The organism is Streptomyces sp. NPDC002032 (genome assembly GCF_042890765.1).
Lineage (GTDB): Bacteria > Actinomycetota > Actinomycetes > Streptomycetales > Streptomycetaceae > Streptomyces.
This window is the reverse complement of sequence record NZ_JBIASM010000008.1, coordinates 55,267-110,839: the sequence shown is the minus strand read 5'-3', so window position 1 is coordinate 110,839 and position 55,573 is coordinate 55,267. Positions and strand designations below refer to the sequence as shown.

The following is a 55,573-nucleotide window of genomic DNA, read 5'->3' as shown; positions in this document are numbered from 1 at the left end:
CGCGCACCCGGTGCCGGAGTCTCTTGATCCGCAGCCGTGCGCCGCCGTCGGCCTGGCTGATGTGGGTACGGGGCAGGGCGTGCGGGCCGGTGAGCCGTCCGGGGACGATGGCGCAGGCGTACGCGTAGCCGGCGGCCCGGGTGGCGTCGACGACCCGGGCGTCGAGGTGCCCGTACGGGTAGCAGAAGCCCTCGGGCGGGGTGCCGGTGAGCCGGCGCAGCAGGTCGCGGCTGTCGCGCAGTTCCCGCTGGAGGACGTCGTCGGGGGCGGCGGTGAGGTCCTGGTGGAGCAGCCCGTGGGAGCCGATCTCCTGTCCGGCGGCGGCGACCGCGCGGAGGTCGTCGGCGGTGAGGAGCGGTTTGCGGGGCCCGAGGGGGTCCCAGGCGTTGTCGGAGCCGAGCCGCCCGGGCAGGGCGAACAGGGTGGCCGTGCAGTCGTGGCGGCGCAGCAGCGGCAGGGCGAGGGTCAGGAAGTCGGTGTAGCCGTCGTCGAAGGTGAGGCCGACGAGGCCGCGGCCGCGTCCGGCGCCGCGGGCGCGCAGGAGTTCGCCGACGGACACCCCGCGCAGCCCGCGGGCGCGCAGCCACAGCAGCTGGCCCTCCAGGGCGGCGGGGGTGACGGTGATCCCGTACGGGTCCTCGGCGGGGTCGGTGAACTCGGCGACCGAGTGGTACATCAGCACCCACGGCGCTGCGGACCGGCGGGCGGGGCCCGTCACGGCGGCGGACGCCGTATCGGTGTCAGCGGACATTGCGGAACCTCTGGGTGAGCTGGGTCAGCCGGTTGGTGAGCTGAGAGGTGAGCTGGGCGATCTGGGCGGGCAGCGCGGTGACTTCGATGGCCCGCATGGCCATGCCGGTGGCTCCGAACATGGCGGGGACGAGCAGGCAGCCGAGGGCGGCGCTGAGCATGGGGTCGGGGATCATCGGCCCGGCGAGCCAACCGGTGCCGCAGGCGGCGACGGCGGCGACGGCGAGACGGCCGATGCTGACGGCGACCCGGCGGACCTGGATGGCGATGATGCGGGAGCCGAGTCCGGTGAGCAGGAGGACTGCGGTGGTGGAGATCGCGGCGGCGTTGGCGGCGGCGATGCCGTAGGTGCCCCACCAGGAGACGGCGAGGGCTCCGGCCACGATGTTGACGAGCAGCCCGGCGCCCATCGCGAGCGCCGGGAACCAGGTGGGCCGGGCGGTCGAGAAGAAGGGCCGGGAGAGCGCGCCGACGAGGCAGTGGCCGAGGAGGCCGAGTCCGTAGACGCGCATGACGTCGGCGGTGGCGAGGGTGTCGCGGTGGGTGAAGGCGCCGCGTTCGAAGAGGACCTGGATGATCTGCGGTGCGTAGCCGATGACGAGGGCGCTGCCCATGAGGACGGCGAGGGAGGCGAGGGCGAGGTCGCGTTCCACCCGCCGGCGGGCCTTCTCGCGTTCGCCGCCGGCCATGGCCTGGGCGACGACCGGGAAGGTGACGGTGCAGATCATCAGGGAGAGCACCATCGGCATCTGCGCGACCTTCTGCGCGTAGTTGAGGTGCGAGATGGCGCCGGGGGGCAGCGAGGCGGCGAGGAACCGCTCGACGAGGACCTGTGACTGGCGGAAGACGGCGAAGAAGATGACGGGGGCGATGAGCCCGAAGGCGATGAGGGTGGGCCGGTCCCGGTCGCGCTGGCTGCGCGGGGCTCCCTTGGCGCGGGAGGGGCCGAAGCCGACGTTGCGGATGAAGGCGGGGAGCTGGACGAGGACCATCAGCAGCCCGCCGACGGCGACTCCGGCGGCGGCGGCGCGCACGCCCCACAGGGTGTGGAGGGCGATCATCGTGCCGATGATCCCGACGTTGTACGAGACGTAGATCGCGGCGGGGGGCAGGAAGGAGCGGTGGGCGCGCAGGGCGGCGCTGAAGTATCCGGCGACGCCGAAGGTGAGCACGGTGAGGGCGGTCATCCGGGTGCACTGGACGGCCAGTTCCGGGTCGGGCAGGCCGGGTGCGAGGACGCCGACGACGAGCGGGGCGGCGACGATCAGTACGGTGGCGACGGCGGCGAGGAGCACCGCGAGGCGCGGCAGGGTCGCCGCGACGAGCAGGCGTACGGGGTCGGCGGCGCGGGCCGCCTTGCGGGTGAGTCCGGCCCGGCTGGCCGCGCGGCGGGCGAGGGCGTGGCTGAAGGCGGGCACCATCAGCAGCGCCATGGCGTCCTCGATCAGCAGCGTGGAGGCCATCTCGGGGACGGTCCAGGCGATCAGGAAGGCGTCGCTGTCGTGGCCGGCGCCGAAGAGATGGGCGATGGTCTGGTCGCGGACGAGGCCGAAGACGGCTCCGGCGGCGGTGAGTCCGGCGGTGACGGCGGCGGCCTTGGCGAGGAAGCGCCCGAGCGGGGCGGGCGCGGAGCTCCCGGCGGGACCGCCGGCCCCGGCCGCCCGGCCCGCGCCGGCCCGGGCCCGCGCTCCGGGGCCGGCGGCCCCGGGGCCGCCCGGTCCGGGCGCGCCCACGCCGGGGCCCCCGAGGACGCGGCGTCCCGTACGGGGAGCGGCGGGCGCGGCGGGGACGGCCCCGGGCCTGCCCGGGCCGGTCGGCGGCGTCTCACCGCGGCCGCGGCCGTCGGAGGCGGCCGGCCCCGACGGCCCCGACGGCCCGCCCCCGGCGACGACGCCACCGCCGGCGGAGCCACCCGCGCCGTTGCCACCGCCGGCCGGGCCCCCGGCAGCCGCGCCACCGGCCGGTCCCGGCGGGGCCGCGCCCGGCCCCGGGTGCGGCGGACGGCCCGCGGGCGCGGCGACCTCGGTCGCCGCGGCCGCGGGCCGCCGCCAGGGAGTCGTATCGGTCACCGCGCGGCCGGCCCGTCGAGGGCCCGGCCGGCGGTGGGGAACCCCGGCGGCGCGCCCTCGGGCGAGGGCAGCGCCCACCAGGCCGCCAGGCCGAGGATCACCCCGGTGAGCACGGTGGAGGGCCCGCCGATGTCCGCGTAGAGGAAGTCGGTCAGCTGCCACACGAGCAGGCCGAGGGCGATCAGTCCGCAGTCCCTGATGCCCCGGGCGGCGCGGTCGGCCGCGTACCGGCGCAGGCCCGCGACGAGCAGCACCGCCCAGCCGCCGGCCAGTGCGAGCAGTCCGGTCAGGCCCTGCTCGCCGAGGACGAGGAGGTACATGTTGTGCGGGGACAGCAGGGGCTGCTTGATGAACGCCTGGCCCGCCCCGGCGGTGTCGCTGCCGGAGGACAGCCCCAGCGAGGAGTGTCCGTCGCGGTGCGCGGGAAAGCCCTTGAGCCCCACGCCGACCACGGGCCGCTCCCGCCACATCGACTCGGCGGCGGCCCACATCGTGTAGCGGTCGGTCACCGACTGGTCCGGGGCGCTGGACACCTGGGTGATGGAGGTGAGCCGCTCGGCGACCATCTCGGAGCCGACGCCGAGCCCGCCGACCAGCACCACGCCCACCGCGGCGAGCGCCACCAGCACCCCCAGGGCCCGCCGGATCCCGGCCAGCGCCATCACCAGCAGGGCCGCGCCGAGGGTGGCGATCCAGGCGCCGCGGCTGAAGGACAGCACCAGCGGCACCACCAGGGCCAGGGCGCAGCCCCCGGCGATCCGCCGGACCCGGGCCGGCCGGCCGGGCGCGAGCGCCGTGGCGGTCGCGACGACCAGTCCGTAGGCGACGACGGTGGCCATGCCCATCACGTCACCGGGGCCGAAGGTGCCCACGGCCCGGATGTCCGCGCCCTGGTACGAGGCCCCGGTGTGGGTCGCGTACTGCACGACCCCCACGGCGCCCTGGACGAGTCCCAGCACCACGAAGCATCCGGCGGCCAGCCTGAATTCGCGGGCGTCGCGCACCAGCAGCACCACGGCCGCCGGGACGAGCACGAAGACCTGGAGGTAGCGGACGAACCCGGGCAGGGCCGCGTGCGGGTCTCCGGCGGTCATGGTGGCGACGGCGAGCCCGGCGGCGGGGGCGCCGAGGACGAGCACGCCCAGCGGGGTCAGCGTCCGCACCCGGCCGCGCAGCGCCTGGACGGCGCAGACGAGGGCGAGCAGCAGCGAGGCGGCGTCGGCGGGGCCGACCTTCCCGGAGGCGCTCGCGTCCCCGGCCGGGAGCGGGGCGAGGAGGAACAGGACGGTCGCGGCGAGCGGCAGCAGCGGCCAGTGGCGGCGCAGCGGGCCGATCGCGTCGGGGAACCGGGCGAGCCCGGTCGCGGCGAGGCTCATGGGTCAGCTGCCTCCCAGCCGGAAGCGGAAGAAGGAGGCCGCGGTGCGGGCCAGGATCCACAGGTCCTGCCACAGCGACCAGGTGTCGATGTAGTGGTTGTCGAAGCGGGCCCGGTCCTCGATGGAGGTGTCCCCGCGCAGTCCGTTGATCTGGGCGAGCCCGGTGATCCCGACGGGCATCCGGTGGCGGGCCTCGTAGCCGGGGTGGACGCTGCTGAACTTGGCGACGAAGAAGGGCCGTTCGGGGCGGGGTCCGACCAGGCTCATGTCACCCCGTACGACGTTCCACAGCTGGGGCAGCTCGTCCAGGGAGGACTTGCGCAGGAAGGAGCCGACCGGGCTCATCCGGCGGTCCCCGGCCACCGTCCAGCGGGTGGCGGACTCGTGGGCGTCGGCGCGCAGGGTGCGGAACTTCAGCAGGGTGAAGGGCCGTCCGTACAGACCGGCGCGCTCCTGACGGAAGATCACCCCGGGTCCGTCGGAGAGGCGTACGGCGAGCGCGCAGGCACCCATCACGGGGGCGGCGGCGAGCAGGGCGAGGGCGGCGAGGAGGGAGTCGATGGCCCGCTTCGCGGTCCGTTCCAGGGTGCGGGCGGGGCGCGGCAGCAGCGGCTGTACGGCGTACCCCCACAGCTGGTCGGCGGGCTGCGCCACCCGCATGCCGGTGACCTTGGCGGTCCCGGCGGGGTCGGCGAGCCAGAGCCGGCAGCCGTGGTCGTGGAAGAGCCGGACGAGGGAGGCGGTGCGCTCGTCGGCCTCGGGGGGCCGGGTGAAGACGGCGTGCCGGACGGAGTTCTGGATGACGGCGCGCCGGACGTCCTCGTGGGTGGCGAGGACGGGGAGGGTCGCGCGCTCGCCGTCGGCGGGGGCGGCCGGGTCGGCGATCCCGACGGGCCGCAGTCCGTACTCGGGGCGGCCGTGGAGCGCGGCGGCGACGGCGGCGGCGCCGTCCCCGGGGCCGACGACGAGGGCGGAGACGGGCCGGCGGACGGCGGAGCGGCGGCGCAGCGTGTGGACGGCCCCGCGGGCGGCGCAGACGAGCGCGGCCTGGAGGCAGACGGCGCCGAGGAGGGCGTTCCAGCCGAGGGCGTGCTCGGGCCGGGCGGCGCCGAGCACGGCGGCGGCCCCGCACCACAGCACGGCGGACCGGCCGGCGAGCGCGGGCAGTTCGAGCAGCGCGGAGGGGGTGAGCCGGGGCCGGTAGAGGCCGCCCTGCGCGTGCAGGGCGGCGAGCAGGAGCAGTAGCAGGACGACGCAGGGGCCCACGGCCTGCGGCGGCAGGGCGGTGGCGGGCAGGGTGGCCGCGGTGACGAGGGCGGCCAGCGCGTCGGCGGCCAGCAGCGCGCCGACGCCGTCGCGGCGGCGGATCCGCTGCGGCCGCACGGCGGGCCGGGCCCGGTCGGCGCGCGGCCCGCGCGGGGGGTGGATCGCGGTCGCGGCCCGGCGGGGCTCCGCGGGGGGCGCGGGTGCGAAGGCGCTGCCGCCGGCGGGCCCCGTGCCGCCCTGCCCGGTGTGCCGGGCGGGTGCGCTGTCCATCGTCATCGGCTGATGCGCTCCTGGTTCAAGGGCCGGGGCCTGCCCAGCAGTTCGTGGTACAGGCCGGTGACCGCGTCCGTGGTCCGCCGCACGTCGCATTCGGTCCGGGCGTGCTGCCGGGCCTGCTCCCCGAGTTCGGCGAGCAGCCGCGGTTCGGCGAGGAGCCGTGCCAGGGCCTTGGCCAGGGCCGTCGGGTCCTCCGGCGGCACCAGGCACAGCCGTCCCTGGCCGGAGGGCAGGCTCTCCCGGGCACCGCTGACGTCGGAGACCAGGACCGGGCGACCGCAGGCCATGGCTTCGAGCGGGGCGAGCGCCATGCCTTCCCACCGCGACGGCAGTACAACGAGATCGGCGGCCCGAAGCCACGGTCGGATGTCGGCGACGGCGCCGGCGAAGAGCACTCCGGGGGGCGCGGCGCGGCGCAGCCGTTCGGTGTCGGGGCCGTCGCCGACGAGGGCGAGGCGGGCGCCGGGGACGGTGGCGAGCAGCTCCGGCCAGGCGCGCAGCAGGATGTCCTGGCCCTTCTGGGGGCAGAGCCGGCCGACGCAGACGGCGAGCGGTCCGGCCGCCGCGTCGCGGAAGGCGGCGGGCAGCGGGAGGGCGGCCAGGGCTTCGGCGCGGTCGCGTCCGGGGTCGGGGTGGCCGGGCCGGAAGTGGCCGAGGTCGACGCCGTTGCGGATGACGGCCCAGCGGGCGGTGATGCCCTCGGTCTCCCCTGCCCGGCGCTCGGATTCGCTGACGCAGAGCACCCGGTCGGCCCAGCGGGCTCCGGCCCGCTCCCAGCGCAGCGCGAGGGCGGCGGTGGCTCCGCCGACGGCGTCGAAGGACCAGGCGTGCGGCTGGAACACGGTGGGTACGCGGCCCCGTACGGCGATCCGCCCGGCGAGTCCGGCCTTGGCGCTGTGCAGGTGCAGGAGGTCGGGGCGGGCGCGGCGGATCAGCCGGGCGGCGCCGAGGACCTCGGCGGGCAGGCCCGGGCCCAGGGAGCGCCCGGCCCGCCAGGGCAGCACCTCGGCTCCGGCGGCGCGGGCGTCGTCGGCGAGCCGTCCGCCGCGCGGGCAGCCGACGAGGACGCGCAGCCCTGCGGCGCTCTGGGCGCGCACGAGGTCGGTGACGACCCGGGCGACGCCGCCGTCGACGGGCTGGACGAGGTGCAGGACGGTGAAGCCCTCCGGGAGGTCCGGGGAGGGCGGGGCTGGGTGGGGTGCCGGAAGGGGATCCGACGAGGACTGTTTCCGCACGTGGAGTGGTCTCCTGCGTTCAGCGGCGCGCGTCTGTCTGAACGAAGAGCACGCCGAGGAATTGACCCTGGCTTTCGCCGGTGAACTTGAAGTTCAGGTTGTGGGCGCCACCGGACAGGGCGGGACTCAGATCGAACACGTCCGCGTCATATCCGAGATTATTCATATGTTCGGGCTGTCGTACGAAAGAAGGTCGTCCGAATTCTGTGATCGTAGAATTCATCACATCATTGAAAGGGTTTTCGGCATCGCTGATGCTGATCCGGCGACCGCTGTCGGCGGTGACCGTGAGTGAGTCCCCCAGGGTCCCGCGGTCCCCGTCGTACGCGACGAACCCGGCCCGCCCCGAGGCCCCGGCCGGCGCGTTCAGGCCCGCGATCTCCACGGTCTCCGCGCCCGCTTCCCCGGCCCCCGCGGCCAGTGACTCGAAGCCGTCCCACAGGGAGATCCGGCGCAGCGGCTCCTGCGGGTGCTCGTACGCGACGACGAGGGTCCAGCCGCCCCAGGCGCCCGCCTCGGAGTTGCCCATGGCGATGTTGAGCTGGGCGACCGTCCACATCCCGGCGCCGCCCTTGCGCACCAGCGGGGTGACGTCGGCGGAGGCCTGGTAGGCGTCGCTGCCCGCGTCGTCGTGGTGCCCGACGACCGTGTCGGCCAGCACCGCCTTGTACGCGCCGCCGGGCTCGGCGACCAGCACCCGGCCGTTGTCCTCGGGCGGCTTCTGCTCCCCCACCCGCAGGTTCCCGCCCCAGTACAGCCGGGCGTACGAGACCTTCGCCCCGTGCGGGACCCTGAGCTCGGCGCGGGTGGAGTTGTAGGTGTCGGGGTCCTTGTCCACCTCGTCGTAGAACATCTCGTAGTCGCTGTTGACCCCGGCCGCCCCCTTGTTCACCTCCGCGCAGGGCTCGGCCTGCGCGGAGACCGCCGAGCGGCAGCCGATCGAGGAGTTCGAGGCCCGGACCAGCCCGCCGTGCTGGACGGCCTGATAACGCTGGGTGAAGGGGATCCGGGGGGATTCGCGCACCGCGGGCGGAGCGGCGGCGTCGGCCGCGGGAAGGTGCGCGGAAAGCGTGAGGCAGGACAGCAGACCGAGCGTGCCGAGGATTCTGCGGGAGGAACCCATGACCCTGTCTCCATTTTCGATCAAGGGGACAAAACAGGAGTGCACTTTGTCAGAAATCAGGCTGGAAATCACGCCGGACTCGCTCGTACGGCCTTTTGGGCGATGGCACGCACCCTTGAAGCGGGCGGGTCGTTATGGAGTGCGCCATCGTCCGAGCCGAAAGGAAATCGGAGATGGCGGCGGGAGTCCCGCCTCCGCGCACGGCGGGGGCGGCGCGAACGCCCTGCTCAACCCCGCGTTCGGCACCACCCGTGTGAACGCCTGAACGTCAACCGTGCCGCCCGAAACGTCGGCATCCGAGTGAAGCCACGCAACCCGAGAGCGGGCCGTGCCGTTGTTCCGGATGCTCCAGTACCGGGCGATCCTGCAAAAAAGGGACGATTATGATCAAGAAGTTTGTGGCCGGCGCAGCGGTTGCCGCCTCCGTCGTGGGTCTGGGTGCCGCCATGGCCCCGCAGGCGATGGCCATCGGGAACGACAACGGCATCAACACCGTCAACGGCAACAACTCGGCGCAGATCTACGGCAACCAGGCCACCTACGGCAACATGAGCCCGCAGATGGCGCTGATCCAGGGCTCCCTGAACAAGCCCTGCATCGCCCTGCCGGCCAAGGCCAACGTGCAGTCGGTCCTCGCCCTGGTCAACGTCGGCGTCCAGGACATCCCGGTCCTGTCCAGCCCGCAGAACCAGCAGTGCACCGAGAACTCCACCCAGGCCAAGGGCGACGAGGCCCTGTCGCACATCCTGGACAACATCCCGGTCCTCTCCGGCAACGCCTCCGCCGGCAGCTGACCGCTCCCCGCGCCCGCGAGGCCGTCGCACCTTCGGGTCGCGGCGGCCTCGCCGCATGTGGATTCCACTGAATTCCACCCCGATAAACCGTGACCAGAATTAGGGCCAGACACCTCCGAACCATCGGAGTGAATTGGCAGAGAGCCCTCCGAAAACCCGGTTTCTTTTCCCCCGGCCGCTCGTTGTTAGGTGTGCAGCGGATACACCTCTGCGGGAAGGATTGAAATCAAATGACGTACAAGAAGGCAGTCGTGCTGGCCGCCGGCATCCTGATGGCCGCCGGTGCCGCCGCCCCCGCCATGGCCGACGCCGACGCCGCGGGCCAGGCCGTGGGCTCCCCCGGTGTCCTGTCCGGCAACCTCATCCAGGTCCCGGTGCACGTCCCGGTGAACGTCTGCGGCAACACCGTCAACGTCATCGCGCTGCTGAACCCCGCGTTCGGCAACACCTGCGTCAACGCCTGACGAAGCGCCTGCGCCCGCAAGGGCAGACCTCCTCGGGGTGGCCTCGGAGTGCACGGCGGTGCACTCCGGGGCCACCTTCGATTCAGCACCGGCCCGTGCGCCGGTAGACAGGGAAGGACCCATGCGACAGGTACTGAGCCGACAGGTACTGGGCAAGGGGATGCTCACGGCGGCGGCCGCCTCCAGCCTGCTGTCGATCGCGGCCGGCGCGGCCCACGCGCATCCCGGGGCGATGTCCGAGGCCTCGCATTCACCGGGCGTGCTGTCCGGCAACAGCGTCTCGGTACCGATCACCTTCGCGCCGAACGTGTGCGGCAACAGCGTGGACGGGGGCGCCGGGCTCAACCCCTCGTTCGGCAACACCTGCGTCAACACCACGGGCTCCGACGGCGGACACGACGTCGACTACGCCCGCTACCTGAGCCCCGAACACGCCGAGGCCTTCGAGCGCTACCTCGACGAGCGCGACGAGCGCCGGGGCGAGCACGGGGGTGAGCACGGGCGCGGGCGCCACGCGCTGCCCGCGCAGCGCCAGGAGCAGGAGCGGCGTGACGAGGAACCGCGCGGGCACGCCCCCAAGCACGCGGCGCCCCGCCCGGAGCGGGACCACCCCGACGACGGCGGCGGCTACGGCGGCTACGGCGGCTCCGGGGACGAGGACCGCGGCCCGCAGGGCGAGGAGGAGTGCGACGACCACCCCGCGCACCCCGCGCCCCATGCGGAGCACCCCGTGCCGCACCCCGTGCCGCACCCCGCGCCCCCGGCGCCCGCACCGCACCACCCGGCGCCCGCGCCCCAGCCACACCCCGCGCCCCAGCCGGTCCCGGTGGCGGAGCACCCGGCGCCGGCTCCCGGCCCCGGGCCGATGCCGCTGCCCCAGCCGGTGCCCCAGCCCCAGCCGCTGCCGGCTCCCGTCCCGGCCCCGGACCTGGAGGTTCCGCAGCCCGGGGAGCAGCCCCACACGCTCCCCGCGCCCGTCCCCGCGCCCCCCGCCGAGGAGGCCCCCGCCCCCCGGCCGCCGCACGGCAGCCAGCCCGTGGAGCGCCCAGCGCCCCTCCCCGTACCGGAAGCCCTCCCGCCGGCCGACCAGCCCCCGGCCGCCCCCGCCGGTGACCTCCCGGTGCACCTGCCCCCGGCGCCGGCCCCGGCCCCCGTCCCCGCGGCGGCTCCCCCGGTGACCACCCCACCGGCTCCGGCCCCCGCGCCGGCCCCGGCCGTCGTGACGGCGCCCGCGCCGGAGCTGGCCGCGACCGGAGCGGGCCCGGCGGGCGCGGCGGCGGCCCTCGCCACGGCCCTCGTCCTCGGTGGCGCGATCCTCTACCGGAGGTCCCGCGCCGCCTGACCGGCAATACCGGTAATCGGAAAAAATATCGGCCGGAGAATCCGTTGTCGGATTCTCCGGCCGCTGTCGTGCCCGGCCTCAGCGCGTTTCCGCAGCGGCCGGTAATCGTTACCCAGGGCGAAAGCGGCGCGACGGTCGCCGCAGCCATCTCCGCCCTCGAAAAGAATGAGGATTTCGAAAATGAAGCTCTCCCAGGTCGCCGCTGTGGTCGTCGGCTCCGTCGCGGCGCTCGGCGCTGCGGCCCCCGCCTTCGCCGCCGACACCCCGGCCTCGATGCCTCCCATGAGCGCGACGGGCGGGCTGACCGAGGTGATGAACGCGACGGGCCCCGTCACCGAAGCGCTCCCCCAGACGGTGGGCAACGGGCTGGCCGAGCAGGGCCAGACGGTCGACAAGGCCCTCGGCGCCGTGCAGAAGGTCAACGAGGTCCGCAACAACGCCCCCGGCGAGCTGCTGGGCCTGGCGAACGGAGCCACACAGGCCTCTCCGCTGCTCGGCGGGGTGAAGCTCAACGGCGGCCGGTGAACCGGTCCCGGACATGACTGTGGGCGCCACCGGCGAGGCCGGGGCGCCCACAGTCACGTGGTGCCGACTGCGACGTACGTCAGTCGTTGACGCAGACGTTGCCGAACGCGGGGTTCAGCAGGCCGATCACGTTCACGGAGTTGCCGCAGACGTTGACCGGGATGTGGACCGGGACCTGGGCCAGGTTGCCCGAGAGAACACCGGGGGAACCCACGGCCGCGCCCTCGGCCGAGGAGTCGGCGGAGGCGGCGCCCGCGGCACCGGCCACAGCGAGACCAGCGGAGGCCAGGGCCACAGCGGCCTTCTTGGCAGCAGAGTTCATGGGAAGTGCACCTTCTCTTCGATGTCCTGCCCCGATCCCGGGGCTCACATCGAGCGAAACGGTCCATCTTCCCCCGAAGACACGGTTCGGCACCCGATCAGACCTGTTCAGCCCAATAGTCGTAACCATCCGGGCCGTTCGTGACCCTGCCGGAGGCTAGTTGCGTACGGGAATGTCCGGAATGGACGGGATCGCGGGGACCAGACCGCCCACGGGCGGCACGGCCGGGGTGGCCGGCAGCGCCGGAGTGGCCGGCAGGGCCGGGGTGGCCGGAACCGTCACGGGGAGCTTGGGGATCTCCACCGGCGGCAGCTTGATGTCCGGCAGGCCGGGGATGGCCGGCAGGTCGGGCAGCTTCGGCAGCTGGATCGGCGGCAGGTTCACCCCGGCGGGGAGCAGGCCCGTGAGGGTTTTGAGGAGGTCTTCCAGCGTCTTGGTGAGCGAGGCCAGCAGATCGTCGATCGGACCGGCCGCGGCCTGCGCCTCGATGCGCTCCACCTGCCGCTGCACGGCCGCCGCCTTCTCCGTGACGGCTGCACCGGCACCGGCGGCGTCCGCGGCGACCGCGGGGGCGGCCGCGCCGGACAGTATGACGACCGCGAGGGCCGACGGGACGAGGACGCGGAAGCGGGACGTCTTGGTGCGGTGCATGGATGTTCCTTCTGTGGTCGCACGAAAGCGGACCCGAGCGATCCGCCTCCTTACCCACCGTGCGAACACCTTTTACGGAGCGCAACACGAACGCGCGCGGCCCGCGCGCCCCAGGGGCTGCGTACGGGCTTCGCGCAGGCGTCCGGGGCCGCCTCACCCGCGCCGGGGAAAAGCGCCGCGCGAACGGGCCGTTCGAGTGAAGGAGCGGAACCAACCCACCGGCGCGCCGGTTGATCAGGGCGCTCCACTAGCGGGCACTCGTGCGACAAAAGGACCAATGATGCTCAAGAAGATCATGACCGCCGCCGCGGTCTCCGCCGTTGCCGTCGGCGCGGGCGCGGCCATCGCGACCCCGGCCATGGCCATCGGCAACGACCGCGGTGTCAACACCGTCAACGGCAACGGCGCCCAGCAGATCTACGGCAACCAGAAGACCTCCGGCGACCAGAGCCCGCAGCTCGGCCTGGTCCAGGGCACCCTGAACAAGCCCTGCATCGGTCTGCCGGCCAAGATCAACGCCCAGTCGCTGGTGGCGGTCCTCGCCAACGTCGGCGTCCAGGACGTCAACGTCCTGTCCAACCCGCAGAACCAGCAGTGCACCGAGAACTCCACCCAGGCCAAGGGCGACGAGCCGCTCTCGCACATCCTGGACAACATCCCGGTCCTCTCCGGCAACCTCTCCGCCGGCAGCTGATCTTCCGCTGGAGCGAAGTGACGCGTGACGAGTGAGAGGGCCCCGGCAGCCTCTGGCAGCCGGGGCCCTCGCGCGCGTACGGGCGGCCCGGTCAGCCCGTCCAGAAGTCCCACCAGCGGGTCAGCACCAGCATGCCGATCACCCCGGCGTGCAGGGCGGGCGGGGCCCAGCCGAAATCGGTGAAGAAGGACCGCAGCGGGCCGGGGGCGGGCAGGACCCCGGTGCGGACGTTGTGCGCCGTGACCGCCCAGAACATCAGCAGCGTCGCCACCCAGGCCAGGCTGCACCACAGGCACAGGGCGTTGATCTCGTAGAGCGACTGGACCATCAGCCAGGCGCAGAAGCCGGTGCCGAAGAGGGTGCCGGCGTTCAGTCCCAGCCAGAACCAGCCCCGGTACCGGGCCCCGGCCAGCAGGCCCGCGCCCACGCACAGCACGACGGCGTACGCCGCCAGCCCGAGCATGGGGTTGGGGAAGCCGAAGGCGGCGGCCTGGTCGCTCTTCATGACGCTGCCGCAGGAGACCACGGGGTTCAGGCTGCAGGCGGGCTTGAAGTCCGGATCCTCCAGCAGGAGGAACTTGTCGAGGGTGATCACCCAGGAGGCCAGCAGTCCGGCGGCCCCGGTGACCACCAGCAGCCACGCCAACCCCTTTGGGGCGGCGGCCGGTTCGTCCTCGGCCGCGGTTCGGGGGCCGCCCTGCCGGCGGGGGGCGCCCACTGTGTTCGTTGCCATGCGGCCCATACTCCCCCGCACCGTCACAGACCCGGGACAACCCTGCCCAGTCCCCCGCAAGTTGACCTGAAGGGGTGGCGGGAACCCCTGATACTTCCCGGACGTTTTACCGAACCCCGGACGTGATGTCAGCGCCAGGGGCTACGTTGAGCGTCCGTGAAGTGACTAGCTGCGACGGCCTGGAGACCCACCTTGAGCGATCCGTACGAGACAACCGAGGCGCACCTCGAGCGACTCCTGGGCCGCGCCCTGAACTCCTTCGACCTTTCGGACCACTTGGTGGAGCGCCTCGGTACGGCGCTCGCCCACAGCTCTTCGCTCTACACCACGCACCACAGCCCGTCGGCGGGCCTGTGGCGGGAGACCCACCGGCACGCCTACCTGCTGTCGGACGGCACTTCGGCCTCCCTGTGGGAGCTGGCCTACCGGCTGCGGGGCGACCGGAGCACCCGGTGCGAGGTCTACGCGAGCAAGGCCGAGCTGCGGCTGGCGGTGGCCCGGATCTTCGGCGAGCTGCCGGGGGACGCCCCGGACCCGCTGTCGGCGTTCGGGGACTGCGAGGGCGACGGCGGCGCCGACGGCGATCTGGCATCGCTCGGCGCCCTGTACGCCGCCCCGGACCCCGAGCGGCGCCACCGCCAGTACGCGGTGGAGCAGTCCGCCGACCACGCCCGGCGGGTGCTGCGCCGCGCGGAGAACGCCGACCGGCCCGGGGAGGCGGTGGCGGAGCTGCTGCGCTCGGCGTACGCGCACCAGATCACCCAGGCATTCGGCGCGCGGCAGGGCCTGCCCGACGGCCGGGACGCCGGTTTCAGCCTGTACGAGCACGCCTTCGTGCTGCTCGACGGGAGCGAGTTCAGCCTGTGGGAGGTCGAGCACACGGCGACGCCGGACGGGCGCCACATGTGCGAGGTCTACGAGAGCGAGGCGGCCGCGCGCGGGGCGATGGAGCTGCGCACCCGGGTCCGCTGACGCGCCGCGGGTCCGCCGGCGCCGGATCCGGCGGGGTCCGCCCGACCCGGCGGGGGTCCGCCGGGGCCGGCGGCCGGGCGGGACGGTGGTCAGTCCCGGGTCAGGGTCAGGTCCAGCGGCGGGGCGGCGGTGATCCGGACCGCGTCCGGGCGCAGGTCCGCCGGGGTCGGCATGACGCTGCCGGGCAGCTGGACGGCGGCCGCGCCGTGGGCCAGCGCGGAGGCGAGGGCGGCGGGGCCGGTGCCGCCCGCGATGAGGAAGCCGGCCAGGGAGGCGTCGCCCGCGCCGACGTCACTGCGGACGGCGGTGACGGGGGCGGTGCCGTGGAAGGCGCCCTCCGGGCCGACCAGCAGCTGGCCGTGCGCCCCGAGGGAGGCGAGTACGGCGCCCGCGCCCAGGCCGACGAGCTCCTCGGCGGCCTTGACCGCGTCCCCGAGGGTGGCCAGGGGGCGGCCCACCGCCTCGGCGAGCTCCGCCACGTTCGGCTTGACGACGTCCGGGCGGGCGGGCAGGGCGGCCAGCAGCGCGGGGCCTGAGGTGTCCAGCGCGATGCGGGCGCCGCCCTGATGGGCCCGGGCGACGATCTCCGCGTACCACTCGGGCGCCAGGCCGCGCGGGAGGCTGCCGCAGCAGGCGATCCACGCGGCGGCGCCCGAGCAGGTGCGGACGGTGTCGAGGAGCAGGGCCGATTCGGCCGCGGAGAGCTCCGGACCGGCTGTGTTGATCTTCGTGACGGTGCCGCACGGTTCGGTGACGGAGATGTTGGAGCGGGTCTGGCCCGCGATGGAGACGGCGGTGACGTCCACGCCCTGTGCCCCCAGCAGTTCGGCGAGGAGCGTGCCGGGGGGTCCGCCGAGCGGGAGGACGGCGGTCGTGCGCACTCCGGCCGCGGCGACGGCCCGCGAGACGTTGACCCCCTTGCCGCCGGGGTCGACCCGGTCCCCGGTGGCGCGGAGCACCTCGCCACGCTCCAGCGAGGGGACCTCGTAGGTCCGGTCGAGGGAGGGGTTGGGGGTGACGGTCAGGATCATGCGAGCACAACTTCCGTACCGGCGGCCTCGATCGCCGCTCTGTGGGCCGGGTCGAGCCCGGTGTCGGTGATGAGCAGGTCCACGTCCGCGAAGGTGCCGAACCGGGCGAAGCGTTCCTGTCCGGCCTTGGCCGAGTCGGCGAGGAGCACCACGCGGCGGGCCGCGGCGATGGCGGCGCGCTTGACGGCGGCCTCGGCGAGGTCGGGGGTGGTCAGGCCGGTTTCGGCGGTGAAGCCGTTGGTGGCGAGGAAGAGGACGTCGGCGCGGACCTCGGCGTAGGCGCGCAGGGCCCAGGCGTCGACGGCGGCCCGGGTGCGGTGGCGGACGCGGCCGCCGACGAGGTGGAGGTCGACGCCGGGGTGGTCGGCGAGCCCGGCGGCGGCGGGCAGGGCGTGGGTGACCACGGTGAGGCCGAGGCCCTCCAGGCGGGACATCCCGGCGGCGAGGCGGGCGACGGTGCTGCCCGCGTCGAGGATGACGCTGCCCGCGGCGGGGAGGTGGGCGAGGGCGGCGGCCGCGATGCGGTCCTTCTCGGTGGCGGCGGTGGTCTCGCGGGCGGTGAGGTCGGGCTCGAAGCCGGTCCGGGCGACGGGGATGGCGCCGCCGTGCACCCGGCGCAGGAGCCCGGCGCGGTCGAGGGCGGTCAGGTCGCGGCGTACGGTCTCGGCGGTGACCTGGAAGCGCTCGGCGAGGGACAGCACGTCGACCCGGCCGGCCTCGCCGGCCAGACGCAGGATCTCCTGCTGGCGTTCGGGTGCGTACATGTGGTTTTACGTCCGTTCCGTGCCCGGTTCTGTGGACTCCCCCTCACCATAGCCGGATGAACAGAATTAATACAATAAAAACGGACATGCCCGCCCCGAGTGGGACGGACATGTCCGGGCAGAAACGGGCCCGCGGCGGCCTAGCCGGCCGGAGCGGGCTCCGGAGCGGCGGCCGGGGCGCCGGCGGCCGCGTCGGCTGCCGCGTCGGCGGCGAAGGCCTCCGCGCGCTCGGCCTCCGGGACCTGCTTGCGCGGCAGCAGGAACATCACGGCGAAGATCAGGACGAGCACCGCCACCACCCACCACAGGGCGCTGCGGAAGGCCTCGACGTAGGGCGGCCCGAAGGCCATGTCGTCGTCGAGCACGCCGAAGAACACGACGGAGGTCAGGCCGAGGCCGAGGGCGTTGCCCATCTGACCGGTGGTGTTGATCAGGCCGGAAGCCGATCCGGCGTGCTCGCGCGGCACCTGGGAGAGGATCGTGTCGGTCAGCGGCGCCACGATCAGGCCCATGCCGAGGCCCATCACGATCAGCGGGGCCGCCATCTGCCAGGAGGCGATGGCCATGCCGTAGTGGTCGGACTCCCAGATGTAGAGGAGCAGACCCGCGGCCATGAACAGCGCGCCCGCCTGGAGCACCTTGCGGCCGAAGCGCGGGACGAGCTTCTGCACCGAGATGCCCGCGGCGACCGAGACGGCGATGGAGAACGGGATGCCGGTGCTGCCGGCGCGCAGGGCGCTCCAGCCGAGGCCCATCTGCATGTAGAGCGTCCAGACCAGGAAGAAGATGCCGGTCGCGATGCCGAAGGTCAGCTGGACGGCGATGCCGCCGGCGAAGCTCTTGACCTTGAAGAGGGACAGCTCGACGAGCGGGGAGCCGTCTTTCTTGATCTTGTACCGCTCGTAGAGCACGAACGCGGCGAAGACGACGGGCGCCAGGCCCATGCAGACGAAGCCCCACACCGGCCAGTCGTTCTCCCGGCCGTTGGTGAGCGGGAAGATCAGCATGACCAGGGCGAGGGTGGCGAGCACGACGCCGACCAGGTCGAGGCGCAGGGCCTTGGGGGCCTTGGACTCGGTGATGAACTTGCGGCCCATGAGGATGGCGGCGATGCCCACCGGCAGGTTGATCAGGAAGATCGGGCGCCATTCGAGACCGAAGAGGTTCCACTCGGTGAGCAGCGCGCCGAGCATCGGGCCCGAGACGGCACCGAGGCCGACGATCGCGCCGAACATGCCGAAGGCCTTGCCGCGCTCGTGGGGCGGGAAGGTGACGTGGACGATCGCCAGGACCTGCGGGACCATCAGGGCCGCCATGCCGCCCTGGAGGATGCGGGAGGCGACGAGCATGGCCGGGTCGGCGGCGATGCCGCAGAGCAGCGAGGCCGCCGTGAAGCCGGCGACGCCGATGAGGAAGAGGCGCTTGCGCCCGTAGATGTCACCGAGGCGGCCGCCCGTGATCAGGCCGGCGGCGAAGGCCAGGGCGTATCCGGCGGTGATCCACTGGATCGCGCTGGTGGAGGCGCCGAAGTCCTGGCGCATGCTGGGTATCGCGATGTTGACGATGGTGACGTCGACCAGGTCCATGAAGGCCGCGGTCATGACGATGGCCAGCGCCAGCCAGCGGCGGCGGTCGGCCGGGGCGGCGGCTCCCTCGCCGGGGGCTTCTCGTACGGGCCCGTTCTCTCTTTCGGGCGATGTCTTGGACGTCTCGGTGCTCATGGAGAGAAACCTAGACGGCATGTAGGTCAGATGGTGTCCTCATTCGCTGGCAATGTGGACCCATGAACGACACCCCCGGCCGGCTCCTCACCCTGCTGTCCCTCCTCCAGACCCCCCGCGAGTGGCCCGGCAGCGAACTGGCGGCCCGGCTGCGGGTGAGCCCCAGGACGATCCGGCGGGACATCGAGCGGCTGCGCGAGCTGGGGTACCCGGTGGAGGCCTCGCTGGGCGCGGTGGGCGGGTACCGGCTGGTGGCGGGCGCGGCGATGCCCCCGCTGCTGCTCGACGACGAGGAGGCGGTGGCGATCGCCGTGGGGCTGCGGGCGGGGGCGGGCCATGCGATCGAGGGGATCGAGGAGGCCTCCGTACGGGCCCTCGCGAAGCTGGAGCAGGTGCTTCCGTCCCGGCTGCGGCACCGGGTGGGCGCCCTCCAGTCGGCCACCGTCGCGGTGACACGGGGGGACGGGCCGAGCGTGGACCCGCACACGCTGACGACGATGGCGGCGGCGGTGGCGGGTCCGGAGCGGCTGCGGTTCGCCTACCGGGCGCGGGACGGGGCGGACTCGCGGCGGCTGGTGGAGCCGTACCGGCTGGTGAGCACCGGGAGCCGCTGGTACCTGGTCGCCTACGACCTGGAGCGGGAGGACTGGCGCACCTTCCGGGTGGACCGGGTGAGCGAGCCCCTCGCGACGGGGGCCCGGTTCGCGCCGCGGGAGCTGCCGATGGAGGCGGCCGAGTTCGTGCGGCACGGGCTGCGGGGCGGGGAGACGTACCCGGTCGACGTGTCCTTCGCCGCGCCGCCCCGGGAGCTGCCGGGGTGGCTGCGCGGGACGGCCGTGGCGGAGGGCGACGGGGCGCGGGTGCGCTTCGAGAGCGGGGACGCCCCGGAGTGGCTGGCGGCGCGGCTGGCGCTGACCGGGGTGCCGTTCACGGTGCGCGGGCCGGAGTTCCTGGTGCGGGGCGCGCGGGCGCTCGCCGAACGGCTGACGGCGGGGGCCGGGGCCGCGGCCGGGGGGTAGGCCGCGCCGGGGGCCGGGGGCCGGGGTCCCGGGCGTGGGGGAGCCCCGGCACCCGGGGGGGGGTGGGTGCCGGGGCTCGTACGGGGGTGGCCGGACGCGGGCCGGTCAGGCCACGGCGTCGAAGCCGGTGTCGCGTGCCATGCGCTTGAGTTCGAGCAGCGCGTGCTTCTCGATCTGCCGGATCCGCTCCCGGGTCAGACCGTGCTGCTTGCCGACCTCCGTGAGGGTCCGCTCGCGGCCGTCCTCGATGCCGTACCGCATCTTGATGATGGAGGCGGTGCGCTGGTCCAGCTTGCCGAGCAGGTCCTCCAGTTCCTCACTGCGCAGCAGGGAGAGGACGGACTGCTCGGGGGAGATCGCGGAGGTGTCCTCCAGCAGGTCGCCGAACTGGGTGTCGCCCTCGTCGTCCACCGCCATGTTGAGGCTGACCGGATCGCGGGCCCAGTCGAGTACGTCGCCGACGCGCTTCTGCGTCGTGTCGAGCTCGGCGGCGATCTCCGCGTGCTCGGGGTCGCGGCCGTTCTCACGGTTGAACTCGCGCTGCACCCGGCGGATCCGGCCGAGCTCCTCGACCAGGTGCACGGGCAGGCGGATGGTGCGGGACTGGTCGGCGATGGAGCGGGTGATGGCCTGGCGGATCCACCACGTGGCGTACGTGGAGAACTTGAAGCCCTTGGCGTAGTCGAACTTCTCGACGGCGCGGACCAGGCCGGCGTTGCCCTCCTGGATGAGGTCGAGCAGGGGCAGGCCGCTGCGCGGGTAGCGGCGGGCGACGGCCACGACCAGACGCAGGTTGGAGCGGATGAAGACTTCCTTGGCGCGCTCGCCCTCGGCGGCCAGGGCTTCCAGCTCCTCGCGCGCCGGGGCCTCCCCGTCGCGCTCTATCGCGTCGTCGAGGATCTGCTGGGCGTAGACGCCCGCCTCGATGATCTGCGAGAGCTCCACTTCCTTGGCGGCGTCGAGCAGCGGGGTGCGCGCGATCTCGTCCAGGTACATGCCCACCAGGTCGCGGTCTGCGATCTCCCCGCCGACGGCGCGGGCGCTGCTCGTGGACTGACGACGGGCGACGGCGCGGGTTGCCATGCGTGCTCCCTTGCGATGCGATGAATCGGTCGCGGTACGTCTTCGGACACTCTCCCGAGTGCCCAGCTTCCGAAGGAAACAACGACTGGAATCGGGACAGAATTCCCACGTTGTCCCCTGCTTTCCGAGATCTTGCAGTATGCTGCCCCGCCGCCCCCGGAAACGGAGGCGACGATTCACCGCGAGAACGCGAAGAGGTGCAGGTCAAGGCCGGGGCGAAGGCCGGTCCCGGCGTACGGGCGGCGGCGGACGGGCATCCGGTCCGTGAGACCACCGTCACAGGCGGTGCGGCCCCTTTCGGCCCGGAAACGTGCTCGCCGCGACCGCACTCCCACCCCGAAGACGGGGAACGCCGGCTCCTGGTTGCCTGGACAGGCGATCGAATGTCCGGATACGGGAGGAATCCGGGAGGGATCCGGGAGGGATCAGCCGAACTGGAGCGAGCGCTTCGAGAGGCCCATCCAGAACCCGTCCACCGGAGTGCGCTGGGCGGGGAGATCCGCTCCGGCGGCGCCGAGGGTGACGAAGAGCGGGGCGAAGTGCTCGGTGCGGGGGTGGGCGAGGCGGCCCGCCGGGGACTTGGCCTCGAAATCGAGCAGGGCGTCGACGTCGGACGCGGCCAGGGCCTCGCGGCCCCAGGCGTCGAACTCCGCGGACCAGCCGGGGACGCCGGGTCCGGTGTGCCGCAGGGCGGCGAGGTTGTGGGTGAAGAAGCCGCTGCCGACGATCAGGACGCCCTCGTCGCGCAGCGGGGCGAGCCTGCGGCCGATGTCCATCAGGCGGGCCGGGTCGAGGGTCGGCATGGATATCTGGAGCACCGGGATGCCGGCGTCCGGGTACATCTCCACCAGCGGTACGTACGCGCCGTGGTCCAGGCCGCGGTCCGGCACGTCCTGGACGGGCATGCCGGGGGCTTTCAGCAGCTTGCGGACCGAGGCCGCGAGCTCGGGGGCGCCGGGGGCGGCGTAGCGGACGGCGTAGTAGTGCTCGGGGAAGCCCCAGAAGTCGTAGACGAGCGGGACGCTCTCCACGGCGCCGATGGCGAGCGGGGCCTCCTCCCAGTGGGCGGAGACCATCAGGATCGCGCGCGGCCGGGGGAGGTCCGCGGACCAGGCGGCGAGTTCGGCCGGCCAGAACGGGTCGTCGGCGAGCGGCGGGGCGCCGTGGCTGAGGTACAGCGCCGGCATGCGGGCGGGGTCGGGGGTCATGGGGGCGCTCCTCGGTCATCGGTGCGGGACCGCTCCACAAAGACTAACCCCGCTTCGTTCAAATTTGAACGAAGCGGGGTGGTCAGTCATTCCCGTCAGTCATTCCCGTCAGTCAGTCCCGACAGTCAGTCCCGTCGGTCAGTCCCCCGCCGGGGCCCCCGTCAGTGGGCGATCACCGGGACCTTGAACTCGGCGTCCTCGGCGCCGGCGCCCGCGCCCGAGGCCACCGGGCCGCCGGAGCCGGGACGGCCGGTGGTGATGAGGGTGAACGCGATGGTCGCGCTGACCACCAGGATCCCGACGGCCCACCAGATCGCGGCGGAGTAGCCCTCGACCATGGCCTGCGCCTGGATCAGCTGCCCGGCCGGGCCGCCCGCCGCGGCCTGGGCCGCGTGGTCGGTCAGGTACGCGGTGGTCGCCGAGGCGGCGATGGTGTTGAGCAGGGCGGTGCCGATCGCGCCGCCCACCTGCTGCGAGGTGTTGACCATGGCCGAGGCCACGCCGGCGTCCGCCGGGTTCACCCCGTACGTGGCCAGGGACATCGCCGGCATGAAGGCGGTGCCCATGCCGAGGCCCAGCAGCAGCTGCGCCGGCAGGATCAGCGCCGGGTAGGAGGAGCCGACCTCCAGCTGGGTCAGCAGCAGCATGCCCGTGGCGGCGAGCAGGAAGCCCGGGCCCATCAGCAGCCGCGGCGGGACGCGGGTCATCAGGCGGGCGCCGATCTGGGTGGAGCCCGTGATCATGCCCGCGATCATCGGCAGGAAGGCGAATCCGGTCTTGACGGGCGAGAAGCCCTTCACGACCTGGAGGTAGTAGGTCAGGAAGAGGAACAGGCCGAACATCGAGATGACGGCGAGGCCGAGCGAGAGGTAGACACCGCCGCGGTTGCGCTCCAGCAGCACGCGCAGCGGCAGCAGCGGGGACTTCACCTTGGACTCGACGGCCACGAAGGCCAGCAGCAGCGCCGCGGCGGCGACGAACAGGCTGACGGTGACCGCGTCCGACCAGCCGGCGGACTCGGCGCGGGTGAAGCCGTAGACGAGCGAGACCAGACCCAGGGTCGAGAGGATCACGCCCGGGATGTCGAGGCGGGCGGCGTTGCGGGCACCGGCGGGCTCGCGGATGACCAGCCAGGCACCCACGGCCGCGACGATCGCGAACGGGATGTTGACGAAGAAGGTCCAGCGCCAGTTGAGGTACTCGGTCAGGAAGCCGCCGAGGATCAGGCCGACGGCGCCGCCGCCGCCCGCGATCGCACCGTAGATGCCGAAGGCCTTGGCGCGCTCCTTGGCGTCGGTGAAGCTGACCGCCAACAGGGAGAGCGCGGCCGGGGCGAGCAGTGCGCCGAAGGCGCCCTGGAGGGCGCGGGCGCCCAGCATCATCGCCTCGCCGTTCGCGGCGCCGCCCAGCGCGGAGGCCAGGGCGAAGCCGGCCAGGCCGACGATGAAGGCGTTCTTACGGCCCCACTTGTCGGCGATGCGCCCGCCGAAGAGCAGGAGTCCGCCGAAGGCCAGCGCGTACGCGGTGATGACCCACTGGCGGTTGCCGTCCGAGATGCCGAGGTCGGTCTGGGCGGAGGGGAGGGCGATGTTCACGATGGTCGCGTCGAGCACGACCATCAGCTGCGCCAGGGCTATGAAGACCAGGGCCTTCCAGCGACTGGGATCGGCGGCAGCCGGTGCGGGAACCGCGGCTGTTTTGGACATGGGGGTACCCACTTCACTGTGCGGAATGACTGAAAAGGAATGAAATGTTCGGTTGTAGAAGCTAGGGGGTGCGCGGTGCCCGCGTCACATGGTTTTACGCCGCAGGTCCTGCAACGTGGCTGCCGTGCCGGGCAGTTCGGAGCGGGCCGGAGCCCGCAGCCCGTCGAGGAAGAGCTGGAGGTGGCGGTGGACGAAGCGGTCCGCGCCCAGGCAGTCCGTCCCCGGCAGGGGGCGGCTGAGCTGGGACAGCGCGACCATCAGGTCCCCGACGCCGATGTCGGTGCGCAGCAGCCCGGCGCGCTGGCCGGTGGTGACCAGCGTCTCCACGGCCTCCTCCAACGCGCTCCGGGCGGCCAGCAGTTCGGGGTGCTCGCGGTCGAAGTCGCCGGAGAGCATGGGGCACAGGGCGCCGATCCGCTCGTCGGCCGCCGCGTGCGTGAAGCGGCAGAGCGCGGCGAAGGCGTCCGCCTCCCCGGCGAGGGAGTCCTCGGCCTGGGCGGTGACCCGGTCCATCACGTAGAGCACGACGTGGTGGACGAGGGCGGCCCGGTCGGGGAAGTGGCGGTAGAGGGTGGCGTTGCCGACGCCGGCCCGGCGGGCGATCTCGTCGAGCGGAGCCTCCGCGCCCGACTCGACCAGCATCTCCCGGGCCGCGACCAGGATCCGCTCCCGGTTGCGCACGGCGTCGGCGCGCGGCTTGGGGACCCGGGTGGGGGCCGCGGCACAGGCGGGGACCGCGATATCCACGGACGCCGCGGGGGCGGCCGCCGGGGCGCTGGCGGGGCTCTTCATCCGGGGCCTCCCTGGGGCTGGGACTCGTACGGCTCACCCGGCGCCCACCAAACGGGGAGCCGGTCCCCGCTTTGCGGGACTCACGTACAAACGGGGATTGCGTCCCCGGTTATTTCACTCTTGAGTGTGACCCGCATCACATAGGAATATGGGCTGTTCTGTCCCGTTTGGACGTCTTCGGCGCGCGGGCGCGCCGTGGCCGTCGGAGGGTGAGCGCACAGAGCGCAGTCCGGACCCGGCCGGCTGCCGCGGACCCCGAAGGCGATCTCCATGCCGCAGACCCGCCACCGGATACGCAGACCCTGCCGCACCGGCGCGTACATCGGCCTGACCGCACTGGCCCTGGGCGTCACCGCCACCGCCAGCACCGGCATATCCGGACGCGGCCACTCCGCCGCCGGACCGGTCGCGACCAGCGCGGAATCCGTACTGGCACCGTGCCGGATCGCCGGGACGATGGGCGTCCAGATGTCCGAGGGACTGCCGACGCCGCCCGGGTACTCCCGGTCGACCGGCGAGGTGCGCGCGCTCAACCTGATGATCGACTTCCCGGACGCCAAAGGGGAGGGCTCGGCCCTGGACCGGCTGGCGGAGTTCTTCCCCCAGACCTCCGACTGGTTCCGCACCAGCTCCTACGGGCGGCTCACGTACCGCGCCGAGGCCCCGATACGGAACTGGCTGCGGATGCCGATGCCCTTCGCGGCGTACGGGATCGGGCGCGGCTCCGCCTACGAGCCGGGCTACCGCCAGCTCGTCGAGCACATCGCGAAGGCCGCCGACTCCGAGGTGGACTTCAGCCGGTACGACCTGATCAACATCCTGGTCACGCCGAACGCCGGGCCGTCCGCGCTGGACACCGTCCTGTCGGTGACCTTCTCCGGCAACGGCGAGGCGCCGATGGCCGACGGCGTGCCGCTCGCGAACACGTCCTTCGTCTACAGCCGGCAGGACGACGGCTCCGGTTCCTACCGGGAGACCGGCTACCGGGTGCTCCCGCACGAGAACGGGCACGTCTTCGGACTCCCCGACCTCTACACCTCCGACGGGGGCGGCACGGTCGGCCACTGGGACATCATGAGCGAGGACTGGGGGGCCAACAACGACCTCCTCGGCTGGCACAAGTGGAAGCTGGGCTGGCTCGACGGCTCGCAGATCAGCTGCGCGGCGAAGTCCGGCGTCAGCGACCACGTGCTGACCCCGCTGGCGGTGGAGGGCGGCACGAAGCTGGCCTTCATCCCCCTGACGGAGAGCGCCGGGTACGCGGTCGAGGTCCGCACCCGGGCCGGGAACGACGAGGCCGTCTGCAAACCCGGAGTACTGATCTACAAGGTGGACTCGGACGTGGACACCGGGCGCGGGCCGGTGACGGTCGCGGACAGCCTCGGCGGGAGCGGCGGCTGCACCCGGCGGCCGAACGTGCACGCGGAACTGTCCGACGCGCCGTACCGGCCGGGCGAGACCTTCACGGACGAGAAGGCCGGGATCAGCGTCTCGGTGGTGGGCGAGCTGCGCAACGGCAGTTACCAGGTGCGGGTCACGCGGCCTTGAGGGGTGGGGGCGGGGGCGGCCGGGGCCGGGGCCGGTGGGGCCTCGCCGGGGCCGGTCGGGGCCCGCCGGGGCCGGTCGGGGCCGGTCGGCCTGGGAAGTCCGGACCTCCGGCCCCCGTGGGCGGCGCCGCGGGCGGGGAGGCTGGACGGCGTACCCGTACGCCCGCCACCCCGAGGAGACCGCCGTGAAGGGCCGCCGGGCGGCTGCGGGGCGCGCGGGTCATCGCCGTGGAGCCCGAGCCAAGCGTCAGTTGCCGGCGCTGCGGTTCGGGGCGGACGTGGTGGTGGACCCGGCCTGCGAGGACGCGGCCGAGCGGGTGCGGGAGCTGACCGGCGGGGCGGGCGCCGACCGCGCGATCCTGGCCACCGCCGCACCGGGTGCGGCCGCCGCGGCCCGGGCGGGCACCCTGCCGGGGGACCGCGTCACCCGGGCCCGCTGCCGGGCGGGCGGGAGCGGCGGACTCGGGCGGATGCCGGGGCTGATCGGGGACGGGCTGCCGGATCCGACCGTGATGACCACGCACGCGTTCTCCTTCACCCGGGTGGAGGAGGCCTTTCGGCGGCTTTCGGCGCGGGAGCCGGGCATGGTCAAACCACTGATCCATTTCCCGGGATCCGCTGCCCGTGATCCGTTTCCTCTGAGGAGCCCCGTCGTGACCGCGAACCCCACCACCCCCGAAGAGCGCCTGGCCGCGGCCGGGCTGCCGCTGCCGCCGGCCCCCGCTCCCGTCGCCGTGTACGTACCGGCGGTCGTGAGCGGGCACTACGTGTACACCTCCGGCCAGCTGCCCATGGTGGACGGCGCCCTGACCGTGACCGGGAAGGTCGGCGCCGAGGTCGACGCCGAGCGGGCCAAGGAGCTGGCCCAGCGGTGCGCGCTGAACGCGCTGGCGGCCGTCGCGTCGGTGGCCGGGGACCTGTCCGCCGTGAAACGGGTGGTGAAGGTGGTCGGCTTCGTGGCGAGCGCCGCCGGCTTCACCGGGCAGCCGGGCGTGCTCAACGGGGCGAGCGAGCTGCTCGGTACGGCCTTCGGCGACGCGGGCATCCACGCGCGGAGCGCGGTCGGGGTGGCGGTGCTGCCGCTGGACGCGCCGGTGGAGGTCGAGATCACCGTGGAGCTGCACACCCCGATGGGGGTGTGACGGGGCGCTCGGGGGCTGGGGGCGGGGGGCTGGCGGCAGAACTCAGAACTCCGGCGCGCCCCCGAGCGTCCTCGGCTGCATGACCCCGCGCCCGCGCCCGCGTCCCCTCGCCCGCCTCCGTCCCGTCCGGCCCCTCCGTCCCCTGGCCGGCCGGTGCCCGCGCGGCGCCGTCACCGCCGCCCTCGCGCTGGTCGCCGCCTCCGTGATGCTGCTGCACCGGTGGATCCCCGGCGGGGCCTGGGCGGGGCACGCCCGCAGCCTCGTACAGACCTTCCTGCCCTGGACCGGCCTCGCGGTGCCGGTGCTGCTGGCGGTCGCGCTGCTACGGCGGTCCCGGCTCGCCTCGGCCGCCGTCGTGCTGCCCGCGCTCGTGTGGGGCCTGCTGTACGGGGCCGCCCTGGCCGGGGGCGGGGGGCCCGGCGGCCCGGCCGACCTGACCGTCGTCACCCACAACGTGGACGATGCCAACCCCGACCCGGCGGGGACCGCCCGCGCGGTCGCCGCGTCGGGCGCGCAGCTGATCGCGCTGGAGGAGCTGACGCAGCCCGCGACGGGCGCGTACGAGCGGACGCTGGGCGCGAGCCACCCGTACCACGCGGTGCGGGGCACGGTCGGGCTCTGGAGCACCTTCCCGCTGCGCGAGGTGCACGCGGAACCCGTCGTGCCGTGGCGGCTGGTGCTGCGCGCCACGGCCGACACCCCGCACGGGCCGGTCACCGTCTACGTCGCCCACCTGCCCTCCGTCCGGCTGGGCGCGGCCGGCTTCACCACGGGCCGGCGGGACACGGCCGCCCACGCCCTCGCCGCCGTCCTGCGGGCGGGGCCGGGCGGACCGGCCCTGCTGCTCGGGGACTTCAACGGCACCACGGACGACACCGCGCTGGCCGGGGTGACGGATCGTTTCACCTCGGCCCGGACGGCGCCGGGCGCGGGCTTCGGCTTCAGCTGGCCGGCGGCGTTCCCGGTGGCCCGGATCGACCAGATCCTGGTCCGGGACCTGACCCCGGTCTCGGCCCGCACGCTCCCGCGCACCGGGAGCGACCACCTGCCGATCGCCGCGTCGCTGCGGTTCTGACGGCGCCGGCCCGCCTCAGGGACCAGTCGAGGGCGCGTACGGGGCGAAGTACGACGGCGGCCAGGAGGAGTCGTACGAGGGCTGCGGCGCCGGCGTGGACCCGGTCGGGGCGAAGGGCCCCAGCCGGTTGGTCATGAGGATCATCACGGTGGCGGCGAGGAGCAGGCTGACGATGATCAGCGTGAGCCCGACGGGGTTGCGCGGGTTGTAGTAATAACGGTTCGCGCCCCACTTGCTGCGCTTGAAGACCGGCTCGTCGTCGCGCACTCCCCCGCCCTCCCCGTCGGTGCGGCCACCGCCGCCCCGGGTGCCGTCCGTGTGTCCCCCCACCACGGCACCCGGACGGCGGCGAACCCCCCTGCGCCTGCGATCCTCCCCCGCCCGCCCCCACCCCCGCACTGCCGACCCCCGGCAGACTTCCCCACCCTTCGATGCCGGTCGGCCCCCCGGCCGGGCCCGCGAGCCGGAGCCCGGGGTGGGCGAGGAGGGCCAGGCAGACGAGTTCGCCCTGGTCGCGGGCGGCGATTAGACCGGAGGGGACGTCATCGTCCGGCTCCGTGCGCACTCGGCGACGAGGCGGACGAGGTAGTGGTTGATCTCCCTTACGCCGACGGCGAGTTCCTCGCGGCCGGGGCGTGAGCATGGCGGCGACCCATCCGGAGAACCACTGCGCAGGTCCAGCGGTGAGGCGAACTCCGCGACCAAGCCGGTCGATTCGCCGCTCCAGCCGTCCGACGAGGCCCTCGACCGCCTCCCGCACGAAGCCGCGCAGCCCTTCGCCGTGCCGGGCGCACCCCCGGGCCACCAGGCGCCGGAGCCTCAGCTGGCCTCCGAGGTCGAGGTTGAGCAGGTTGGCGTCCCGCGCGAGCGGCAGCGAGAACCCCACGAAGCCGGTCCCGGAGTGCCGCGCCTCGGCCAACACCCGTCACACATCAGCCTCATGGACCCCAACCACACGGGCGCCCCGTCGGTGCACGGACCCCGCCGCCCGCAAACGGGGTACGGATCGACCCGGACTTCTCCCCGACCGGCCGGTGCCGGACATCCGCCCGGGCGGTAAGTCTCACGGTTCCCCACGGGCTCACTGCGCCGGCCGGCCCGAACCGGACCACCGGCTCACCGGCCCCACGCTGCGCCCGGCCTACCCAGCCCCTTCCGGCGCACCTCCGGCAGGCCGATAACCCCGCCGCGGAGCTCCGCCCCGATCCGCTACCCTGTCCCTGGGCTGCCCCTGTGGCGGCCCAGGACCTTGCCGAGGCCGGCTGGACTCTCACGCAGAGCATTCAGGCCGTCCCCCGCGAGGCCCGCCTTCGTAGCTCAGGGGATAGAGCACCGCTCTCCTAAAGCGGGTGTCGCAGGTTCGAATCCTGCCGGGGGCACAAGGCAAAACGGCCCGGACCGATCATGGTCCGGGCCGTTTTGCTGCACCGGCTGACGGCAACGGGGTCACATACTCGGGCGCTGGCCGAAGGAGCGGTAGGTGACCCTGATCTGCGGGCGCACGGCCGGTCCGGGCGGGACACCGGCTGAAGCCGACCCACCAACGAAGGAACGGTCGGGGCCGGAGGTGTTCGGCGTGAGACCCTCCCGGGGGCCGGGAGGGTCTTCCGGGGAGCGGGGGTCAGCTGAGGCCGCGGCTGCGTTCGCCGATGCGGTCGCCCTGCGGAGTGCCGGACCGCTTCAGGGCGGCCTTGGTGTGGGCGCCGCCCTTCACCTTGCTCCGGACCGGACCCGCGAAGCCGTGACCCGTCGTGTGCGGCGGCTGGAGCGGCTCCGTGGCCTTCGCGATCGCCGCCTGGACGTCGTGCTTGTGCTCTTTGCTCATCCCGTCGTCAACTCCCTCGGGAAGCACCCAATCGGACTACTCGGATCGTATGCAGATATACCGGGCGGTGCACCCGGGCGGTCGGCAAAGATTTCGGGATCAAGGACGCGGCGGAGCGGGCCGTTCCCGGTTGCCCTGGGTGGCGCGGACCAGTTCCTCCGGGCAGGGCGTGCCCCGCGGGAGCTGGTATTTCGCCGCCACCCGGTACTCCCCCGGCGTCGGGGCCAGCAGCTCCGTCCAGACGTCCCCGGCGGCGTCGGGGGCCGCCTTGAAGAGGCACCCGGAGGTGTTGGCGTACTCCTTGGGGGTCGCAGGACCGGACGTGCCGCGCGCCTTCGAGGCGGGGGTCTCCTGCGGGGGCTCCACGGCCTTGCCCGCCGCGTCGACCAGGCCCAGCCACGGCGAGTGCGGGATCCGCACCAGCACCCGGCCCGGCGCCCTGACGTCGATGACCAGCTGGTCGGCGCCCGCGCGGAGCACCGTCGCCGGGCCGGCCACCAGGTTGGTGGGGTCGACCACCCGGAACAGCCGCCAGTTCGCGTCGCCCCACACCTCGCTGAGGTACGGGAGCCCCGCGCCCACCAGCTTCGCCTCGGCCTCGCCGCCCGAGTCGGGTGTGCCGGCGGGCAGCACCACGTAGTGCACGGCCCAGCGCTCCAGCCAGGCCCGGTAGCCGTCGGCGGTGAGGGTGCCGTCGTAGAAGAGCGGGTTGCGCTCCAGGTCGGCCTGGCGGTTCCAGCCGCGCGCGAGGTTCACGTACGCCGGGAAGGCGGAGGACTCGCGGTGGCTGCTGGCGGGGACCACCTCGACGCGGCCCCGGTCGGCGCCCGCCTTCTGGAGCTGGTCGACCAGCGGGGCCAGCTCCCGGTTCCAGGCGGCCACCGGGGTGGTGCGGACGATGTCCGTGACGCTGTTGGTGGTGATCCAGACGGTCAGCCCCGCGAAGGCCAGCAGCAGGGCGTACCAGTGCCGCGAGCGCGGGACGGCGTACGGGAGGGCGGCGAGCAGCACGGCCCCGCCGAACAGCATGACGAGGCGGGTGACGTTCGAGCCCACCTGGGAGTCGATCACCCAGGTCAGGAAGACCCCGAAGGCGTAGACGGCCGAGGCGATCCGCACCGTCTTCCACCCCTTGGGCACCAGGAAGACGATGGCCAGGCCGAACACGAACGGCAGCCAGGCCGAGCCCAGCTTCATCGGCTGCGTCCCCGAGAAGGGGAACAGCCAGGCCGAGAGCCCCACGACGGCCACCGGAGCCAGCCCGAGGGCGTACGCGCCCGGCCGGCGGCCGCTCAGGAACAGGGCGGCCGCGACCACCCCGAGGAAGAGCCCCGCCACCGGACTGGCGAGGGTCGCCAGACCGGCGAGCGGCGCGGCGACGGCGGCCTTGGCCCAGCGCCGCCGGGCCCATTTGCGGGGCCAGCAGAACACGGCGGCGACGGCCCCGAGCGCGAAGAGCACGCCGAGCCCGAAGGTGACGCGGCCCGACAGCGCGTTGCAGAGCAGCCCGTACACCCCGGCCAGGGCGGGCCACAGGGGCCGCCGGACGGCGCCGCGGCAGCGGGTGAGGATCAGGGCGAGGAGGCCGGCCGAGGCGGTCCCGGCGATCATCATCGTGGTCCGCACGCCGATCATGTGCATGACGTACGGGGACACGACGCTGTACGAGACCGGGTGCATCCCCCCGTACCAGGCGAGGTTGTACGCCGTGTCGGGGTGGCGGCCGACGAACTCCGCCCACGCGTCCTGCGCGGCCAGGTCTCCGCCGCTGTTGGCGAAGCTGAAGAACCACACCACGTGCAGGACGGCCGCCACGGCCATGGCGACGGCCACGGGGTGCCGGTGCGCCAGGGCGAGCGCCCGCGCGGCCGCACCGGCCGCACCGTCCGTCCCCGGGGGCGCCTCGGCCGGGCCCTGCCCCTGCTCATCCCGCTCAGCGGTGGTCACAACCGACGCTCTCTCCCGACCCGACCCGACCCGATAGGACACCGACACGACGCGCTGCGGTGGGGCGCGACGCGGTGCGCCGCGACGCCGGACCGCGGCGGCCGGCACGCGCGTCCCCGCCCCGCACCCTAGACGCGCCGCGGCGCCCCGGGGTTGCCGGGGCGCCGCGGAGCACCTGCGGTCGGATCAGCCGATACGGGTCAGCTTGCTGCCCGCACCCGGCGCGGCGAGCTCCCGCTGGAGCGCCACGGGCACCTTCACCTGGCTGGCCCCCTCGCCCACGGTCAGCACCCCGACCCGGGTTCCGGCCTTGGCCGTCTCCGGGATCTTGGTGCCGCCGTCGCCGAGCTTGAGGGCGACGGTCAGCGAGGACCAGCCGACCGCCTGGACGTCGGCGGTGGCGACGACCGGGGTCCGGCCGCCGAGGCCGTCGTCCACGTACCCGACGACATCGCCCTTCTTCACGACCGTCGCGCCCTCGATGGACTTCTGGGTGGCCACCAGCAGCGTCTTGCTCGCCCCGATGACGGTGTCGATGATCGGCGGCTTGTGCTGGCCGAGGACCGCGCCGACGATCAGCTGGTTGGTGTCGCCGACCTTCTTCTGGGCGGCGAAGAGAAGGTTTCCACCCGCCTTGGTCGTCGTACCGGTCTTGATGCCGAGCGAGTCGTTGTACGGGACCAGGCGGTTCCAGTTCGGCCAGGTCTTGCCCGACGGGTCGACCCAGCTGGGCATGCGGGTGATGTCCACCAGCGCCGGGATCTCGACGATCTTCAGGCCGAGCTTCACCTGGTCCTCGGCGGTGCTGACCGTGGTCGCGTCCAGGCCCGAGGGGTCGGTGTAGGTGGTGTTCGTCATGCCGAGTTCCTTGGCGGTGTCGTTCATCTTCTTGACGAACGCCTCCTGGGAACCGGCGTCCCAGCGCGCGAGCAGCCGCGCGATGTTGTTGGCCGACGGGATCATGAGGGCGGCGACCGCGTCGTACGCGGAGATCTTGTCGCCCTCCTTGACCGTGTTGAGGGTGGACTCGTTGTCCGACTTGTCCTTCTGCCCCTCGGTCTCCGCGGTCTTGTCGACGTCGATCATCGCGCCCTTCTCACCCTTCTTGAAGGGGTGGTCGCGCAGGATGATGTACGCCGTCATCGACTTGGTGACGCTCGCGATCGGCACGGGCTTCTGCTCGCCGAACGAGCCGATGGTGCCGAGACCGGCGGCGGCCATGGAGGCCTGGCCCTCGGTGGGCCATGGCAGCTCGGGGGCCCCGCCGGGGAAGGCGTACGTGGACTTCGCGGTCATCTTCAGCTTCGGCGCGGGCAGCGGGCGCACCAGTTGCACGACGGCGAGCACGATCGCCAGGAGCAGCACGATCGGCGCGTAGATCTTGAACCGCCGGACCGCGGTGCGCAGGGGGCTGGGCGGCGGGGGCGGGTTGTTGGTGAGGTCCGCCAGCATGTCGAGCGGCGGCCTGGGGGGCAGCGGCTGCTGCGTGGTGCGCTCGCTGGAATCCAGCCGGGCGGCTGCGGGCGGGGGCGGCGGGGTCGCCGCCGCGGGCTTCGGCGTCGGCGTCGGCGTCGGCTTCGGGGTCGGCTTGGGCGCCGGCTGGGGGGTGGCGGGCTTCGGCGGGGCCGCCGGGCCGTCGCCGCGCAGCGGTACGAAGGTGCTGGACCGCGCGTCGGCCTTCCCGGCCCCGGCCGGCTTCTCGTCCGCGGCGGGGGCGGAGCCGGGCTTCACCGCACGGAAGACGGCGGTGCGCTCGCTGTCGGCGGCCTCGGGCTTCCCGTCCTTCGCAGCCTCGGCGGGCTTGCCCGAACGCGGTTCCTGCGCGGGCTTCTTGTCCACGGCGGGAGCGGAACCCGGCTTCACCGCACGGAAAACAGCCGTGCGCTCGCTGTCGGCGGCCTCGGACGCGCCGGCCTTCCCGTCCTTCGCAGCCTCGGCGGGCTTGCCCGAACGCGGGTCCTGCGCGGACTTCTTGTCCACGGCAGGAGCGGAACCCGGCTTCACCGCACGGAAAACAGCCGTGCGCTCGCTGTCGGCGGCCTCGGGCTTCCCGTCCTTCGCAGCCTCGGCGGGCTTCTTGTCCGCGGCCGGAGCCGTGTCCGGCTTCACCGCGCGGAAGACGGCGGTGCGCTCGCTGTCAACGGCCCCCGGCTTCTCGGCATCCTTCGAAGCGGAATCCGGAACGACGACCCCGAACGCGGTGGTACGGGCGTCGGCGGCCGGCTTCTCCGCGGCCTTCGGGGCGGCCGCGTCCGGCTTCGGGGCGCGGAAGACCGCGGTGCGCTCGCTGTCGCCCGTACGCGGGTCCCGCGCGGGCTCCTTGGCCTCGTCAGCGTCCCCGTCAGTCGCCGAAGCGGAATCCGGTACGACGACCCCGAACGCGGTCGTGCGGACGTCGGCGGCCGGCTTCTCCCCGGCCTTGGGGGCCTCCGGACCGGGCTCGGGCTTGGCGGCGGACTTCTCCTCGTCCGCAGGCTTCCCGTCCGCACGCTTCTCGTCCGCGGCCGGAGCCGGAGCCGTGTCCGGCTTCAGGGCGCGGAAGACGGCCGTGCGCTCGCTGTCAACGGCCCCCGGCTTCTCGGCGTCCTTCGAAGCGGAATCCGGAACGACGACTCCGAACGCGGTCGTACGGGCGTCGGCGGCCGGCTTCTCCCCGGCCTTCTCCCCGGCCTTCGACGCGGCCGGCGCGTCCGCATCGGGCTGCGCGGGCGCCCCGGGCTTCGCCCGCTGCTCCGGCTCCGCCGGCTGCTCCCGCTCCGGCTCCGAAGCGGAATCCTCGGCGGGCTTCCGCCCGGCCGTGGTCCGGCCGTCCTCGGGAGAGGCCTGGCGGACCACACCGGAGGACGACGGCTCCGGGACGGCGCCGCCGCCGGTCCTGTCGCCGGTCCCGCCGTCCGTCCCACCCTCGGCGTCCGCCGCGTCCGACGCGTCCGCGCCCTCGGACCGTGCCGACGGACCGGAGGACCCGGTGGTCGCGACCCACGCGGCCACCGCCTCCTTCAGCGGATCGCGCCGCGCCGGCGGCTGGAACACCGAGAGCCTCGGATCCCGATCCGCGGAGGACTCCGCCGCCCCCGACGCTCCTTCATCTACCGACTTGTCGGGGGACTCGCCCGCCACCGTTCCTCCTCGATCGCCGTCCGGTCACTGTCCGAACCGTCTAACAGTGTCCCGTCTAGGGGGCATCGCCCCCGTGCTAGACGAGAACGACATAGCTGCAGGTTCCCCCGCAAAGCGGCCAGGCGCTCTCGACAGATGAATGTGAGAGGCGTCACCCTGTCACTCATCCACGCGGGGAGGCATGGATGGGCAGGAGCCGCAGAACAATTCCAGAGGAGCTTTTGCTGCTCGCCTTGGACCCGGCCACGGGAACCACGGCGCAGCCGCAGTCGCTCGACCTCGGCCTGGCCGGGGCACAGCTAGTGGAGCTGGCTCTGGCAGGACGGATAGCCCCTGACGGGGATCGTATCGCCGTGGTGATGCCACGGCCGACAGGAGATCCGACTTTGGACTCCGCACTGGAACTGCTGCGCAGACGCGGCAGCCCGGTCCGGGCCGTCCACTGGATCGGCGGACCCCGGCTGGGGCTCCGCCAGATTTACCTCGCCCACCTGGAGCGCTGCGGCATGGTGCACGCCGTCGCGGGACAGATGTGCGGGGTGCTGCCGACGGTGCGCTACCAGGCGACCGACACGGCGATCAGCCGGGAGATCCGTGCCCGGCTCGACAGTGCGATCCGCACCGGCGTACCGCCGGACCCGCGGACCGCGGCGCTCGCCGCACTGGCCCACGCGGTCGGACTCGGCAAGCACCTGTACCCCGGCAACGAGGGGCGCTCGTCCAGGTCCCGGCTGCGGGACCTGATCCGGCACGACCCGATGGGCGGTCTCGTGGCGCACGCCGTGATGGACGTCCAGAACGGCGTGGCCGCCCAGCCGCGCCGCGACAGGGCTCCGGCCCCGCCGGCCGCCCGGGCCGCGACGAGCGGCGGGGTGCCGCTGCAGCCGCGCCGGACGGGTGCGATGGCCCGCGCGGCCGCGCACTGATCCGCCCGCAGCACACGTACGACACGCACGACCGGCACGACCCGCACGACCGGCACCACCCGCACGACCCGCGACACCCCTGAGCAGTCAGCGGGGTACAGATCACCGTGACCGGAAGTCCCCCAAAGACCCGGCACGGAAGCCGCCCGCACGCGGGGTGGCGGACCGGTGAGCCGGTTCCGCCACCCCGCGTGCTGCTTTTCCCAGCCGTTCCCCAGCGCCGTCGCACCCTTCGGTGGCACTCTGCTGAACATCAGACACGCAGCGAGACAGCGACAGAAGAAGGCGGAGGTGCCGTCCCCGTGGCGTCCAATGTCAATCCCACCGTCCGACGCCGCCGACTGGGCATGGAGTTGCGCAAGCTCCGTGAGGACAAGGGCATGACGGCCGAACAGGTCGCCGAGCGCCTCCTCGTCTCCCAGTCGAAGATCAGCCGGCTGGAGAACGGCCGCAGGTCCATCAGCCAGCGCGACGTGCGCGACCTGTGCGAGGTCTACGAGGTGGAGGACCCCCGGCTCGTGGACTCGCTCATGCAGATGGCCAAGGACTCGCGCCAGCAGGGTTGGTGGCACGCCTTCGGAGACATCCCGTACAGCGTCTACATCGGGCTCGAAACCGATGCCGCCAGCCTGCGCACCTACGAACCGCAGATGGTCCCCGGCCTGCTCCAGACCCCGGAGTACGCCCAGGCCCTGATCCGCGGCGCGCTGCCGGAGACGGCCCCCGCCGACGTGGACAAGCGCGTCCAGGTCCGGATGCACCGCCAGAAGCGGCTCTCGGAGACGGACAACAACAACCCGGACGTCGGGCCGCTGCGCCTGTGGGCGGTGATCGACGAGGCGGCGCTGCGCCGGCACGTGGGCGATCCCCAGTTGATGATCCGGCAGCTGGAGTTCCTGATAGAGCAGTCGCAGCAGCCGTACATCACGGTCCAGGTGATGCCCTTCTCGATGGGCGCGCATCCGGGGGTGAACGGCCAGTACGCGATCCTGGAGTTCCCGGACGCCTCCGACTCGACGGTCGTGTACATCGAAGGCGTCACGAGCGACCTGTACCTGGAGAAGGCCAACGACGTCCAGAAGTACTCGGTGATGTACGAGCACCTGCGCGCCCAGGCGCTCAACGTCGACCAGACCCGGCAGTTCATCTCGGAGATCATCGACAACTACGCGGGCAAGACGGCGAAGTGACGGCGGTGGCCGTACCGTCCGCCGCGGCCTCCTCGGGCCGAGGGGGCCGGTACGGTACACCGTCAATCCCCGGCCACAGAAGGCCTGAATGGAATATGCCACCCGGTCGAGTGAATGCCTCCTTCAGCCCTCGGGAGGTGCCGGTAGCGTCGATCACGTCGGTCAGGGAATGGGCCGGCACGAACCCGGAACTACTCGCTGAACCGGAGATCATCATGGCTATTCGTCAGGGCGCCACGGAAATCTGGACCAAGTCCTCCTACTCCGGCGGGAACGGCGCGTGCGTCGAGGTCAAGTCCCCCGTCATGGCGGCCATCGCGGTCCGCGACTCCAAGGTGCAGGACGGACCGTCCCTCACCTTCGCGCCGGCTTCCTGGACCTCCTTCGTCGCCGATGTCACCGAGGGCCGGTCGGGGCGCCTCGCCTGAACGTTTCATCCCCCCACCCGACAGCATGTCCGGCACCACTGACTGAAGCCCTCTCGACCGGTCCGCCGTCCTGGCCGAGGGGGCTCGGCCATGTCCCGGCGCGGCCGCCGCCGTCGCCGTCGCCGCCGCCGCCGCCGTCAGCGCAGCCGGTCCACGTACCGGTCGGTCCCCGGCACCGTCGGGATGAACGGCGCGACCAGTTCCACCCGGCCCGGCCCCGACTCCGCGATCTCCGCGTCGAGCCCCCGGAAATGGTCCCAGCAGCTCCGCGGATCGGCCTCCAGGAACCACAGCAGGGTGAGCCGGGTGTCGACCCCCTCGACCTGTTTGACGTAGGTCATCCGGTCGCCGGGCAGCGGCGTCGGACGGAAGACGGTGACCATGGCCGCCGGTGAGCCGGCCAGCCGCCCCGGCAGGATCCGCGAGCGCAGCCGTTCCAGCAGCTCCGCCCGCTGGTCCGGGCCTTCGGCGTCGACGACCTGGAGGACGAGCCCCGCGTACGGGTGGTCCAGGGCGTGGAAGTCGCGGGGCCCGGCGGCTCCGTCGCGGTAGACGGTCGCCTCGTGGTCCTGGAAGGCCGTGAAGACGTGCGTCCGCTCCTGGTGGACGCGGCCGTCCCGGCCCAGCCGCTTGTTGATGCCGACGGTCCACTTCATGTGCTCGTCGTAGCGGCCCTCGGTCACCCAGTACGTGGACAGGTAGCAGCCCGCGGTGACGGGCTGGGCGACCGCGGACTTCTCGGGGTAGCGCAGTTCCTGGAGGTCGCGGGTGGCGACCCAGCGGCGGCCGGCGTACATCCAGGGCATGGCCATGGCGCCCGCGTAGTAGTGGTCGTCCTCGTACCAGCGGTTGTACGCGTACTCGTGGCCCGGGTGCGGCTCCACCATGGTGATGAGGGCGTGGCCGGGGCGGACCCCGTACGGGCCGACGGCCGCCAGCTCCGCGTAGTCCCCGGCGCGGGTGTCCTGAGGGGCGCTCTCCCGCTCGTCTCTCGTCATGGCACCGGTCTATCTGATGCGGCGTCAGTTGTGGAGGGGGCGGACGGCGTTCACTCCCTCGGCGTCCTGCGCCAGACCGGGCCGCCGTCCGCGTACAGGGCCTCGATCTCGGCGGCGTAGCGGTCGGCGACGGCGCCCCGGCGGAGCTTCAGGGTCGGGGTCAGGGTCCCGGCGGCGATGGAGAACTCCTCGTCCAGCACCCGGAAGGCGCGGATCCTGGCCGGCCGGGAGACGGCCGCGTTGGCGGTGGCCACGGCCTCGGCGACCAGGGCCCGCACCGCCGGGTGGGCGCCGGGGGCGGCGCCGAGGTCGAGGGACTCCCGGGCCGCCCAGGCGGCGACCTCCGGCGCGTCCAGGGTGATCAGGGCCACCGGGTGGGGCCGCCGGTCGCCGATCAGGACCGCCCGCGAGACGTAGCGGGAGGCGGCCTGGACGGCGAACTCCACTTCGGTCGGGGTGATGTTCTTCCCGGCCGAGGTGATGATGAGCTCCTTCTTGCGGCCGGTGATGGACAGGTAGCCGTCGCCGTCCAGCTCGCCCAGGTCCCCGGTGTGCAGCCAGCCGTCGGGATCGAGCGCCTCCGCCGTCGCGGCCGGGTTCGCGTGGTAGCCGGGGAAGACCATCGGGCCCCGGGCCAGCACCTCCCCGTCACCGGCGATGCGGACCTCGCAGCCCGCGACCGGGCGGCCGACGGTTCCGGGGCGGTCGGCGCCGGGGTGGTTGAGGCTGATCACCCCGCCGGACTCGGTCATGCCGTAGCCCTCGAAGAGCCGGATGCCGCAGGCGCGCAGGAAGTCCAGCGTGGCCGGGGCGATCGGGGCACCGCCGGTCAGGGCCCATTTCAGGCGGCCCCCGAAGGCGGCGCGGACGGGCCCGTAGAGGGTCTCCTCCGCGGCCTCGTACGCGGCCCGGTCCGCCTCCGGAAGGCGGCCCTCCGCCGCCAGCACGCCCAGCCGTACGGCCTCCTGGAACCGCTCGCGGCCGCCGTCGGCCCCCTCGGCCAGGGCCTGCACCACGGAGTGCACCTTCTCGAACAGGCGCGGTACGGACGGCAGGTGGGTGGGCCGGGCCTCGGCCAGCTCGCCGACCACGTCCTCGACGCGGCCGCCGAAGTAGCAGAGCTCCCCGCCCTCCAGGAGGGTGGTGAACTGGATGAGCTGGGCCAGCAAGTGCGCGAGCGGGAGGTACAGGTAGGTGGAGTCGCCCGGGCCGCCCCGGACCAGCGGGAGCGTGGCGTCCTGGACGGCCCCGAAGTTGCCGTGGGTGAGCCGGCAGCCCTTGGGGAGGCCGGTGGTGCCGGAGGTGTAGACGATGGAGGCGTCGTCGCCGGGGGTCACGGCGGCGGCCCGCGCGGCGAGTTCGGCGGCGGTGGCGCGGCCGTACGGGGCGCCGTACGAACCCCCGGACGGGGAACCGGACGAGGAGCGGGACGAGGAGCCGGACGAGGAGCCCGGCGCGGCGGGCGGCGCGGCGGGCGGCGCGTCCATGCGCAGGACCTCCCGCAGCGCGGGGAGCTTGGGGCGCAGCGCCTCGACGCGGGCCGCCTGGGCGGCGTCCTCGCAGACGGCCACCACCGCCTCGGAGTCCGACAGCACCCAGGCCAGCTCCTCCTCCCCCGCCGTCGGGTACACCGGCACGAGCACCCCGCCCGCCGCGAGGATCCCGAAGTGGGCGTACGTCCACTCGGGCCGGGTCTCCGCGAGCACCGCGACCCGCTCCCCGGCGGCGAGCCCCAGCCCGAGCAGCGTGCGGCCGGCCTCCCGGACCGACGCGGCGAGCTCGGCGTAGCTCCGGGTCCGCCAGCCCCCGTCCGGCGCCCGGAAGCGGAGCGCGGGCGCGGGCCCGTACCTCTCTTCGGCCCACTGGGTGAACTCCGCCAGCGTGCCCGGCCGACCGTCCATCGCATGCCCTCCCCGAGACAGGTGACCCCCCGCACCCCGACGCTAGGCACCCCCGCACCCGCTCCGGCATGACCGGAAGCGTCACCCCCGCTGACCTCAGCGCTCATTGGGGCTACCGTCGGAGCCATGGGGAGGCGGACGATCACCGTGCACCACGTGCGCGCCGTGCTCGCGGGGGCGCGGCGCGGCGGCTTCGACCTGGTGCCCCTGCTCCAGGAGGCGCAGATCCCGCCGCTGCTGCTGGGCGACGACCGGGCGCGGATCACGCCCGCGCAGTTCGCGCGCCTGTTCCGGGCGCTGTACCGGGCCACGCAGGACGAGTTCCTCGGGCTGTCGGCCGCGCCGAGCCGGCCGGGCACCTTCACGATGATGGGCCACGCCTGCCTGGGCTGCCGGGACCTGGGGGCGGCGGTGCGGCGGGCCGCGGAGTTCTACGGGCTGTTCCCGGACGGCCCGGAGCTGGCGCTGGACGTCGGCGGCGGGCAGGCGCGGTTCACGGTGCGCAACGCCTTCGACGGGGACGAGGAACGGTTCCTCAGCGAGTGCGTGCTGGCGATCTGGCACCGGCTGAGCAGCTGGCTGATCGGCCGCCGCATCCCCCTGCTCCAGGCCTCCTTCGCGTATCCCCCGCCGCCGCACGCCGACGAGTACGCCACCCTCTTCGGCTGCCCCGTCCGCTTCGGCGCGGAGCTGACGGGTGCGGTCTTCGACGCGCACTGGCTGGCCGCCCCGCTCGTCCGGGACGAGGGCGAGCTCGACGCGATGCTCCGCCGGGCCCCTTTCGACCTGCTCTCGCGGCCCGAGTACGGGACCACCGTCGCGCAGCAGGTCCGCCGGAGCCTGACGCAGCGGCTGCGGGAGTCGCCGCGGCTGCCGGAGCTGGGCGAGGTCGCGGCCCGGCTGGCGGTGTCCCCGGCGACGCTGCGGCGCCGGCTGCGCGAGGAGGGCACCTCCTTCCAGCAGCTGAAGGACCACGTACGGCGGGACGCGGCCATCGCGGGGCTGGCCGAGAGCGGGGAGCCGATCGCCGAACTGGCGGCCCGGCTCGGTTTCTCGGAGGACACCGCCTTCCACCGCGCCTTCCGCCGCTGGACGGGAACCACCCCGGGCGCGTACCGGATCGCCTCGGGCGGCTGACCCGGGCGCGTCCCGCCGGCCCCCGACCGGGCCCGCCGCTCCGAACCGGCCGTGCCCGCCGCCCGGAGCCCGCCGGTGCTCAGGCCGGGAGTTCGACCGTCACGTGCGGGGCCAGCGCCCGCAGGAAATCCGCCGCGCCGAACATCGCACCGGCCGAGGCCACGCCCGTGGTCCGGGTCCGCCCGGACAGGACCCGCTGGACGGCCTCCACCACCAGCGGCGCGGTGACCGCGTAGATGTCCTGCCCGCGCGCCGTGGCCCGGCGCTCCACGCCGCCCGCGCGGACGCGGACGTCGACGACGAAGGTCTGGTCCGAGCGGCCCAGGCCGTCGACCGCCTCGGGCGCCGGGGTGTCCGCCCCCGCCAGGTCCCGTGCGGCCTCGACGGCCATGTGGGTGCGGACTTCGGGCACGGCGAGGTGGCTGGGGACGGTGACGACGTCGGCCATCGTGAACTCCGAGACCACCGCCCGCCGCCCCAGCGGCTCCGGGAAGTCCCACTGCGCCTCGCGCGCCGCGTCGTCGTGGTAGCGCAGCGCGCCGTCCGCGTACCGCACGCGGCGGCCCGCGCGCCGCTCGTGGGAGACCCGCCCGGCCGTGCGGGTGCCCTCCGTGGGGCGCCAGCTGCTCAGGCCGTAGGCGACGTCGACCGTGTCCGCCGCCGTCCACCCGCCCATCGCGGCCGTCACCAGCAGGTCGCCCAGGCCCCCGTAGAAGGCCATCGCCGGGACCACGGGCACGCCCGCCGCACGGGCCGCCTCCGCGTGGTCGGTGAACATCGCGGCGTTCGCCTCGATCTCCGCCGCGACGTCGAGGTACGGGATCCCCGCGCGCAGGGCCGCCCCGACGAGCGGGCCCGCCGTCACCGCGAAGGGGCCCGCGCAGTTGATGACGGCCGCCGCTCCGGCGAGGGCCCGGTCCAGCGCGGCCGGATCGTCCGCGGCGGCCGGCCGCACGGCCACCTCGGGCCACTCGGCCGCCAGCGCCTCCAGCCGCGCCGCGTCCCGGCCGGAGGCGACGGCCGCCAGACCGCGCCGGCGGAGCTCTGCCAGGACGAACCGGCCGGTGTGCCCCGTCGCCCCGTACACCACAACTACCGGCCGCTGGTTCATCGTTGCCCCGTTCCGTCGTTCTCCTGCGTCCCTGTCACCCCTACTCTCGCCGCCGGCCGCATCGGACGTGAGAGTCCGGAACGACATCACCCGTACAGTTCCGGACATGACCACGATCGCCCTGCCCGCCGTCGGGAACCTGCTGCACTTCGAACTGGCGGTGGCCTACGAGATCTTCGGAAACCCCCCGGCCGAGGCCGCGGACGGCTGGTACGACGTACGGCTCTACGGGCCCGGTCCGGTGCGCGTCGGGCCGTTCACGGTCGAGCCCGAGCACGGGCTGGAGCGCCTGGCCGAGGCCGACACCGTGATCGTGCCCGCCTGCGCGGACGTGGACGAGCCGCTGCCGCCCGAGCTGGTCGACGCCGTACGCGCGGCGCACGCGGCCGGGGCCCGGGTCGCCTCCCTGTGCACCGGGGCGTTCGTGCTCGGCGCCGCGGGCCTGCTGGACGGGCGGCGGGCCACCACCCACTGGGCGCACGCCGCGGAACTGCGCGCGCGCCATCCGCGGGCGCTGGTCGACCCGGACGTGCTGTACACCGACAACGGCAGCGTGCTGACGGCGGCGGGCAAGGCGGCCGCCGTGGACCTGTGCCTGCACCTGATCCACCTCGACCACGGCGCCGCCGTCGCCAACGCGGTCGCCCGCCGGCTGGTCATGCCGCTGCACCGGCCGGGCGGGCAGGCGCAGTTCGTGGCCACGCCCGTGCAGACCTCGGGCGACCACGGGCTGGCCCGGCTGCTCGCCTGGGCCGGGCAGCGCCTGGACCGGCCGCTGACGGTGACCGACCTGGCCCGCGAGGCCCGCACCAGCCCCCGCCACCTCGGGCGGCAGTTCCGGGCGGTGGTCGGCCAGACCCCGCTCCAGTGGCTGCTGACCCAGCGGGTACGCCGCGCCCAGGAGCTGCTGGAGTCCACCGACGAGAGCGTGGAGGCGGTCGCCCGCGCCACCGGTATGGGCACCGCCACGACGCTGCGGCGCCAGTTCAAGCGGACCGTCGGCGTCTCCCCGAGCGCCTACCGGCGCTCCTTCCGCGCCGAGTTCCCGGCCTGACCGTCCGCGGGGCGGCGACGTGGACGGCGACGCGGACGGCGGCACGGACGGCGGCACGGACGGCGGCGCGCCCGCGGGCGGGTGGGTGGCCGGGTCAGGAAAGGTGAGCTGCCCGGTCAGCCACATTCCGACTGGTCGGTCACTACCTTCGCTTCACCCACCCCACACGGACCCTCGGGAGAGCCGCCCATGCGCATCCGAAGCACCGGCACCGCCCTGGCCGCCGTGGCCGCCCTGGCCGTCTCGGCCTGGATCCCCGCGAGCGCCGCGCGGGCCGCCGACGGCGAGGCCGCCGCCCGCCCCGGTGACGTCGTCGCCAGCGCCCCCTCCGCCTTCCACCCGCTGCCCGGCCAGCCCACCAACACCAAGGCCTGGAAGGTCCATTACCGCTCGACCACCGCCGACGGCGCCCCGAACGTCGTCTCGGGCACCGTCATCGTCCCGCAGGACGGCCGCACCGGCCCGCGCCCGCTGATCACCTATGCCGTCGGCACCGTCGGCATGGGCGACTCCTGCGCCCCGAGCAACAACCTCCCGTACGGCACCGCCATGGAGGCCAACCTCATCCAGCAGTACACGCTGCGCGGCTGGGCCGTGGTCGTGACCGACTACGAGGGGCTCGGCACCCCGGGCCTGCACACCTACACCGTCGGCCCCTCGGCGGGCCACGCCATGCTCGACGCCGCCCGCGCCGCGATCCGGCTGCCCGAGGCGGGGCTGGGCACGGACACCCCGGTCGGGATCATGGGCTACTCGCAGGGCGGGCAGGCCAGCAGCTGGGCGGCCGAACTGCAGGGCTCGTACGCCCCGGAGCTGAAGGTGAAGGGCACGGCGACCGGCGGGGTCCCGGCGGACCTGCTGAAGGTGGCCGCGTTCAACAACGGCTCGTACGGTTCCGGGCTCATCTTCATGGCGGCGGCCGGGCAGGACGCGGCCTACCCGGAGCTGCGGCTCGACTCCTACCTGAACCCGGCGGGCAAGGCCCTCGTCGCCGGGATGAAGGAGAACTGCGTGGCCATCGACGCCATCGCGGGCTCCTTCAAGCGGATCTCCGACCTGACCACGCGCGACCCGCTGGCGCAGCCGGACTGGCAGGACCGGCTGAACCGCAGCCGGCTCGGCGGGACGGCCCCGGCCGCGCCGGTGTACCAGTACCACGCGCTCGGCGACGAGCTCATCCCGTACGCGGTGGGGCGGCAGTTGCGCTCCGAATGGTGCGCGAAGGGCGCGGACGTGCAGTGGGACACCATCTGGGTGGGTGAGCACGTCAGCGGGGTCATCACGCACTCCGTGGAGGTCGGGGACTGGATGGCGGACCGCTTCGCGGGGCGCCCCTCGCACCCCAACTGCTAGCCCCCCAGCTACCCGCACCCCGCCGGGCCGTCAGCGCCCGGCGGGGCAGGTGCGCGCTCCGGGAGCGGGCAGAGGCCCGCCGGTGAGGAAGCCGTCCACGGCGGCGCGCACGCAGGCGGAGGCCGCGTAGCCGGTGTGCCCGTCGCCCTCGTGCTCCAGGACGACGGCGGCGCCCAGCCGGCGGGCCGTCTCCCGGGTCCACTCGTACGGGGTCGCCGGGTCGCCGCGGGTGCCGACGAGCAGCACGGGCGGGGCGCCCGGGTGGTCGATCCGGCGGATGAAATCGGTGCCGGCGGGGCGTCCGTAGCAGGACAGTACGGTGCCCAGCAGGCCCGGACCGAAGATCTTCGAGGCCTTGCGGAACTCCGGCCGCAGCTCTTCGAGTTCCTTCGCGACCGCCGCCGGCCCGGCCCGGTCGTATCCGCGGTCGGGGTCGTCGGCGCAGTTCACGGCGGTGAGGGCGGCCTCGGGGTTGTCGGCGGGGATCGGGGCGGGCCCGGCCCCGGGGTCGGCTTCCGGTTCGGGGGCGGCGGCGGTGGGGCCGCCGAGCTGCATCAGCCCGGTGGGGTCGTGGCGCTGCTCGACGAGGGCGAGGGCGTCGGCGAGGGCGGCCCGGCCGGCCGGCGCGTACAGGGCGGTGGCGAGTGCGGCGACGACGTCCTGGCCGGTGAACCAGGAGCCGTCGTCCCCGACGAGGGGTTCCCGGTCGAGCCGCTCGACGAGGGCCTCGACCGCCTCCCCGGCGGTGCGGGCGTCCGTGCCGTAGACGCAGCCGGCCGGGCCGGGGCGGCGGGCGCACCAGGCGAGGAAGCCGTCCAGGGCGCGCTGGCGGCCGCGCGCGGAGACCAGGGCCTGTTCGGCGAGGGGTTCACCGAGGGTGTCGACGCCGTCGAGGGCCATGCGGCCGGTGCGCCGCGGGAAGAGGGCGGCGTAGACGGCGCCGAGCCGGGTGCCGTAGGAGAAGCCGAGGTAGTTGAGCTTCTCGTCGCCGAGCGCGCCGCGGATGGCGTCGAGGTCGCGGGCGACGTTGACCGTGCCGACGTACGGGAGCACGGGCCCGGAGTGCAGGGCGCACCCCCGGGCGACGGCCCGCAGGGCGGCCAGCTGGGAGGCGGCGTCGGCCGGGACCAGGTCGCCGACCTGCTGGGAGCCGCCGCAGGAGACGGGGGCGCTGAGGCCGACGCCGCGGGGGTCGAAGGAGACGAGGTCGTAGCGCTCGCCGAGCTTCGCGAAGGTCGCGGCGTCGGCGGCCAGGGCGGTGGTGCCGCGGCCGCCGGGGCCGCCGAAGTTCAGCAGCAGGGAGCCGAGGGGCCGCCGGCCGGGGGCCGAGGCGGGTATCCGGGCGAGGGCCACCCGGATGGTCCCCTTGGCGGGGTCGTCGTGGTCGAGGGGGACGGTCACCGTCCCGCACCGCATCCGCTCGGGGACGGGCCGCTCACGGCACTCGCCCCACCGGACGGCCCCCGCGGGCGCGGGCGCCGGGCCGGGGGCGGGCGCGGGGGCGGCTCCGAGCCCGGCGGCCAGCACGGCCGCGCAGGCGGCGGCGGCGCTGCGGGCCCGGCGCCCGACGGTACGGGAACGGCCCGGGGCGGCGGTAAGGCCCCGGGCAGCGGTACCGGTACGGGTACGGGTACGGGCAGCGGTACGGGTACGGCCTCGGGAACGGTGCACGCCACCCTCCTCAGGTGACCCCCCGGACCGATCCGCCCAGCCCACGATAAGCGCCGCCCCCCGGACCCGCCCGCCGGACGACGCCGGGGGTGGCGGCAGGCGCGGCGGGGGGCGGCGGGCGCGGCGCTCGGCCCGCCTCAGCGGTCGCGGCGGCGGTACAGGTCCTCGATCTCCCGCTCGTGGTCGCGGGCGACGGCGGCCCTGCGCAGTTTCATCGACGGCGTCAGGTGCCCCCGCCCCTCCGTGAACTCCCCCGGCAGCACGGCGAAGCGGCGGATCGACTCCGCGCGCGAGACCAGCGCGTTCGCCTCGTCGACGGCCCTTTGGAGCTCCGCCAGCAGCGCCTCGTCCGTGATCAGCTCGCGGATCGGGACGCCCTGGCGCTTGTTCATCTGCCGCCAGTGGGACAGCCCGTCCGGTTCGAGGGTGATGAGGGCGGTGACGTACGGCCGGTTGTCGCCGATCACCATGCACTGCCCCACCAGGGGGTGGGCGCGCAGCCAGTCCTCCAGGGGCGCGGGGGCGACGTTCTTGCCGCCGGAGGTGATGATCATGTCCTTCTTGCGGCCGGTGATGGTGAGGTAGCCGTCTGCGTCGAGCTCGCCGATGTCGCCGGTGGGCAGCCAGTCGCCGGGCTGCTGCGCGGCGACGTTCCAGTAGCCCGCGAAGACGTGCGCCCCGCGCAGCAGCACCTCCCCGTCGTCGGCGATGCGCACCGCCGTTCCGGGCAGCGGCCAGCCGACCGTGCCGAGGCGGGGCCGCAGCGGCGGGGTGACGGTGGAGGCGGCGGTCGTCTCGGTGAGCCCGTAGCCCTCGAACACCTCGATCCCGGCGCCCGTGTAGAAGGCGGCGAGGCGCCGCCCGAGCGGTGAGCCACCGCTCAGCACGTACCGCACGCGTCCGCCCATCGCCGCGCGGATCCGCCGGTAGACGAGCGGGTCGTACAGGGCGTGCGCGGCCCGCAGCGCCATCGACGGCCGCCGGCCGCGGCTGCGCTCCTCGCCGACGCTCTGCGCGATGCGGGAGGCACGGTCGAAGGAGGCTGCCCGTCCCATGCTCTCGGCGGTGGCACGGGCGGTGTTGTGGACCTTCTCCAGGACGTAGGGGATGGCCAGCAGGAACGTCGGCCGGAAGCCGGCGAGGTCGGCGAGCAGGTCCTCGGTGGCGATGCTCGGCGCGTGGCCCAGCTTGACGCGGGCCCGCATGCAGCCGACGGCGACCATGCGCCCGAAGACGTGGGACAGCGGCAGGAAGAGCAGGGTGGAGGCCGGGTCGTCGGTGGCCGACTTGAACACCGGGTGGAGCAGCTCCACCGCGTTGTCGACCTCGGCGTAGAAGTTCCCGTGGGTCAGCACGCACCCCTTGGGCTGCCCGGTGGTGCCGGAGGTGTAGACGAGCGTGGCGATGGACTGCGGCGTACGGGTGGATCTGCGCGCGTGCACGATCGCGTCGGGCAGGTCCTCGCCGGCCTTGACGAGCCGGGCGACGGCGCCCGTGTCGAACTCCCACAGGTGCGCGAGCCCGGGCAGGTTGCCGCGCTCGGCGCTGATCAGGCGGGCCTGCACGGTGTCCTCGACGGCGCAGGCAACGGCCCCGGAGTCGTGCAGGATCCAGCGCGCCTGGTGGACGGAGGAGGTGGGGTAGACCGGTACGGTGACCAGCCCGGCGGCCCAGCCGGCGAAGTCCAGCAGCGTCCACTCGTAGGTGGTCCGGGCCATGATGGCCAGCCGGTCGCCCTCCTGGAGCCCTTCGGCGATCAGCCCCTTGGCCACGGCGAGCACCTCGTGGGCGAACTCGGCGGCGGTGACGTCCCGCCAGGCGCCGTCGCGCCCCTTGCGTGCGAGCACGGGCTCGTGCGGGGCCTGGCGGGCGTTCTCGAAGGGAAGGTCCCCGAGCGAGCCGCTCACCGGCATCCGGGCGAGGGCGGGCACCGACACCTCGCGCACCACCCCGGCGACGGTCGTCTTGACGGGCTCGACCAGCTTCGGCTCGGCTTCCACGGCTTTCTCCTCGGTCGGGATGGAGTTACCGCCGGTAATTTACGCACGGGTAACCCCCTCCGACCAGCCCCCGGACCGCTTCTTCACCCACCTCCCACCCCCTGCCCACACACCCCCGCGCCCCCGGGACCCCGCACCCCCGGCCCGGCGGCGGCGCACAGCACCCCGCCCCGCCCCGGGCCGCCGGGTAACCGCCCTGCAACAGCGACCCGGAACGCCTGCGGCCGCCCGCGGCCGCCGGGCACAATCCCCACGGGGGTCCGCCCGGCGGCTTCCGCACTCCCGTCCACCGTGAGGAGCGTCCGGTGTCGTCGCAACCGCAGGAAATACAGTTACCGCTCACCCCGCAGCAGGCCGCCGAGGGCACCATCGTCACCGTCCCGCTGCCCAACGGCACGGCCCGCCTGCGCATCCCGCCCTCCCGGGACGGCGACCTCGTCCGGGCCCGCTTCGGCGACAACGAGGTCCTGCTCCGCGTCCGCGTCACCGCCCCGGGAGCGGCCCCGCCCCCGGTGCCGAAGAAGTCGAGCCCCCTGGGCTGCCTCCTGGCCCTGGGCGCGGCGGCCGTCGTGATCGCCGTCGTGGTCGTGGCGAGCAACGACAACTCCGACGACGCCAACAACACGGCCTCGGCGAGCCCGACGTACTCCAGCCCGGCCACCACCGCGTACCAGACCCCCACGTACTCCCCCACGTACACCTACGAGCCGACGACCCGGCCGACCCCGCCGGCGCTCCCCACCCTCCCGGCCCTTCCGGCCCCCGCCCCGACGAGCGCCGCCCCGACCCCCTTCGACAAGGGCACCTGCCTCAACGGCCAGCTCCCGGACTCCGAGACGGCCCAGCGCGTCAACAACGTGGACGAGGTCTCCTGTTCGGCCTCCGACGCGCACTACAAGGTGATCGAGAGGTTCCCCTTCTCCTCCGACATGGAGCAGTGCAAGAACAATCCGGACACGGAGTACGCGTTCTCGTACCGCTACACCCTCAACGGCAGCGTCCTCAACCAGTACGTCTACTGCCTGATCGGACTCGGCTCCTACTCCCGCTCCTGACCGAAGACCCGCCGCCAGGCCCGGGCGGCCCCCCGGACGAACAGGGCGGCGGCCGGGGCACCCGTCCGGGGGTGGGCCGCCGGCGCCGCGGCCGAAGATGCCGTCCGGCGGGCGGCCAGGGTGTTCAGCAGGGCCGCGCCGCGGGCGGCGTCGGGGACGGAGACGGCGAAGTCGCGGCCCTTCGCGCGGATGACCAGGCACTCGCCGCCGCGGAGCATCACCGTCGTGCCCAGGCCGTTGATGCGGTAGCCCCAGCCGCCCGCCTGTGCGGGGGTGCGGTGTTCGGCGCGGGCCGACTCGATGGCCCGCACGGGCCAGCTGCGCACCGGCAGCCCCAGCGGGCCGAGGGCCACCTCCAGGCCCCGTACCGTCACCCGGGCCCGGACCGAGGAGCAGCCCAGCAGGGCCAGCGAGGCGAAGCCGGCCGGCAGGGCCACCGCCCATGCCGGGCCCGTCAGTCCGGCCAGTACCGCCAGGGCCGCGCCCACCGCCACCAGCCCGCACGCGGCACCGGCCAGCCGGAGCCACGGATTGCTCTCCCGGGAGAGCCAGACGAGCCGTTCACCGTCCGGGATCCGCAGCACCGGCCCGTCGGGCACCGGCTGCGCGGCGTCCCGGCGGCCCGCCAGCGCCCCGCCGAGCGCGATCAGTACGGCCGCCACCGCGACCCCCACGGCCCACCCCGTCATCGGCCCGGCCTGCCGCCAGTCCGCCCGGTCGAGGTTGGCCCGTACGATCGCGGCCTGCCCACCGGCCAGCCCGGCCCCGGCGCCGCCCAGCGTTCCGGCGACCCAGCCGCCCGGCCCCGCGAGCCGCCGCCCGAGGACGACGCCACCGACCAGCAGGACCCACACCCCCGCCGGGACGGCGGCCGCCGCCCACAGCGGCATCGAGCCGTCCGGGCCACCGGATCCCGCCGGCCAGTGCGTGGCCAGCCGCCGCGGCAGCCTCCCGCTCGCGGCCCACGGCAGCGCCACCAGGACCACCAGCACCCCGGCCGTCCAGCCGGCCACGCCCCACCCCGCACGGTCCTTCACGGCAACTCCCCGATCATTTCGATGAGATCGGCCCTGCTGTAGCCGAGCCGCGCCCCGTCCGCCACCAGAGCGCGTACGCGTTCCAGCACCCCGGAGCGCCCGTCCGCCCCCTCGGCGACGGTCACTCCGCGGCCCCGCCGGAACTCCAGCAGCCCTTCGTCGCGCAGCGTCCGCAGCGCGCGCAGCACGGTGTTGGCATTGACCCCCAGCGCGCCCGCGAGGTCCCGCGCGGGCGGGATCCGGTCCCCGGGCGCGCACTCCCCCTCGGCGATGGCGCGCCGGAGCGCGCCCGCCACCTGCTCGTGGAGCGGACTCCCGTCCGCGGTGTTCAGCCTCAGCAACATGATGCCAGTGAACGTAGCACCATGCCCAGCACCGGCCGGAGTTGATCCAACGTCCGAATCCCGGTGGACAACGCCCTCGGGGCGGCCGATAGTGCCGCCATGGCCTCTCTCGTACGACACGTGACCTTCGACTGTGCCGACCCCTACACCCTGGCGGGGTTCTGGGCCGCCGTCCTGGACGGGACCATCGCCGAGAACGACCTCCCGGGCGACCCGGAGGTCCTGGTGACCTCGGCCGGCACGGCCCTGCTCTTCATCGCGGTTCCCGACGCGAAGGTGGTCAAGAACCGCCTGCACGTGGACCTCCAGCCGCAGGACCGCACCCGCGACGAGGAGGTCGAGCGCCTCCTCGCGCTCGGCGCCACCGTCGTCGGCGACCACCGCAAGCCCGACGGCGCGGGCTGGGTGACGATGGCGGACCCCGTGGGGAACGAGTTCTGCGTCGAACGCTCGGCCGCCGAACGGACCTCCGCCGCCGCCTCCTAGAGTGGACACGCGTACGGGAACTGACCGACCACCAGTTCCCGGCGCGTGACGAAGGAGCAACGGAGAACATGCGAAGGATCAAGGCAGCCGTACTGGCGGCCCTCGCCATGACCGGACTCACCCTGGCCACCGTGCCGGCCCGGGCGGCGGACCACTGCACCGCGGGGGGCGGCGGCATCTACATCTGTGAGTACGGGGTGACCAAGCACGCCCTGCCGGGCGGCGAGAAGGAACAGTTCCTGGTCGGCACCGACTACATGATCTGGACCCGCTACACGACGAACGGCAAGTGGAGCGGGTGGACGTCCCTGGGCGGTCCCGCCAAGAGCGCGGTCGGCATCCAGGAACGCCCGGACCCCGGCCACCCGGACGCGATCATGGTCTACGCCACGAGCACCTGGGACAAGGCCTGGGGCACGGTCCGGATGGCCCCCGGACAGCCGTGGAGCCCGTGGGACTGCCTCAAGTGCCCTGAGTAGCCGGTAGCCGGTAGCCGCGGGCCGGGCCTGCCCTCAGGCCACGGCCGGCGGAGCCGGATCCGGCGGGCAGTCGCGGCAGCGGCCGGGAGCGGGGGCCCGGAAGGCCCGTTCGCAGCCGTCGCAGGTCTGGAGCGGATCGGGCCGCCGGGCGTGCGCGTCGGGGGCGGCCGGTGCGGGCATCCGCGGCGGGATCCCGGCCTTCAGGCGGTGCGCGATCAGGGCCGCAGGATGCCGGAGGTCGGCGGGCAGGCTCGCCGAGAGCACCTGCCGCACGGCCTCCGGATCGGCCCCCCGGTCGAGCCAGCCCGACACCCCGGGCGCGAGGCGGCGTACGTCGCGCTCGGCGAGCAGGAGGCGCGGGTCGTCGGCCCGCAGCCGGGCGAGCAGATCCACGGCCTCCGCCCGCACGGGCGCCACCCCACACTCCGCCTCCACCTCCGGCACCGGGGCGAGCACCGGCGGGGAAACCACGACCGGCACGGATACGGGTACCGGCTCAAGTACGGTCTCGGGTACGGGTGTCGCCGGCGGCGGCTGCGGGAGCGGGAGCGGCTGCGGCGGCTGCGGGAGCGGAGCGCCGCGCGGGCGGTTGTAGGACACCGTCCGGGTCAGCACCCGCCCCTCGGGGGTCCGTACGCGGCTGCGCTCCAGGTACCCGTGCGCCTCCAGTTCCCGCAGGGCGGCCGCGATCCGGACCTCCCCCTCGGGGAACCGGTCGGCGAGCGCCTTGATGCCGACCTTGGCACCGGCGGGCAGCGACTGGATGTGGAGCGCGAGGCCGATCGCCACGAGCGACAACGCCCGGTGCTGGGCCAGGTGGTTGCCGACCACGGTGTAGTGATCGGCGTGCCGCACATTGACGTGGACGACACCGGATCGGGGGGTTCCGGAGCGAGGCCGGGACGCGGAGCGCGCGTGCGCGCTAAGGTGCTGAAGAGCCATTGGGAAGGTGTGTTCCTAGTTGGTTAGGCCCTCGCCCGGGATGCCAGTCCCGGCGGGGGCCGTCTCATTTCTGCGGTGGCGGGGCGAGCATATGCCAGCCAACCACCAGGAAATCCAGTCAAGTTGGGACCGTTCACCCATGTGAGTTACCGGGGAGCCGGAGGGGTTCGGTGGGTTGGATTTACCTTCCGTACTTTTCATCAGGAGACATCGGGCGGAACCGGATCGCGGCCCCCCGCGTCCCGGTTCCCCCCGCCCTCCGGCCCGTTCCCGACGCCCCCACCGCGTCGCGGGAACCCGGGATCCGGTGGCACGCGCGCCGCAGCCCCCGCCCGGACGGGGGCGGGGGCTGCGGCGTGTACGGGTGCCTCGGGGCGTCAGGCGGCGACGGGGACCTTCGCCGGCTCCGCGGCGGCCGGCTCGGCGGCCGGTCCGTCGAGCGGGAAGGACGAGGCGGCGGCGTACGCCTCCTTGTCCAGGATCCCCTCGCGGGCGGCGACGATGACCGGGACGACGGCCTGGCCGGCCACGTTGGTGGCGGTGCGCATCATGTCCAGGATCGGGTCGATCGCCATCAGCAGGCCGACGCCGGCCAGCGGCAGGCCCAGCGTGGAGAGGGTCAGGGTCAGCATCACGGTCGCGCCGGTGAGGCCGGCCGTGGCGGCGGAGCCGACGACCGAGACGAACGCGATGAGCAGGTACTCCTTGATGCCCAGCTGCACGTCGAAGATGTTCGCGATGAAGATCGCGGCGAGCGCCGGGTAGATCGCGGCGCAGCCGTCCATCTTGGTGGTGGCGCCGAACGGGACGGCGAAGGAGGCGTACTCCTTCGGGACGCCGAGGCGCTCGGTGACCTTCTGGGTGACCGGCATGGTGCCGACCGAGGAGCGGGAGACGAAGGCCAGCTGGATGGCCGGCCAGGCGCCCTTGAAGAACTGGACCGGGTTGACCTTGGCGACCGTCGCGAGCAGCAGCGGGTACACGCCGAACATCACGAGCGCGCAGCCGATGTAGATGTCGGCGGTGAAGGTGGCGTACTTGCCGATCAGGTCCCAGCCGTAGCTGGCGATGGCGGTGCCGATGAGGCCGACGGTGCCGATCGGGGCGAGGCGGATGACCCACCACAGGGCCTTCTGGAGGAGTTCGAGGACCGACTCGGCGAGGTTCAGGACGGGCTGGGCCTTGCTGCCGAGCTGGAGGGCGGCGATGCCCGCGACGGCGGCGAGGAAGACGATCTGCAGCACGTTCAGCTCGGTGAACGGCGTGATGATGTCCTTCGGCACGATGCCGGTCAGGAAGTCGATCCAGGAGCCGTGCCGCTTGGGCTCCTTGCCGTCGGCCGGGGTGAGGCCGGTGCCGGCGCCCGGGTCGGTCAGCAGGCCGATGGCGAGGCCGATGGCCACCGCGATCAGCGAGGTGATCATGAACCAGAGCAGGGTGCGGGTCGCGAGCCGCGCGGCGTTGTTGACCTTGCGCAGGTTGGTGATGGACACCAGGATCGCGAAGAAGACGAGGGGCGCGACGGCCAGCTTCAGGAGCTGGATGAAGATGTCGCCGACCTGCTCCAGCGTGGTCTTGAGCCAGCTGACGTCCTGGCTGCGGGCGAGCCAGCCGAAGAGGACGCCGAGCGCGAGGCCGGCGACTATCTGGGCCCAGAACGGGAACTTGAACGAGGCCTTGGCGGGAGCCTGGGCCTGGGGGGACGCGGACACGGACACTCTCCGGGGGGACGCACGACGTACGGCGGAAGGTTTCTGCGAGGGATGCGGTGCGGCGGCAGCCGGAAAGGGGCCGGGCCGGCCGGGGACCGCTGCTGAAGCGGTTCAGCTCAACAGCAACAGGCCGCGGACACGCGGCGGCAGAGGTCGACGTGCAGGCGCGCCACGAGCGGGACGCTCGCGGTCATCGGGGGCACGGCTGGGGTCGACATGTTGAACACGCTAACACTTCTGCTTTGAGAATCTCAAAGGCGTTCTTTGGGTTGGGGCGCGGTTGGGGCGCGGTTGGGCGGCGTGGAGGACGCGCGGAAGCCCGGGAACGCCGAAGCCCCGGCGTGGCGGGTGGAGTTCCCGGCGCCGGGGCGGTGTGTCGTCGGTGATGCGGGGCGGGTGTGTGAGAAAGCCAACCGGAAGAAAGAGTTCCGGTCAGACTCCGACGGTCCGCGGCAGACCCGCGGGGCCTGCGGTCAGGTGGAGCGGTCAGCTCACGCGGGCGGCGTCGTCAGCCGCGTCCTCCTGGCTGCGGTTCTCGGCCAGCTTCTCCTTCGCGCCCGCGACGCGGCCGGAGATCTGCGCCGACATCTCGTCACGCTGCTTGCGCAGCAGGACGAAGGAGAGCGGGGCGGAGAGCACCAGGGCCAGCAGCACGATCCAGGCGGGGTTGGCGTCGCCCAGCGCGGAGGGCACGGCCCCCAGCTTGACCAGAACGGCCACCAGCACCAGGCATCCGACGAAGATGCCCAGGCGCATCGCGGTGTAGCGGATCGTCGCGCTCGGCTTGAGGGACACGGTGACCCCTTCTCTCTCGTCGTCTACGTCGGCACGTGCCCGTCCAGTGAAGCACGCCCGGCCCCCGCTCCGGGCCGCCGGGGTCAGTGCAGCGGCAGCAGCATCGTGATGTCGTCGCGGTCGTCGCCGGGGGCGACGCGGATGGCGTCGGGCACCCGGCCGACTTCCTTGTACCCGCACGCCGCGTAGAAGTGCTCCAGCCCGAGGCCGCCCCGGCAGGTCAGCCGGACGGCTTCGATGCCCTCCATCGAGCGCGCCGCGTCGGCGAGGGCGGCCATCAGCTCCCGGCCGGCGCCCCGGCCCTGGAGGGCGGGGGCGACCATGACGGTGTACGCCCACACCCAGTGCTTCTGGAGCCGGTGGGTGTTGAGGGTGAGGAAGG

At 73.9% G+C, this 55,573-nt stretch carries 50 protein-coding genes and 1 tRNA gene (2 of these 51 running past the window's edge); 20 read left to right on the top strand and 31 right to left on the bottom strand.

All coding sequences use genetic code 11. The features are described 5' to 3' along the window. The 6 genes from ACFYYT_RS20170 to ACFYYT_RS20145 form a co-directional block, all read right to left on the bottom strand. Positions 1 to 751 carry the 5' portion of a polysaccharide deacetylase family protein gene (locus ACFYYT_RS20170; protein ID WP_351831094.1) on the bottom strand. 26 nt of this gene lie to the left of the window's left edge, so 751 of the gene's 777 nt are visible here — the first part of the coding sequence; its start codon is at positions 749 to 751; the stop codon falls past the left edge of the window. Next, on the bottom strand, positions 741 to 2,483 hold the full coding sequence (gene murJ / locus ACFYYT_RS20165) for a murein biosynthesis integral membrane protein MurJ (RefSeq protein WP_388608715.1): 1,743 nt from the start codon (positions 2,481 to 2,483) through the stop codon (positions 741 to 743). The genes ACFYYT_RS20170 and murJ overlap by 11 nt, the downstream gene beginning before the upstream one ends. Positions 2,484 to 2,815: 332 nt before the next feature. Beyond that, positions 2,816 to 4,195, bottom strand: coding sequence for an O-antigen ligase family protein (locus ACFYYT_RS20160; RefSeq protein WP_388608712.1), 1,380 nt, complete (start codon positions 4,193 to 4,195; stop codon positions 2,816 to 2,818). A 3-nt stretch (positions 4,196 to 4,198) separates the two neighbouring features. Continuing rightward, entirely contained in the window at positions 4,199 to 5,737 is a 1,539-nt protein-coding gene (locus ACFYYT_RS20155) for a sugar transferase (protein ID WP_385322623.1), read from the bottom strand. Next, positions 5,734 to 6,972, bottom strand: coding sequence for a glycosyltransferase (locus tag ACFYYT_RS20150; protein ID WP_388608709.1), 1,239 nt, complete (start codon positions 6,970 to 6,972; stop codon positions 5,734 to 5,736). Before ACFYYT_RS20150 ends, ACFYYT_RS20155 begins: the two co-directional genes overlap by 4 nt. 19 nt (positions 6,973 to 6,991) lie before the next feature. Then, a complete protein-coding gene (locus tag ACFYYT_RS20145) occupies positions 6,992 to 8,095 on the bottom strand; it encodes a DUF3344 domain-containing protein (RefSeq protein WP_388608706.1) in 1,104 nt (367 codons plus the stop codon). 383 nt (positions 8,096 to 8,478) lie between these two features. Between ACFYYT_RS20145 and ACFYYT_RS20140 the strand changes: the two genes are divergently transcribed. The 4 genes from ACFYYT_RS20140 to ACFYYT_RS20125 all read left to right on the top strand — a co-directional run bounded on the left by ACFYYT_RS20140 (position 8,479) and on the right by ACFYYT_RS20125 (position 11,220). Next, positions 8,479 to 8,889 (top strand): rodlin, encoded by a 411-nt coding sequence (locus tag ACFYYT_RS20140; RefSeq protein ID WP_351817896.1) that lies wholly within the window; start codon positions 8,479 to 8,481, stop codon positions 8,887 to 8,889. A gap of 230 nt (positions 8,890 to 9,119) precedes the next feature. After that, complete coding sequence (locus ACFYYT_RS20135; protein WP_351817898.1) at positions 9,120 to 9,353, top strand: chaplin; 234 nt, start codon at positions 9,120 to 9,122, stop codon at positions 9,351 to 9,353. Between the two features lie 121 nt (positions 9,354 to 9,474). After that, positions 9,475 to 10,695, top strand: coding sequence for a chaplin (locus ACFYYT_RS20130; RefSeq protein WP_351817900.1), 1,221 nt, complete (start codon positions 9,475 to 9,477; stop codon positions 10,693 to 10,695). Positions 10,696 to 10,875: 180 nt separating this feature from the next. Further along, entirely contained in the window at positions 10,876 to 11,220 is a 345-nt protein-coding gene (locus ACFYYT_RS20125) for a hypothetical protein (RefSeq protein WP_351817903.1), read from the top strand. Positions 11,221 to 11,299: 79 nt separating this feature from the next. Here the strand turns inward: ACFYYT_RS20125 and ACFYYT_RS20120 are convergent, their stop codons facing one another. Continuing rightward, positions 11,300 to 11,542: a chaplin gene (locus ACFYYT_RS20120; protein WP_030238850.1), complete on the bottom strand. Its 243-nt coding sequence runs from the start codon at positions 11,540 to 11,542 to the stop codon at positions 11,300 to 11,302. Positions 11,543 to 11,698: 156 nt separating this feature from the next. Beyond that, complete coding sequence (locus ACFYYT_RS20115) at positions 11,699 to 12,193, bottom strand: hypothetical protein (protein WP_351817906.1); 495 nt, start codon at positions 12,191 to 12,193, stop codon at positions 11,699 to 11,701. Positions 12,194 to 12,473: 280 nt separating this feature from the next. Between ACFYYT_RS20115 and ACFYYT_RS20110 the strand changes: the two genes are divergently transcribed. Then, positions 12,474 to 12,887 (top strand): rodlin, encoded by a 414-nt coding sequence (locus tag ACFYYT_RS20110; protein WP_351817909.1) that lies wholly within the window; start codon positions 12,474 to 12,476, stop codon positions 12,885 to 12,887. 91 nt (positions 12,888 to 12,978) lie between these two features. Here the strand turns inward: ACFYYT_RS20110 and ACFYYT_RS20105 are convergent, their stop codons facing one another. Beyond that, the gene (locus ACFYYT_RS20105) at positions 12,979 to 13,620 is read right to left on the bottom strand and encodes a vitamin K epoxide reductase family protein (RefSeq protein WP_388608700.1); all 642 of its coding nucleotides are present in this window, start codon (positions 13,618 to 13,620) and stop codon (positions 12,979 to 12,981) included. A 192-nt stretch (positions 13,621 to 13,812) separates the two neighbouring features. On the opposite strand from ACFYYT_RS20105, the gene ACFYYT_RS20100 reads away from it, so the two are divergent. Next, positions 13,813 to 14,592, top strand: a complete 780-nt coding sequence (locus tag ACFYYT_RS20100; RefSeq protein ID WP_351817915.1) for a DUF6227 family protein — start codon at positions 13,813 to 13,815, stop codon at positions 14,590 to 14,592. 89 nt (positions 14,593 to 14,681) lie between these two features. On the opposite strand, the gene pfkB is transcribed toward ACFYYT_RS20100, so the two are convergent. The 3 genes from pfkB to ACFYYT_RS20085 form a co-directional block, all read right to left on the bottom strand. Next, a complete protein-coding gene (pfkB, locus tag ACFYYT_RS20095; protein ID WP_351817918.1) occupies positions 14,682 to 15,623 on the bottom strand; it encodes a 1-phosphofructokinase in 942 nt (313 codons plus the stop codon). Then, positions 15,620 to 16,387, bottom strand: coding sequence for a DeoR/GlpR family DNA-binding transcription regulator (locus ACFYYT_RS20090; protein ID WP_351817921.1), 768 nt, complete (start codon positions 16,385 to 16,387; stop codon positions 15,620 to 15,622). The genes pfkB and ACFYYT_RS20090 overlap by 4 nt, the downstream gene beginning before the upstream one ends. 140 nt (positions 16,388 to 16,527) lie before the next feature. Next, on the bottom strand, positions 16,528 to 18,108 hold the full coding sequence (locus ACFYYT_RS20085; RefSeq protein WP_351817924.1) for an MFS transporter: 1,581 nt from the start codon (positions 18,106 to 18,108) through the stop codon (positions 16,528 to 16,530). 62 nt (positions 18,109 to 18,170) lie between these two features. Here ACFYYT_RS20085 and ACFYYT_RS20080 point away from each other — a divergent pair, with 62 nt between their 5' ends. Beyond that, on the top strand, positions 18,171 to 19,127 hold the full coding sequence (locus tag ACFYYT_RS20080; protein WP_351817927.1) for a YafY family protein: 957 nt from the start codon (positions 18,171 to 18,173) through the stop codon (positions 19,125 to 19,127). A gap of 105 nt (positions 19,128 to 19,232) precedes the next feature. Here ACFYYT_RS20080 and ACFYYT_RS20075 read toward each other — a convergent pair whose 3' ends face one another. From ACFYYT_RS20075 to ACFYYT_RS20060, 4 genes are all read right to left on the bottom strand, one after another. Then, positions 19,233 to 20,210, bottom strand: a complete 978-nt coding sequence (locus ACFYYT_RS20075; RefSeq protein WP_351817930.1) for a sigma-70 family RNA polymerase sigma factor — start codon at positions 20,208 to 20,210, stop codon at positions 19,233 to 19,235. A 425-nt stretch (positions 20,211 to 20,635) separates the two neighbouring features. Continuing rightward, a complete protein-coding gene (locus ACFYYT_RS20070; RefSeq protein WP_351817933.1) occupies positions 20,636 to 21,418 on the bottom strand; it encodes a class III extradiol ring-cleavage dioxygenase in 783 nt (260 codons plus the stop codon). Between the two features lie 161 nt (positions 21,419 to 21,579). Beyond that, positions 21,580 to 23,124 (bottom strand): MFS transporter, encoded by a 1,545-nt coding sequence (locus ACFYYT_RS20065; RefSeq protein ID WP_351817936.1) that lies wholly within the window; start codon positions 23,122 to 23,124, stop codon positions 21,580 to 21,582. A gap of 84 nt (positions 23,125 to 23,208) precedes the next feature. Next, a complete protein-coding gene (locus ACFYYT_RS20060; protein ID WP_351817938.1) occupies positions 23,209 to 23,916 on the bottom strand; it encodes a TetR/AcrR family transcriptional regulator in 708 nt (235 codons plus the stop codon). 270 nt (positions 23,917 to 24,186) lie between these two features. On the opposite strand from ACFYYT_RS20060, the gene ACFYYT_RS20055 reads away from it, so the two are divergent. The 3 genes from ACFYYT_RS20055 to ACFYYT_RS20045 all read left to right on the top strand — a co-directional run bounded on the left by ACFYYT_RS20055 (position 24,187) and on the right by ACFYYT_RS20045 (position 27,680). Beyond that, positions 24,187 to 25,464: a M6 family metalloprotease domain-containing protein gene (locus ACFYYT_RS20055; RefSeq protein WP_351817940.1), complete on the top strand. Its 1,278-nt coding sequence runs from the start codon at positions 24,187 to 24,189 to the stop codon at positions 25,462 to 25,464. A 652-nt stretch (positions 25,465 to 26,116) separates the two neighbouring features. Next, positions 26,117 to 26,605, top strand: a complete 489-nt coding sequence (locus ACFYYT_RS20050) for a RidA family protein (RefSeq protein ID WP_351818169.1) — start codon at positions 26,117 to 26,119, stop codon at positions 26,603 to 26,605. A gap of 205 nt (positions 26,606 to 26,810) precedes the next feature. Continuing rightward, positions 26,811 to 27,680: an endonuclease/exonuclease/phosphatase family protein gene (locus tag ACFYYT_RS20045; RefSeq protein ID WP_388608854.1), complete on the top strand. Its 870-nt coding sequence runs from the start codon at positions 26,811 to 26,813 to the stop codon at positions 27,678 to 27,680. 15 nt (positions 27,681 to 27,695) lie between these two features. Here the strand turns inward: ACFYYT_RS20045 and ACFYYT_RS20040 are convergent, their stop codons facing one another. Next, positions 27,696 to 27,947, bottom strand: a complete 252-nt coding sequence (locus ACFYYT_RS20040) for a hypothetical protein (protein ID WP_351817944.1) — start codon at positions 27,945 to 27,947, stop codon at positions 27,696 to 27,698. Between the two features lie 1,039 nt (positions 27,948 to 28,986). On the opposite strand from ACFYYT_RS20040, the gene ACFYYT_RS20035 reads away from it, so the two are divergent. Continuing rightward, a tRNA-Arg gene (locus ACFYYT_RS20035) sits at positions 28,987 to 29,059 on the top strand. A 242-nt stretch (positions 29,060 to 29,301) separates the two neighbouring features. On the opposite strand, the gene ACFYYT_RS20030 is transcribed toward ACFYYT_RS20035, so the two are convergent. From ACFYYT_RS20030 to ACFYYT_RS20020, 3 genes are all read right to left on the bottom strand, one after another. After that, positions 29,302 to 29,505, bottom strand: a complete 204-nt coding sequence (locus tag ACFYYT_RS20030; RefSeq protein ID WP_351817947.1) for a hypothetical protein — start codon at positions 29,503 to 29,505, stop codon at positions 29,302 to 29,304. A 99-nt stretch (positions 29,506 to 29,604) separates the two neighbouring features. Beyond that, complete coding sequence (locus ACFYYT_RS20025; protein WP_388608690.1) at positions 29,605 to 31,452, bottom strand: MFS transporter; 1,848 nt, start codon at positions 31,450 to 31,452, stop codon at positions 29,605 to 29,607. 186 nt (positions 31,453 to 31,638) lie between these two features. Further along, positions 31,639 to 34,572 carry a hypothetical protein gene (locus tag ACFYYT_RS20020; protein ID WP_351817950.1) on the bottom strand — a complete coding sequence of 978 codons (2,934 nt, stop codon included), beginning with the start codon at positions 34,570 to 34,572 and terminating at the stop codon, positions 31,639 to 31,641. A 185-nt stretch (positions 34,573 to 34,757) separates the two neighbouring features. Between ACFYYT_RS20020 and ACFYYT_RS20015 the strand changes: the two genes are divergently transcribed. From ACFYYT_RS20015 to ACFYYT_RS20005, 3 genes are all read left to right on the top strand, one after another. After that, the gene (locus ACFYYT_RS20015) at positions 34,758 to 35,498 is read left to right on the top strand and encodes a GPP34 family phosphoprotein (protein ID WP_351817953.1); all 741 of its coding nucleotides are present in this window, start codon (positions 34,758 to 34,760) and stop codon (positions 35,496 to 35,498) included. A 302-nt stretch (positions 35,499 to 35,800) separates the two neighbouring features. Next, positions 35,801 to 36,688 carry a helix-turn-helix transcriptional regulator gene (locus ACFYYT_RS20010; RefSeq protein ID WP_351817956.1) on the top strand — a complete coding sequence of 296 codons (888 nt, stop codon included), beginning with the start codon at positions 35,801 to 35,803 and terminating at the stop codon, positions 36,686 to 36,688. Positions 36,689 to 36,903: 215 nt separating this feature from the next. Continuing rightward, a complete protein-coding gene (locus ACFYYT_RS20005; protein WP_351817959.1) occupies positions 36,904 to 37,116 on the top strand; it encodes a DUF397 domain-containing protein in 213 nt (70 codons plus the stop codon). A 137-nt stretch (positions 37,117 to 37,253) separates the two neighbouring features. Here ACFYYT_RS20005 and ACFYYT_RS20000 read toward each other — a convergent pair whose 3' ends face one another. Both ACFYYT_RS20000 and ACFYYT_RS19995 read right to left on the bottom strand, forming a co-directional pair. Then, positions 37,254 to 38,114, bottom strand: coding sequence for a hypothetical protein (locus ACFYYT_RS20000; protein WP_351817962.1), 861 nt, complete (start codon positions 38,112 to 38,114; stop codon positions 37,254 to 37,256). Positions 38,115 to 38,164: 50 nt separating this feature from the next. After that, a complete protein-coding gene (locus ACFYYT_RS19995) occupies positions 38,165 to 40,015 on the bottom strand; it encodes a long-chain fatty acid--CoA ligase (protein WP_351817965.1) in 1,851 nt (616 codons plus the stop codon). Positions 40,016 to 40,141: 126 nt separating this feature from the next. Between ACFYYT_RS19995 and ACFYYT_RS19990 the strand changes: the two genes are divergently transcribed. Then, entirely contained in the window at positions 40,142 to 41,152 is a 1,011-nt protein-coding gene (locus ACFYYT_RS19990; protein WP_351817968.1) for an AraC family transcriptional regulator, read from the top strand. A gap of 79 nt (positions 41,153 to 41,231) precedes the next feature. On the opposite strand, the gene ACFYYT_RS19985 is transcribed toward ACFYYT_RS19990, so the two are convergent. Next, positions 41,232 to 42,263 (bottom strand): saccharopine dehydrogenase NADP-binding domain-containing protein, encoded by a 1,032-nt coding sequence (locus ACFYYT_RS19985; RefSeq protein ID WP_351817971.1) that lies wholly within the window; start codon positions 42,261 to 42,263, stop codon positions 41,232 to 41,234. 106 nt (positions 42,264 to 42,369) lie between these two features. Between ACFYYT_RS19985 and ACFYYT_RS19980 the strand changes: the two genes are divergently transcribed. Together ACFYYT_RS19980 and ACFYYT_RS19975 are read left to right on the top strand one after the other, a co-directional pair. After that, complete coding sequence (locus ACFYYT_RS19980; protein WP_351817974.1) at positions 42,370 to 43,317, top strand: helix-turn-helix domain-containing protein; 948 nt, start codon at positions 42,370 to 42,372, stop codon at positions 43,315 to 43,317. A gap of 189 nt (positions 43,318 to 43,506) precedes the next feature. Then, on the top strand, positions 43,507 to 44,670 hold the full coding sequence (locus tag ACFYYT_RS19975; protein ID WP_351817977.1) for a lipase family protein: 1,164 nt from the start codon (positions 43,507 to 43,509) through the stop codon (positions 44,668 to 44,670). Positions 44,671 to 44,700: 30 nt separating this feature from the next. On the opposite strand, the gene ACFYYT_RS19970 is transcribed toward ACFYYT_RS19975, so the two are convergent. Both ACFYYT_RS19970 and ACFYYT_RS19965 read right to left on the bottom strand, forming a co-directional pair. Next, positions 44,701 to 46,341 carry an alpha/beta hydrolase gene (locus ACFYYT_RS19970; RefSeq protein ID WP_351817980.1) on the bottom strand — a complete coding sequence of 547 codons (1,641 nt, stop codon included), beginning with the start codon at positions 46,339 to 46,341 and terminating at the stop codon, positions 44,701 to 44,703. 137 nt (positions 46,342 to 46,478) lie between these two features. After that, complete coding sequence (locus ACFYYT_RS19965; protein ID WP_351817983.1) at positions 46,479 to 48,341, bottom strand: AMP-dependent synthetase/ligase; 1,863 nt, start codon at positions 48,339 to 48,341, stop codon at positions 46,479 to 46,481. Positions 48,342 to 48,646: 305 nt separating this feature from the next. Between ACFYYT_RS19965 and ACFYYT_RS19960 the strand changes: the two genes are divergently transcribed. After that, positions 48,647 to 49,396 (top strand): hypothetical protein, encoded by a 750-nt coding sequence (locus ACFYYT_RS19960; RefSeq protein ID WP_351817986.1) that lies wholly within the window; start codon positions 48,647 to 48,649, stop codon positions 49,394 to 49,396. Here ACFYYT_RS19960 and ACFYYT_RS19955 read toward each other — a convergent pair. Together ACFYYT_RS19955 and ACFYYT_RS19950 are read right to left on the bottom strand one after the other, a co-directional pair. After that, positions 49,381 to 50,433: a DUF1648 domain-containing protein gene (locus tag ACFYYT_RS19955; protein ID WP_351817989.1), complete on the bottom strand. Its 1,053-nt coding sequence runs from the start codon at positions 50,431 to 50,433 to the stop codon at positions 49,381 to 49,383. The two genes, ACFYYT_RS19960 and ACFYYT_RS19955, sit on opposite strands and share 16 nt — an antisense overlap. Beyond that, positions 50,430 to 50,777, bottom strand: coding sequence for a GntR family transcriptional regulator (locus tag ACFYYT_RS19950; protein WP_351817992.1), 348 nt, complete (start codon positions 50,775 to 50,777; stop codon positions 50,430 to 50,432). Before ACFYYT_RS19950 ends, ACFYYT_RS19955 begins: the two co-directional genes overlap by 4 nt. Positions 50,778 to 50,876: 99 nt before the next feature. On the opposite strand from ACFYYT_RS19950, the gene ACFYYT_RS19945 reads away from it, so the two are divergent. Both ACFYYT_RS19945 and ACFYYT_RS19940 read left to right on the top strand, forming a co-directional pair. Continuing rightward, complete coding sequence (locus tag ACFYYT_RS19945; RefSeq protein ID WP_351817995.1) at positions 50,877 to 51,263, top strand: VOC family protein; 387 nt, start codon at positions 50,877 to 50,879, stop codon at positions 51,261 to 51,263. A 68-nt stretch (positions 51,264 to 51,331) separates the two neighbouring features. Beyond that, a complete protein-coding gene (locus ACFYYT_RS19940; RefSeq protein ID WP_351817998.1) occupies positions 51,332 to 51,742 on the top strand; it encodes a hypothetical protein in 411 nt (136 codons plus the stop codon). A 33-nt stretch (positions 51,743 to 51,775) separates the two neighbouring features. Here the strand turns inward: ACFYYT_RS19940 and ACFYYT_RS19935 are convergent, their stop codons facing one another. The 4 genes from ACFYYT_RS19935 to ACFYYT_RS19920 form a co-directional block, all read right to left on the bottom strand. Further along, a complete protein-coding gene (locus ACFYYT_RS19935; protein ID WP_388608679.1) occupies positions 51,776 to 52,684 on the bottom strand; it encodes a helix-turn-helix domain-containing protein in 909 nt (302 codons plus the stop codon). A gap of 377 nt (positions 52,685 to 53,061) precedes the next feature. After that, positions 53,062 to 54,402 (bottom strand): dicarboxylate/amino acid:cation symporter, encoded by a 1,341-nt coding sequence (locus tag ACFYYT_RS19930; protein ID WP_351818004.1) that lies wholly within the window; start codon positions 54,400 to 54,402, stop codon positions 53,062 to 53,064. Between the two features lie 480 nt (positions 54,403 to 54,882). After that, entirely contained in the window at positions 54,883 to 55,152 is a 270-nt protein-coding gene (locus ACFYYT_RS19925; protein ID WP_385315231.1) for a DUF4229 domain-containing protein, read from the bottom strand. A 122-nt stretch (positions 55,153 to 55,274) separates the two neighbouring features. Next, positions 55,275 to 55,573 carry the 3' portion of a GNAT family N-acetyltransferase gene (locus tag ACFYYT_RS19920; RefSeq protein WP_351818010.1) on the bottom strand. Its footprint extends 226 nt past the window's final position, so the window shows 299 of its 525 coding nt (coding positions 227-525); its start codon lies off the right edge, out of view; the stop codon is at positions 55,275 to 55,277.

What these genes read in the sequence shown, in the direction of transcription:
- ACFYYT_RS20160 (WP_388608712.1), bottom strand. Translation starts at nt 4,195, where the DNA reads ATGAGCCTCGCCGCGACCGGGCTCGCCCGGTTCCCCGACGCGATCGGC.
- ACFYYT_RS20155 (WP_385322623.1), bottom strand. Translation starts at nt 5,737, where the DNA reads ATGACGATGGACAGCGCACCCGCCCGGCACACCGGGCAGGGCGGCACG.
- ACFYYT_RS20145 (WP_388608706.1), bottom strand. Translation starts at nt 8,095, where the DNA reads ATGGGTTCCTCCCGCAGAATCCTCGGCACGCTCGGTCTGCTGTCCTGC.
- ACFYYT_RS20140 (WP_351817896.1), top strand. Translation starts at nt 8,479, where the DNA reads ATGATCAAGAAGTTTGTGGCCGGCGCAGCGGTTGCCGCCTCCGTCGTG.
- ACFYYT_RS20135 (WP_351817898.1), top strand. Translation starts at nt 9,120, where the DNA reads ATGACGTACAAGAAGGCAGTCGTGCTGGCCGCCGGCATCCTGATGGCC.
- ACFYYT_RS20130 (WP_351817900.1), top strand. Translation starts at nt 9,475, where the DNA reads ATGCGACAGGTACTGAGCCGACAGGTACTGGGCAAGGGGATGCTCACG.
- ACFYYT_RS20125 (WP_351817903.1), top strand. Translation starts at nt 10,876, where the DNA reads ATGAAGCTCTCCCAGGTCGCCGCTGTGGTCGTCGGCTCCGTCGCGGCG.
- ACFYYT_RS20120 (WP_030238850.1), bottom strand. Translation starts at nt 11,542, where the DNA reads ATGAACTCTGCTGCCAAGAAGGCCGCTGTGGCCCTGGCCTCCGCTGGT.
- ACFYYT_RS20115 (WP_351817906.1), bottom strand. Translation starts at nt 12,193, where the DNA reads ATGCACCGCACCAAGACGTCCCGCTTCCGCGTCCTCGTCCCGTCGGCC.
- ACFYYT_RS20110 (WP_351817909.1), top strand. Translation starts at nt 12,474, where the DNA reads ATGCTCAAGAAGATCATGACCGCCGCCGCGGTCTCCGCCGTTGCCGTC.
- ACFYYT_RS20105 (WP_388608700.1), bottom strand. Translation starts at nt 13,620, where the DNA reads ATGGCAACGAACACAGTGGGCGCCCCCCGCCGGCAGGGCGGCCCCCGA.
- pfkB (WP_351817918.1), bottom strand. Translation starts at nt 15,623, where the DNA reads ATGATCCTGACCGTCACCCCCAACCCCTCCCTCGACCGGACCTACGAG.
- ACFYYT_RS20090 (WP_351817921.1), bottom strand. Translation starts at nt 16,387, where the DNA reads ATGTACGCACCCGAACGCCAGCAGGAGATCCTGCGTCTGGCCGGCGAG.
- ACFYYT_RS20085 (WP_351817924.1), bottom strand. Translation starts at nt 18,108, where the DNA reads ATGAGCACCGAGACGTCCAAGACATCGCCCGAAAGAGAGAACGGGCCC.
- ACFYYT_RS20080 (WP_351817927.1), top strand. Translation starts at nt 18,171, where the DNA reads ATGAACGACACCCCCGGCCGGCTCCTCACCCTGCTGTCCCTCCTCCAG.
- ACFYYT_RS20075 (WP_351817930.1), bottom strand. Translation starts at nt 20,210, where the DNA reads ATGGCAACCCGCGCCGTCGCCCGTCGTCAGTCCACGAGCAGCGCCCGC.
- ACFYYT_RS20070 (WP_351817933.1), bottom strand. Translation starts at nt 21,418, where the DNA reads ATGACCCCCGACCCCGCCCGCATGCCGGCGCTGTACCTCAGCCACGGC.
- ACFYYT_RS20065 (WP_351817936.1), bottom strand. Translation starts at nt 23,124, where the DNA reads ATGTCCAAAACAGCCGCGGTTCCCGCACCGGCTGCCGCCGATCCCAGT.
- ACFYYT_RS20060 (WP_351817938.1), bottom strand. Translation starts at nt 23,916, where the DNA reads ATGAAGAGCCCCGCCAGCGCCCCGGCGGCCGCCCCCGCGGCGTCCGTG.
- ACFYYT_RS20055 (WP_351817940.1), top strand. Translation starts at nt 24,187, where the DNA reads ATGCCGCAGACCCGCCACCGGATACGCAGACCCTGCCGCACCGGCGCG.
- ACFYYT_RS20045 (WP_388608854.1), top strand. Translation starts at nt 26,811, where the DNA reads ATGCTGCTGCACCGGTGGATCCCCGGCGGGGCCTGGGCGGGGCACGCC.
- ACFYYT_RS20030 (WP_351817947.1), bottom strand. Translation starts at nt 29,505, where the DNA reads ATGAGCAAAGAGCACAAGCACGACGTCCAGGCGGCGATCGCGAAGGCC.
- ACFYYT_RS20015 (WP_351817953.1), top strand. Translation starts at nt 34,758, where the DNA reads ATGGGCAGGAGCCGCAGAACAATTCCAGAGGAGCTTTTGCTGCTCGCC.
- ACFYYT_RS20005 (WP_351817959.1), top strand. Translation starts at nt 36,904, where the DNA reads ATGGCTATTCGTCAGGGCGCCACGGAAATCTGGACCAAGTCCTCCTAC.
- ACFYYT_RS20000 (WP_351817962.1), bottom strand. Translation starts at nt 38,114, where the DNA reads ATGACGAGAGACGAGCGGGAGAGCGCCCCTCAGGACACCCGCGCCGGG.
- ACFYYT_RS19995 (WP_351817965.1), bottom strand. Translation starts at nt 40,015, where the DNA reads ATGGACGGTCGGCCGGGCACGCTGGCGGAGTTCACCCAGTGGGCCGAA.
- ACFYYT_RS19990 (WP_351817968.1), top strand. Translation starts at nt 40,142, where the DNA reads ATGGGGAGGCGGACGATCACCGTGCACCACGTGCGCGCCGTGCTCGCG.
- ACFYYT_RS19985 (WP_351817971.1), bottom strand. Translation starts at nt 42,263, where the DNA reads ATGAACCAGCGGCCGGTAGTTGTGGTGTACGGGGCGACGGGGCACACC.
- ACFYYT_RS19980 (WP_351817974.1), top strand. Translation starts at nt 42,370, where the DNA reads ATGACCACGATCGCCCTGCCCGCCGTCGGGAACCTGCTGCACTTCGAA.
- ACFYYT_RS19975 (WP_351817977.1), top strand. Translation starts at nt 43,507, where the DNA reads ATGCGCATCCGAAGCACCGGCACCGCCCTGGCCGCCGTGGCCGCCCTG.
- ACFYYT_RS19950 (WP_351817992.1), bottom strand. Translation starts at nt 50,777, where the DNA reads ATGTTGCTGAGGCTGAACACCGCGGACGGGAGTCCGCTCCACGAGCAG.
- ACFYYT_RS19945 (WP_351817995.1), top strand. Translation starts at nt 50,877, where the DNA reads ATGGCCTCTCTCGTACGACACGTGACCTTCGACTGTGCCGACCCCTAC.
- ACFYYT_RS19940 (WP_351817998.1), top strand. Translation starts at nt 51,332, where the DNA reads ATGCGAAGGATCAAGGCAGCCGTACTGGCGGCCCTCGCCATGACCGGA.
- ACFYYT_RS19935 (WP_388608679.1), bottom strand. Translation starts at nt 52,684, where the DNA reads ATGGCTCTTCAGCACCTTAGCGCGCACGCGCGCTCCGCGTCCCGGCCT.
- ACFYYT_RS19925 (WP_385315231.1), bottom strand. Translation starts at nt 55,152, where the DNA reads ATGCGCCTGGGCATCTTCGTCGGATGCCTGGTGCTGGTGGCCGTTCTG.